The organism is Micrococcus sp. KRD077 (assembly GCF_017168505.1).
Taxonomy (GTDB): domain Bacteria; phylum Actinomycetota; class Actinomycetes; order Actinomycetales; family Micrococcaceae; genus Micrococcus; species Micrococcus luteus.
In genome coordinates this window covers 51,258-102,416 of the sequence record NZ_JABFAZ010000032.1, presented here as the reverse complement: position 1 = coordinate 102,416, position 51,159 = coordinate 51,258, and the positions used below count along the sequence as shown (strand labels likewise).

Below are 51,159 nucleotides of genomic sequence, written 5' to 3'. Positions count from 1 at the left end.
CCTGGACGCCATCACCGCGAACCGCGCCGCCCTCCCGCGCGAGCAGCACCCCGGCCTGCACGCCTGACCCGCACCACCGCGACGCGGCCCGCCCACCACACCGGAGGGCGGGCCGCCCCGCACCCGCAGACCCACGCCCACACAACGCACCCGCACCCGTGCCTGCAAACGCGTCCCCTCACGCACGCTCACACACCCGACCACCAACGCCCCACCCCACCGCCGAACGCCCGCCACAGCCCGCAGGGAGAAGCTCCCCGCACACCCCCAAAGCAGGGGGGGCACCCCACCTCCCCCCGGGGGGCGGAATCCCCGCCCCGCCACAGTCTGTGGCTGTCTGTCTGCAGAGTTGAGGGAAAACGCATTTACTACGATTGGAGGGCCGGAATATGCCGGTTTCGCGCTGTCCGATGTGTCGGAATCCGGTCATTCAGGCCGGGACTGGGCGGCCCGCCCGGTGGTGCTCGGATGCCTGCCGCTACCGGGGGCACACCCGGCTGCGGACGCTGCGTAAGCGTCTGCGAGCTGCCGAAGAAGAAGGACTCGCCCGCCGCGCTGAGTACCTGCGCGAGTGGATCAACCGATTGGAGAAATGATGGCGAACCTGCCGAAGCCGGCGAACAAGCGTTCCCGGCGCACGACGTCCAGTGGGCCAGAGTTCCGGGCCCTCGAAGTGGTGGCGGTGCCTCAGCCGCCGCTGCCGGAGCGGGATAGGCCGTGGAGCGCGGAGACGCTGAGGTTCTGGGACGAGCTGGGAACGTCCTCGATCGCGCCGGAGCTCTCCGCGGTGGAGTGGCGGATTCTCATGCTCGCCGCCGTCGCCTATGAGGCGATCTGGTCTGACGGGGCCCTCACCCGCGTTGACACGCTACTCAACTTGATGGGCCGGTTCCCGTTCACCCCGCGGGATCGTCAGACGTTGCGGATCACGGCGCTGACGGGTGAGCAGATGGAGGCCAAGGCGCGGGCGCAGGGTCAGCGGGAGCACGTGGCGGGCCGGAACTATGCGGGCCTGCGTGCTGTGGACACGACGGCCGGCGGCCAGGCATGAAGCGGCCCGCGCTTTTGCGCACCTTAGTCGCCCCCGTCCTCCTGGCTTCCATTCTCCTTCTCCTGGACGGTCCGGGGTGGCGAGGCCGAGGCGGCGGGGATGCCCCGGCGTGCTGCCTACCTGCGCGAGTGGCTCGAGCGGTTGACCGCCGGCCCCGGGCACGGGCACGGCACCACGTGAGCGCCCGCGGGATTCGCAGTGCCGGGCGTGTGAGACGCGTACAGCGTCCGCGGGCGCCCTTACGCTGTAGTTCAAGGACCACGGCTGCACGTCACTGCGTGCCGCCGTACATAGAGGCACAGGGGAGGTGATTAGCATGACCGCAGCACCGATGGACAGGACTCGTCTCGAGCGGCGCGTCACGACGCCGATCCTCACCCGTGCGCAGGTGGTGGCCTTGACCCATGCGCCGGAGGCGGACGTTCGCCGGTGGACGACGGGACCGAATCCTGCCGTGCAGCGCGCCCCGCGGTCGGGGTGGACCCCGTTCACGGTGAACTTCGCCGGTCTGCTCGAGGCGGACCTCCTGCACATGCTGACCGACATGCCTCACCTGGGACCCCGCAAGGCGTCGGGCGTCATGCGCGCGATTCGCCAGGACCATGGCCCGCTCGCCCTCATCGAGCACCCCGGCCTGTTTACGGACGGCAAGGACGTCTTCCTCCTCGATGCGGGCGTCTTCACGCGAGTGCGGGACAGTCAAGGGGCGTTCGCCGAGGTGTTGGAGCGGTACACCCGCCGACTCGTCGTGCGTGATGGCCGTGTGCAGGAGTACCGCCCTGACCGCCTGCCGATCGCGTCCGTGAACCCGGCGTTCAACGGGGGCGGCCTGTCGCTGATGTCGAACCGCACCCCCGTGTCGGCCGTGGCCGGCATGCTGCTCGCTGGCGAGACGCCGCAGAGCGTCGCCCTTGACTACGACCTCGACGTGAGCGAGGTGCAAGCTGTTGAACGCGACCTCGAGTGGGCGTGGCAGGCGTCGGCGGCCTAAGCCCGTCACTGTCTTCTTCGATCGGAACCTAGGCAAGAGCCTCCCGCGCGCCCTTGACATCTTGCCGCAGCTGAAGGTCAAGCACATGCGCGACGTCTATCCGAACGACGGGCAGGAGATTGAGGACACGGAGTGGCTCGCGCGCGCCGGCGCTGAGGGGTGGGCGGTGTTCACTCAGGATGCCCGCGTGTGGCAGAACCTCGACGAGCACGAGGCGCTGATCAACAACGGCGTCCGCGTCTTCTGCCTCGGCACGCCGCAGGCCACGGCAACGCAGAAGGCGGTCTGCTACGGCAGGCACATTCTGCCGATCCTCCGCCGCGCGCGCCGGCCGGGCCCATGCTTCTGGCGCATCTATCCCGAGCGCGTGGACAAGTTGTTGCGCTGACTGCCGGGAGCGGGGTGGCCCCGGCGGGAAACGGGTCCGCCGGGGCCGGAGCGGGCGGGCCGCACGTGTGCGGGGGGTCCCGTGGTCCCTCTCCACGCGACGGAGCCGAGGGGGGATGGCTCAACGCCGCGCACGCTCAGCCTACGGGCGGGAGGTGCGCCTCGATAGACCCAGAGGGCGACGGCGTCGGCCTAGCGTGTCCGGCCCTCGTGGTCCCCTGCCCGGCATGCCATTCCACACCTATGACGGTCCGCCGTTCGAGCGCCCCGAGGACGTTCACGCCGCACCCTACCGCCACCCGTTCTACGCGCGCGCCGTGTTGCCGGACGTGGGTGCCGTAGACGGTGCCGTGACCCGGTGGACCACGTCACACCTACTCCTGACGTGGGTGGGGACTGCGGGCGGGGAGCGGGAGCACGCGTGGGTGCCGATCGCGTGGACGAGGCGCATCGCACGGGAGGAGTCAGGGTGGCGGGACCCCGACGATCTGCACTGATGGACGCCGCCCGAGGCCGATAGGCTCGCCCGCATGGCACCTCGAACCGATATTCAGAACGCGCACTGTGAGAAGTGCGGAAAGACGACTCGGCACCTCGTGGACATTCACGAGAGCTCTCCCACGGACGCACACAAGATCACACCCTTCGTGAACCCGGTGGCTTGCTTGGTCTGCCACCCCGAGCGAGATCCCCGCAAGTCCAAGTGACGATGACGGCCCCGGCCCTCCCACCATGGGAGAGTCGGGGCCGTTTCTGCGTTCAGGCGGCGGCCGCGTAGTCCGCAGCGGTGCGCTCAGCGCGTCGGACATGCTCGGCAAGGTCGGGCCGGCCTGCGCGCCGCAGACGGGCGCGAAGCGTTCCCACGTTGACCCCGAGGCGGCGGGCGATCTCGAGCGGGTGCACGCTCCACGAGAGCAGCCATTCCACGTCCTCGACCAAGGCGGCGTTGCGTTCAAGCGTGGCCGGGCGAGTCACTGCCGGCCCTGCGTCAGCAACGCGTCGTAGGCGGCCCCCACCGCGGGAACGGAAACGCCCGCATCGGCGGCGGCCGTCACCATGTCCTCGAGCGTGGCCGACGTGCCGCGCGCGTGTAGGCCCACGGCGATCGCCTCGACGGCGGAGGCGTCCAGGGCCTCCAGCAGCTCGAGGACAGTGGAGAGGTCCCGGGCGAGCGCGCGGGCACGGGTGCGGGTGAGGTCCAGGCCTGCGCGGGGGTCCCGGTCGTGCCCTCGGCCGTGAGGGTCACAGCGCCGTCATGGAGGAACGTGGACACGCCGCCGGCGGATGGGCCGCTGATCGTGATGAGCTCCTCGCCGTACTTGTGCGGGGTCTCGACCTTGAAGCCGGGGCGGATCGTGGGGACGTTGGTGGTGCTCATGGTGCCTCTCCTCGTGGGGGTGGCCGGTGTCTGCCGGTCCTCGGGTGGTGGTGGTCTGTGGGGAGGGGCGGACGGGGGTGCTCATCTCCAAGACGGAAGCGGAGCCCTGCGGGCCCAGGTCTCCCGGTCCCTCATCCCAAAAAACCCGCCGCCCTCCGCCCCCGCTCTGCGACATTCGCCCACGCCGAGTAGACCCCCGCTGTTCGGCGGGTGTCTCTCGTGTGGCCCTAGGACTGGCCGAGCTCTGGCAGTCCCCGCGCCGGCGGTTCGGCGTGTTCGGGAGGGGTGTCACCGCGCCCTCATGATTGGCAGCACAGAGGGCTGTAGACGCTGGAGGATCACGCTGTGACCTCGTGCCGCCCACCGTCACGGGCGACGGCGGGCAGGACGCGGCCCCGCGTGTGGGGGCCGGTAGATCACATGGGGCCGGTCCAGATGGAGGGCAGGAACAGCACGGCAAAGCCCGCCGCCGTGACCGTCAGAGAGACGGCGCCACGGGCAACGGGCTGGAGAAGCTGGGGGAGGGTGCGGGTAGGCTGAGACACGTCATCACGTCCTAGATCGTGGTGGCCGATGCCCCCGGACGGTTGCCGCCGTCGCGGGGGTTTCTTATGTGGGGAGCGTAGGCATAGCGACCTGTACAAGTGGGCGTACAAGCTGGTGCCGGTGGTCGATTCGGACCTGCTCGCGGACTGCTTCGACCTCGCGTGGGACATCCGCAGGCTGGACATGGAGGCCTCGCCGTACGACCTGACCGGGGTGGACGACCTCTCCGACGGGCGCGACGGCTACGCGGCCGTGCGGATCGAGGAGCCGGCCGGGCGTGCCGAGTACGCGCGGCGCCAGCGCGAGTTCGCCGAACGGGGCCAGGCGCTGCGGGCGCGGTTGCTGGCGGTGCTGGACGCGGCCGCGGGGGCGGCCCCCGGGACCGGGCCGGACACCGAGTGGACTTCCAGCGCACGTCCATGATTAGGATGGCCGCTCTACAGGCTGTGAGGCGCATCACTCGCGTCATCCGGTGACCGCCCCGGCCCTCTCCGCACCGAACGACTCGAGGACCTGACGTGACCAGAACCGTTCCAGCTCGCCGCCGCACCACGCTCGCCGCCGCCGTCGCGGCCGTCTCGCTCTCCGTCACGGCCGCCGCCCCCGCGCTCTCCGCGCCCGGCAACGGCAACGGCAACGGCAACGGGTCCGCATCGCAGGGTCAGGCCCGCTCCAACGACCTCTCCGCCACGCGCGGCAACAAGGTCAACGACGCCGCCGCGCTCGCGCCGCACCTCGTGGGCCAGACGCTGGACTGGGAGGCCTGCGACTTCGGCAGCGAGCGCCTCAACGCCCGGTTCAACGCGATCCCCGGCACCGCGTGCGCCGACGTCACGGTGCCGCGGGACTGGAAGAACCCCGAGGACGGCCACACCATCACCCTGCGCGTGGCCAAGACCGAGACCTCGAAGGGCAACCCGGAGCGCCAGGGCATCGCACTGGTGAACCCCGGCGGCCCGGGCGGCTCCGGCCTGCCCTGGGGCCCCGCCATGGCCGAGCGCGCCCCGGAGCTCGCCGAGCAGTACGACTTCATCGGCTTCGACCCCCGCGGCGTGGGCCAGTCCACCGCCCTGGAGTGCACCTACACGCCGAACCCCGAGCACGACGTGTGGCAGGACACGAAGGCCCAGGTCGACGCGTGCCTCGAGAACGAGCTCACCCCGTACATCACCACCGAGCAGACCGTGTACGACATGGACTTCATCCGCGCCGTCCTGGGCGAGGAGAAGACCTCCTACATCGGCTACTCGTACGGCACCTGGCTGGGCAGCTGGTACCAGCGCGTCTTCCCCCAGCACACGCACCGGTTCCTGCTGGACTCCGCCGTGGACATCTCCCGCGACGGGCTCCAGACCACCTGGGACCTGCAGCCGCGCTCCCGCGACCGCCAGTTCCAGGACGCGATGCTCCCCTACGTGGCCCGGCACGACGAGATCTTCGACCTCGGGGACGACCCGATGCAGATCCGGGAGCGCTGGGAGGACGTGGGCGGCACCCGCACCCAGCTCGGCATGATCGTCGCCGGCTCGTTCCTGCTGCCGGCCATGTACGACACGTCCCAGTACCTCGACGCCGGGTCCGTCATCGCCGCCTACATCCGCATCATGGAGTCCGAGGCCGCGGCCACGGACCCCGCGGGGCAGCGCACCCAGATCGAGCGCATCCTGGCCGAGGCCCGTGCGTCGCTGCCGGCCGAGGAGCGTGACTCCTTCGACCGCTTCGCCGCCCGCGGCCTGGAGACCGTGGGCGAGCGCGAGCAGCTCGTCGCCGCCACCCAGGCCGGAGACGCCGTCACCTTCGAGGGCGCGTTCTCGGCGATCCGGTGCCAGGACGGCCAGTGGAACACCTCGCAGGGCTACTGGACCTCGTGGGTGGACGACCTCGGCCGCAAGGCCCCGTGGATCGGTGTGCTGATGGGCCCGTCGGAGTGCATGTACTGGCCCGCCCAGACCTCCATGCCCTCCCAGCCCGGCGGCAAGGGCGCCCCGAACACCGTGATCGTGCAGTCCGAGCTGGACGCGGCGACCCCGTACGAGGGCGGCCACCGTGCCGCCGGCGTGCTGCGCAACACGTCCCTCATCTCCGTGGACAACGAGGGCACCCACGGCCTGTTCCCGTACGGCACCGAGTGCGTGGACACGCCCATCCGTGACTACTTCCTGACCGGCGCCCAGCCGGCCGAGAAGTCACTGTGCGACGCCGTCCCGCTGCCGCTCGAGACCCAGCCGGTCCAGGTGGCCGGGGCCCCGACGCACAAGGGCGACATCAAGATCTCGATGCGCATCGATGCCGTGCGCGAGGCCAACCGCATCACCCACGACGCGATCGAGCGTCAGCTGATCGACTCCCGCGCGGTGACCCCGGACATCGAGGCCTTCCTGGAGGACTGACGGCCCGGGCACCCGGAACCCGGTCCGCCCCCGACGGCCCGGCGACTCCCCCGCGGAGACGCCGGGCCGTCGTCGCGCCCGGGGCGGCCCTGCACCGCGGGTTGGGTTATCGCGGGTGCCGCCGCCAAACACCCCCGACAACTCGACCCGCGATGGGCAGCCGGAGGGGTGGCGTCGACGCCGAGGCCGATAGCCTCGCGCCATGATCCTGCACATCACCCTCCCGGAGGACTGGGCCGCCGCGCGTCGCACCGGCCGCTACACGGCATCGACGCGCGGCGCCTCGATCGACGACGTCGGCTTCCTCCACGCCTCCGACGACGCCGCCCAGGTAGGAGTCGTCGGCGCGGCGATCTACCCGGACCGGCCGGACGCGTTCGTCTGCGGCCTGGACGAGGACGAACTGGCGGGGGCCGGCCTGCGGGTGCGGCGCGAGCCGGGAGACCCCTCCGATCCCCACTCGGCCGAGTTCCCGCACGTCTATCCGGACGAGGCCGTCTCCGGGCACATCCCGTGCTCGATGCTCACCCCCGTGACCGACCCACGGGCGGACGCCCGCGTGCACCGCGAAGACTCGGCCGAGGCCGCCGCGCTGCTCGACGCCGGGTGGAGCGTGCGCTCCCGCTCCTGGGGCGCGCGCCTCCACCTCGACGACGACGCCGACCTGGCGCCCTACCGTGGCCACGTCGCGGCGGCCGAAGCGCGGGGAATCGAGGTGCGGAGACTGACCGCCGTCGACCTGCCTGCCCTGCGCGCCCTCGACGAGGAAGCGGCTCCCCGGTTCCCACACACCGACGGCTCCCGTCACGAGCCGCTGCCGGACGACCTTGAGGCTCGACTGTCCACCCCAGCGGGGCTTGCCGTGGGGGCCTTCGAGGGAGGAGTGCTCATCGGATTCACCCTGACGTTCCGCTCCCCTGACCGGTGGGAGGTCGACCGCACCGCGGTCGCGTCCAAGCACGAGAACCGTGGCGTGGCGAAGGCCGTCAAGGCGGCGACCCTCCTGGCGACCCATGCCCGCGGTGGGCGCCAGTGGGGCACCGGCGGCGCCGAGGCCAACGCGGCGTCCCTGTGGATGAACACGGCCCTCGGGTTCCGTCTCGAACCTGCCTGGCTCGGGCTGACCCCGCCCATGACGTGGGAAGAGTTCGCACGGGCTCCGGCGTCAAGCTCCCTTGACGACAAGGTCACTTGACTGTCAAGCTTGCTTCACAATGTCCGGTCGGACGCCCCCCACAGGGCCTCCGAGGCGGGCCGGGCCACCGGCCCAGGCATCGACCACAGGAGGGCCCATGACCACGAACCACTCCCACCACACCGCTGCCGCAGCGGACAGCCAGGGCACCGCGGCGGAGCACGCCGGCACAGGCACCGCCACCACCGATCCGCGCCGAGACACCCGCTCCCGCTGGGGCTGCTCCTCCCGTCTCGGCGGCGGCACCGGACGACTGATGGGCGTGAGCCTGGCCGTCGGCGTCGTGGGCGCCCTGGGACTCGGCTCGGCGGCCTGGGCCACCACCGTCGCGGCCGGCCACGCAGACTCCCTTGCCTGGATCGCCGCCGGTGCGATGGCGCTCAACGGCCTGCTCTTCGGCCTCCTCCTGACCTGGCTCGCGCTCGTGGACCGTCACTCGATCCGCGGCGCCGACACGAACCCGGAGGAGTCGATCGAGGGACGCTGGTACGAGAAGGCCACCTCGGGCGCCTTCCATGACACCCTCGTCGTCGTCGGCCTCGGCGCCGCGATCCTCTCGTTCGGCGGGTACGTGATCTCGCCCGCGGCCGTGGGTGCCGCCCTGTTCGTCCTCATGGGCTGCGCCGCCGCGATCCGGTACCAGATCCAGAAGCGCCGGGGCTGAGCCGTGGAGAACACCATCCCCGACGAGCGTGCCCGCCTCGGCTGGTCGCAGCAGCGGCTCGCCGACGAGCTCGGCGTCTCCCGGCAGACCGTCATCTCCCTCGAGAAGGGCCGCTACGACCCCTCGCTCCCCCTCGCCTTCCGCCTCGCGGCCGTGTTCGGGCGGCGGATCGAGGACCTGTTCACCCCGGACGGCAACGCGGGTTGAGTTGTCGCGGGTCCGGGCGCCCAGCACCCGTGACAAGTCAACCCGCGTTGAGCCCGGGGCGGCGTGGGGCGTGAGAGGCTGGGGCCATGGATCGAGAGCTGCGCACCCCTCCGGAGCTGGAGGGCGTGGACTGGCACGACGACGCCCCGCGTCGCCCCCGCCCGATCGTCACCCTGGTGGCGTGGATCGCCATCCTGGGTCTGGTCCTCAGCGTGGGCGCCGGGATCTTCTCCGCCTTCTGACGCGGCACCGCCGGCCGCCGTCCGACGCGCCGCCCCGGCCTCAGCGCACGTCGCCGTCCACGTAGCGCCAGACCCCGTCCTCACGGCGGAACCGGCTGACCTCATGGAGTCGGAACCGCCCCTCGGCCCCCGTGCCGACGGCCACGAACTCCACGGTCCCGGCGTCCTGGAACGGCCCGCCGTCCCGCACGTCCAGCACCGCCAGGCGGGTGAACCGCGGCGCCTGTTCCCCCGCGGCCGGCAGCAGCTCGGCCGCGGGGGGCCGGTGCTCGGGAGCCCAGGTCGCGGCGAGGTAGTCGGCCATCGCCTGCGCCTCTGCCGGCCCGGCCTCGCCCAGCCGCGCGAACGCCGTGTACCGGGAGCGCATGAGTGCCTCGGCGGTGGGCGCGGTCAGGGCGCCGTCCTGGGCGAAACGCGCGTGCAGGCGACCGCAGCACGCCGCGAGCCCGGCTCCGGACCCGCAGGGGCAGGACTCGGGACGGCTCACCGGCGCGGGCGCCCGGTCGCGCGACGCCGGGCGGACCGGGCCGTGATGCGGCGCACTCCCGTCAGCACGACGCCGGCCGCCGCGGCGAGCAGCGCGGGGCCGAGCGGGCTGATCGGCCGACGTCGACCGAGCGGGGACACACGGGTCTGCTGAGGTCTCATGCCGCCAGGCTACGCCGGGCCGGCTGCCGCGTGCCGCCCCCATCACACCCACGATCCCGCGTCCGGGCGGCCGAGTAGACTGGGCGGGCAAGCACGCGGAGCGCCCAGGGCCGGGCGTGAGACGGCATCTACACCGTCATGCTCCGCGGCATCGTCCCGCACCCAGGAGCGTGTTCATGCCCATCATCGTCGTCGACGTCATGCCCAAGCCCGAGATCCTCGATCCGCAGGGCAAGGCGATCAACGGGGCCCTGCCCCGCCTCGGCTTCACCGAGTTCAGCCAGGTCCGCCAGGGCAAGCGCTTCGAGCTCACCGTGGAGGGCGAGGTCACCGACGAGATCCTCGCCCAGGCGCGCACGGCCGCCGAGGAAATGCTGTCCAACCCCGTCATCGAGGACGTCGTGAACGTGGCCGTCCTGGACGAGGCCGAGGGCGCCCGATGACCGAGCTCCCCCTCATCGGCGACTACTCGACGCCGGCGACGCCGCTCAGCGGCGCGCGCATCGGCGTCATCACCTTCCCCGGCACCCTGGACGACGTGGACGCGCTGCGCGCCGTCCGCCTCGCCGGCGCCGAGCCCGTCTCCCTGTGGCACGCCGACGCGGACCCGCAGCGGACGCTCGCCGGCGTGGACGCCGTCGTGATCCCGGGCGGCTTCTCCTACGGCGACTACCTGCGCGCCGGCGCGATCGCGCGCTTCGCCCCCATGATGGACGCGGTGGCGACGGCGGCCGGCGGCCCCGAGGGCGACGCGGACGGCCTGCCGGTGCTCGGCATCTGCAACGGCTTCCAGATCCTCACCGAGTCACACCTGCTGCCGGGCTCGATGATCAAGAACGACCACCTGCACTTCATCTGCCGCGACCAGGAGCTGGTCGTGGAGAGCACGGACACCGTGTGGACCCGCGACTTCGAGCAGGGCCAGACCATCACCGTGCCCCTGAAGAACCAGGACGGCCAGTACGTGGCGGACGAGAAGACCCTCGACGCCCTCGAGGCCGAGGGCCGCGTGGTGTTCCGCTATCAGGGCTGGAACCCGAACGGCTCGCGTCGGGACATCGCGGGCATCGCGAACCCGGCCGGCAACGTCGTCGGCCTGATGCCGCACCCGGAGCACGCCGTGGAGACGGGCTTCGGCCCGGACACCGCCGCCGGCCCCCGCTCCGGCGTGGACGGCCTCGGCTTCTTCACCTCCGTCCTGACCACCCTCGCCAGCCGTGGAGGCCATGCATGAGCCAGCAGTTCAACATCGAGACGGTCGCGGACGCCCAGGCGACGCCGGACGTCGAGCAGCCCTGGGCCGAGCTGGGCCTGAAGGAGAACGAGTACGCCGAGATCAAGAAGATCCTCGGCCGCCGCCCCACCGCGGCCGAGCTGGCCATGTACTCGGTCATGTGGTCCGAGCACTGCTCGTACAAGTCCTCGAAGGTGCACCTGCGCCAGTTCGGCGAGAAGCTCACCGACGAGATGAAGCAGCACATGATGGTGGGCATCGGCGAGAACGCCGGCGTGACCGACCTCGGTGACGGCTGGGCCGTGACGTTCAAGGTCGAGTCCCACAACTCGCCCTCCTACGTGGAGCCCTACCAGGGCGCGGCCACGGGCATCGGCGGCATCGTGCGCGACATCATCTCCATGGGTGCCCGCCCGGTGGCCGTGATGGACCCGCTGCGCTTCGGCGCGATCGACCACCCGGACACCGCCCGCGTGTTCCACGGCGTGGTGGCCGGCATCGGCGGCTACGGCAACTCCCTGGGCCTGCCGAACATCGGCGGCGAGACCCGCTTCGACCCGGTCTACCAGGGCAACCCGCTCGTCAACGCCCTCGCCGTGGGCGTGCTCAAGCACGAGGACCTGCGTCTGGCCAACGCCTCCGGTGTGGGCAACAAGGTGGTCCTGTTCGGCGCCCGCACCGGCGGTGACGGCATCGGCGGCGCCTCCGTGCTGGCCTCCGAGTCCTTCGACGGCGACGGCAAGCCCGCCAAGCGCCCCTCGGTGCAGGTCGGCGACCCCTTCTCCGAGAAGGTGCTCATCGAGTGCTGCCTCGAGCTGTTCCGCGACTCCCTCGTCGAGGGCATCCAGGACCTCGGCGCCGCCGGCATCTCCTGCGCCACCTCCGAGCTCGCCTCCAACGGCGAGGGCGGCATGCGCGTGGAGCTGACGGACGTGCTGCTGCGCGACTCCACGCTGACCCCGGGCGAGATCCTCATGTCCGAGTCGCAGGAGCGCATGATGGCCGTGGTGACGCCGGAGAACGTCGCCGCGTTCGAGGCCGTCATGGCCACGTGGGACGTCGAGTACTCGTGGCTGGGCGAGGTCACCGGTGACGGCCGCCTGATCATCACCTGGGACGGCGAGGTCATCGTCGACGTGGACCCGCGCACCGTGGCCCACGACGGCCCGGTCTACGAGCGCCCGTACGCGCGTCCGGCCTGGCAGGACGAGCTCCAGGCGGACACGTTCCGCTCCTCCGAGGCCGGTCAGCACCTGCCCGCCACGGGCGAGGAGCTGCGCGCCGCCGTCGTGGAGCTGATGAGCTCCCCGAACCTGGCGGACACCTCCTGGATCACCCGCCAGTACGACCGCTACGTCCGCGGCAACACCGCCCTGGCGGCCCCGGACGACGCGGGCGTGGTGCGCGTGGACGAGGAGACCGGCATGGGCGTGGCCCTGGCCACGGACTGCAACGACCGGTTCACCTACCTGGACCCGTACACGGGCGCGCAGGCCTCCCTGGCCGAGGCGTACCGCAACGTCACCACCGCCGGGGCCGTGCCCCTGGCCGTCTCCGACTGCCTGAACTTCGGCTCCCCCGAGGACCCGGACGTGATGTGGCAGTTCGCGGAGGCCGTGCGCGGCCTGGCGGACGGCTGCCAGACCCTCGGCATCCCGGTGACCGGCGGCAACGTGTCCCTGTACAACCAGACGGGCAGCACCCCGATCCACCCCACCCCCACGGTGGCGGTGCTCGGCCAGCTCGACGACGTCCTGCGCCGCACCCCGTCCGGCTTCGCCCCGGACGCGGACGGTCAGGCGATCTACCTGCTGGGCGAGACCGCGGACGAGCTGGACGGCTCCGAGTTCGCGCGCCTGCGCGGCCACCTCGGCGGCCTGCCCCCGAAGGTCGACCTGAAGAAGGAGCGCCTGCTCGGCGAGCTGCTGGTCAACATGTCCCGGGACGGCATGATCGACGCCGCCCACGACGTCTCCGGCGGCGGCCTCGCGGCCACCCTGTCCGAGATGGTGCTGCGCTTCGGCGTGGGCGCCCGCGTGGTGCTGGACGAGGTGCTGCGCCGCGACGGCGTGGACCTGTTCACCGCGCTGTTCTCGGAGACGCAGGCGCGCGCCGTCGTGGCCGTGCCCCGCACCGAGGAGGTCCGGTTCACGGACATGACCACGGCCCGCGGCTACGCGGCCGTGCGCATCGGCGTGGTGGACGCCGACTCCGCGGCCCTCGAGGTCCAGGACGCCTTCACCCTGCCGATCGCGGAGCTGCGCGAGGCCTGGGAGGCCACCCTGCCGAAGCACTTCGGCTGAGCCTGGGACAGAAGCGACGAGCCCTGCGCAGTGGTGCCTATCCAGTACCGATAGGCCCCACTGCGCAGGGCTCGTCGTATCTCAGGGCTCGTCAGGTGGTCCGGTGCATCTCACCGACCCACAGGGAGAGCGTCGAGTGGGACGGGTCGCCGTCGAAGTGCTCATGCGAGACGTCCAGCACGGGGTAGGACGCCAGGTCGACGCCCTCCGGGACGGTCAGCGTCGTGTCCTGGCGGGTCACCGTGCCCAGCGAGATCATGCGGCTGGCGGCCTCGTCGCGGATCCAGACCTCCAGGTAGCCGTCCTCGGGGGCGGGCACCTGGGGCACATGCACGGCCAGGTGCATCTCCCCGTCGGCGGCACGCGTCATCTCCGCGCGGGCCGGCGATCCGTCGGTGGTCACGGACGCCATGACGGCGGTGCCGATGAGGTCGTCGCCGCCGCCCAGGGCGGCACCCACGGCCCCGCCGCCGATGACGAGCCCGGCGGCCGCCGCCGCGGCGACCGGCCACCAGCGGCCGCGGGCAGCGGACGGACCCGAGCCGATCGGACGGACGGGCGCGACGCCGTCGGGCGCGACATCCTCGCCCGTGGCCTCCCCCTGCAGTGGCCCGTCGTGAGCCACGGCCTCCGTCTCGGGTCCCAGCTCAGCGGCGATCCGCCCCCACAGGTGCGGCGGCGGGTCGGCCAGGTCCGGGGCGGGGCCGTCGAGGGCGGCCAGCACACGCAGGATGGCCTCCAGCTCGGCCGCGTCCTCCGGATGGAGCGACGCCGCGACGTCGGCGGGCGCGGCGAGCGGGCCGCCGTCGCCGCGCACGCGCTCGTGCAGCCGGACGGCGAGGTCGGAGATCTCCTCCGCGGGCTGTCGGCCGCGGGGATGCTCACGCTCGGGCATCGGCGGCCTCCAGACGGCTTCTCAGTGCGGCCAGGCCGCGGTGGATGTGGGAACGGACAGTGCCGAGCGGCATGTCGAGGCGCTCGGCGATCTGCTGGTGCGCCAGGTCCTCCAGGAAGGCGAGGCGCAGCACCTCGTCCTGGGGCGGACCCAACAGAGCGAGGGCGTCATGCACGACGACGGCGGCCACCACGGTGTCGCTGACCGCGTCCTCCGCGCCCTCGGCGCGGGGGAGGTGGACGACCTCCGCCTCCATCTTCCGCGCCTCACGAGCACGGCCGGCGAACATGTCGGCGATGACGCGACGGGTGATGTCCGTCAGCCACCCGCCGAGCGGCCGGGCGGGATCGTAGGTGTCCCGCGAGCGCCACGCCCGCGTGAACACCTGCTGGGCGGCGTCCTCGGCGTCCTCCCGGCTGCGCAGCGCGGCGAGACACAGGGAGAAGACCAGGCGACCGTGGCGCTCGTACGCCTCGCGCACGGCGACGGCCTCCCCCGCGGCGAAGCGGCGGTCGAGCCCGTCGTCCTCAAACATGGGACTCCTCTCCCGCGGTGTGCTGCGTCGGCGCGGCGCGGCCCGATTCAGGCCAGACCTTCCGACAGGCTACCGGTCAGCCCTCGACGGGAGTGGCGATGGTCACGATGTTCTCCGTGTAGTCCCGCTCGTCCGGCAGCCATTCGCCGCCGCAGGTGATGAGGACGAGCTCGGCGGCGCCGTCCCGGCGGAAGTACGGGGACAGGTCCAGCTCGCCCTTCCCCAGACTCTGGGTGGAGGCCACCCGATAGCGCCGGGCGGTCCCCGCCGCATCCGTGACGGTGACCTCGTCGCCGACCGCGGCCTGCCGCAGCCCGTAGAGGGCCCCCACGGGATTGCGCGGTGAACCCGAATGGGAGGCGATCACCGCCGTCCCCTCAGGATCCCCGGGGGCCGAGCCGTGGCGGTACCAGCCGCCGACGGAGCTGTCGTCGGGCAGCTCCATCGCCCCGTCTTCCGTGACCCCGACCGAGACCACGCTCAGCGTGGCCCCGATGGCCGGATAGTCCACGCGCACGGGGATCCTGGCGTCGTCCGATGGGCTCTGGGTGGCGCGCCGGACGGCGATCCCCGACGGCGGCGTCCGCCCGGGGGCGGCCGGAGCCGCGGAGGGGGTTGCGGCCGGTGGGGTTCCCGTCCCCGCCGCGGGGCCCGGCGTCATCGCGACGACGGAGCCCCGCCCCTGCTCGGACGGGAGGGAGGAGACCGCCGCCGACGGCGCGCAGCCGGTGAGGACGACGGCGGCGAGGGCGAGGACCGCCGGCACACGGCCGACAGTCCCCATCTCCGGGCGGGAGGGACCCCGCCCGCAGGACTCATCACGCACGGGCCGCCCGGCGGCGGGCCATGAGGACGGCGCCGGCGACCAGGGCGGCCGCACCGGCGCCGACGGCGGCCAGCATCCCGGTGGAGTCCTGGGCGGGGGCGACGTCGATGCCCGCGGGGACGGAGCCCGGCGCGCTGTGGTCGGCGGCGACCTCCTGGGTGGCCAGCGCGAGGGTGCCGTCGGCGGCGGAGCCCCAGGCGTAGGCGATCGTGGTGACGCCGTCCTTGACCTCGACGTCGGCGGGGCCGATCACGGGGTCGGTGGTGCCGGCCACGGACACGGCGGCGGAGACGGTGCCGGCGGGCACCTCGAGGGCGGCCTCGTCCGGGTTCTCCAGGCCGGGCACGACGACGTCCTCGCCGGCCCAGACGTCCACGGCCGGGGCGGCGGCGATGTGACGCACGGTGAGGCGGCCCTCGCCGGCGGCGACGGCGCTCGTGTCGTTCTCGAACGCGGTCACCGTGGGCGTGCCGGCGGCGTCGAGGTGGGCGGCGGCGGTGTAGTCGCCGCCGTCGGCGAGGGTGAGGGTGACGGGACCGAGGATCGGGGCGGAGTCATCCATGGCGTCCGCGGCGGTGATGGCGACCTCGTAGTCGCCGGCGGCGAGCTCCAGGGGACCGGCGAGGTCGCCGGGCTCGAAGTCGTCCAGGGTGAGGGCACCGTTGACGTAGACGTCCACGGGGGTCGCGGGCACGGCGTGCAGCACGGAGAGCTCGGCGCCGGACGGGGCGTCCATGGCGGCGGCGGACAGGGGGGCGAGGACGGCGATGCCGAGGGCGGTGGTGACGGCGGCCGGGAGGGACGTGCGCATGGTGTCGTTCCTGTTCGTCGAGGGTCCTGCGGGGCGAGGCGCCGAATGCGCTCACACCAGGACTACCGACGCCGCGACCGATCCGTTGCAGAGGATTTTCCTCCCCCTCCGATCACGCGCCCTGCGCAGTGGGGCCCGTCGTGTTTCGGGGGCTCGTCAGAATTGAAGAAGGTCCGCCCCGTGGATTCATCGTGTACACACCCCTCCCGCGAGCCTCCCCGCCCCGCGGCCTGGGCGCCGTCGAGGGGCTCGACCGGGAAGAGGCCCTCCTCACCGGCGAGAACGACCCCGTCCCGACGCACGCGGGAGACGCCGTGCTCTCGGGCTCGGCCGTCGTCGCGGGCACGGGAGTGGTGCTCGCCATCGTCGTGGCCGTGCGCCTCAGTCGTTGACGCGGCGGGCTCCGATGACCAGAGTGATCCCAGGACAGCGCGCCAGCGCGCCGCCCGGCCCGTCCAAGAGGGTCGGCGCGGTCCCGACACATGAAGGAGACCACCCATGCGCCTCATCACCCTGGGCCTCGGCGCCGCACTCGGCTACCTGCTCGGCTCCGCCGAGGGCCGCAAGAACCTCGAGAAGATGACCCAGAACGCCCAGAAGCTCTGGAACGACCCCAAGACCCAGGAGAAGGTCGGCCAGGTCCAGGAGACCGCCCAGCAGAAGTTCGCTGAGGTGAAGAAGTCCGATCCGGTGCAGAAGGCCACGACGAAGGTGGAGGATGCCATGCAGGGCAACGACAAGAAGAACGACGTCCGCGAAGATCGCGTGACCGAGTCCAACAACGACAACATCACCTCGGCGGCCCGCCACGGTGCCGAGCCGGACACCATCTCGGACCCGTCCACCCCGCTGGGTGACGAGGGTCCGCTGACGCGCTGACCCGCGCAGACACGGCGGCCCGCCTCCCCGAGGGGAGGCGGGCCGCCGCCGCCGTGGGCCGGGTCAGCCGTCCTGCTTCAGGACCTCGTCGGCCGGCGGGGCCTGCACCGGATCCACCCCGCCCATCTCGGAGAGGGTCACCACGGCCTTCGTGCCGGCGGACTCGGTCTCCACGGTGAGCAGGCGGCCGTCCTCCTTGGACACCGTGAACGCGGTCAGCTCCACGCCCTCCTGCGGGCCCGAGACGGGCTCGTCCAGCACGTAGCGGATCGCATCCTGACCGCTGCGGCGGATGCCGTCCGCGTCCGCCTCGACGTCGTCCAGGCCGCCCGACTCCGGCAGGGAGCCCAGCAGGGAGCTCACCATCGCGCCCATGCCGGTGGCGCTGGGATCGCCCTCGTACGGGGTGGCGGTCCAGCGCTCCGCATAGGCGGGATGGTCCTCACCGCTCGCGCCGACGCGCTCCACCGTGAACCGGGAGTACGCGGTGCCGTCCACGATCCGGGACTCGTCCCGGGTGATCAGACCGTCGTCCTTGTACACGGACACGTACCGCATGGACGAGCCGTCCACGGGACCGGAGATGTCCACCGCGTCCGGGACCGCGCGGCCGTTGCTCGGGGCCTCGGACCGCAGCTCGGTGACCATGCGGACGGAGTCGGCCTCCTCGAGCTGGGTGCGGGCGCGGTCCCAGGCGCCGGGGGCGTCGTCGCCCGAGGCGCAGCCGGTCAGCAGCAGGGCGGCCGCCCCGAGGGCGGCGAGGGACAGGCCGCGGCGGGTGCGGCGGGTCTGGGTCTGGCGCTGCCTCACTCGGCCACCTCCTCCGGCGCCTCGGCCGGCTCGATCTGGTTCCAGTCGCTCAGGGCGTACTGCTGGGTGGCCCGGCCGTCGTCGACGGTGAGCGCGACCAGCTCGCCGTCGTCGTCCACCGTGAAGGAGTGCACCCGGGTGGCGTCGCCCTCGGCCATCGCCGCGTCGGCGACCTCCTCGGGCACGGCATAGCGGTAGGCCGTGCCGCCGTCCCAGTCGACCTCCTCGGCGCGCACCTCGGCGCCGTCGAGGGCGTCCGCCGCGGGGAGGCCCACCTGGTCGAGGAGGGACTTCAGGGGCGGTTCCTGCCCCTCGCCGGCCGGGACACGGCGCCACTGCGGGTCGGAGTACATCATCTGGACGTCGTCCGGGACGTCGGACCCGTCCACGTCGACCCGCACGAACACGTCCTCGCCGACCTGGCGGGACTCCATGGTGATGTGCGAGTCGCGGCCGACCTGCATGACGCCCTTCGACTCGGCGTCGCCGCCGTCGAGCCGGCCGGCGATGTCCCAGCGGACCGACTGCGGGCCCTGACGGCCGGTGGTGTAGGCGGTCTCGAGTCGGACGGTCTCGGCCTCGTCCAACTGGGTGCGGGCCTGATGCCAGGCCTCCCCCGCCGACTGCGGCTCGGATGCGCACCCGGCCAAGGCCAGGGCGCCCACGACGCCGAGCCCGGCCGCGCGGACGGCACGTCTGCGCTGCATGTTCTCCTCCTGGGGCTGTTGCCGGCCGAGGCAGGGCGCCGCGGCCATTGGCGTCACCCTACCGGCGGCGCAGGGCGAAGGATGCGCCGTGGTGGTTCTGCGGCAGGTGGTCGCCGCGGCCGAAGAGCTTGTGGCGCAGCGTGCCGTCCGTGTACGCGGTCTTGTAGCGGCCGAGCTTCTGCAGCGCCGGCACCACGAACTCCACGACGTCCTCGAAGGCGCCCGGGGTGATGTGGTAGGCGAGGTTGAAGCCGTCCACGTCGGTCTCGTCGGCCCACTCGACGAGCTGGCGGGCCGCGGACTCGCCGCCGCCCACGATCACGGGGCCGAAGCCGCCGATGCCCACCCACTCGGCGAGCTTGCGCACGGTCCACTCCTCGTCCGTGCCGGAGGCCTTCTGGAAGGTCTCCACGGTGGACTGGATGGCGTTCGACTTCACGTCCCCGATCGGCTCGTCCAGGTCGTACTGGGACAGGTCGATGCCCATCCAGCCGGACATGAGCACGAGGCCGCCCAGCGGGTCCACGTACTGCGCCAGGTCGTCGTACTTGGCCCGCGCGTCCTCGTCGGTGGCCCCGGTGACGATCGTCTGCATCGCGAAGATCTTCACGTCGTACGGGTCACGGCCGGCGTCCACCAGGGCCTGGCGGATCTTCTTCACGGTGGCGGCCGCCAGCTCCTTCGTGGGGGAGTTGATGAACACGGCCTCGGCGTGCTTGCCGGCGAAGGCGCGGCCGCGCGTCGAGGCGCCGGCCTGGTAGATCACGGGGGTGCGCTGCACGGACGGCTCGGTGACGGCGTGGCCGGGCACGGTGAAGTACCGGCCCTCGTGGGCGATGTCGTGGACCTTGGCCGGGTCCGCGAACACGCCGGACTCCTTGTCGTAGACGACGGCGTCGTCCTCCCACGAGCCCTCGAGGAGCTTGTAGACGACGTCGAGGTACTCGTCGGCGTGCTCGTAGCGCTCGTCGTGCTCCATCTGGTCGTCCTGGCCCATGTTCTGGGCGGCGGAGGGCAGGTAACCGGTGACCACGTTCCAGCCCACGCGGCCGCCCGTGAGGTGGTCGAGCGTGGCGAGGCGGCGGGCGAACGGGTAGGGGTGCTCGTAGGCGGTGCCGGCGGTGACGCCGAAGCCGAGGTGCTCGGTGACCGCGGCCATCGCGGAGACGAGCAGGAACGGGTCGTTCACGGGGGTCTGCGCGCCGGTCCTGATGGCGGCCTCGGAGGTGCCGCCGTACACGGAGTACGGGCCGAGGACGTCGGCGATGAACAGGCCGTCGAACAGGCCCTTCTCCAGCGTCTGCGCCAGGTGCGTCCAGTAGCCCAGGGTGTTGTAGTCCCGGGCGTGGTCGTCGGGGTGACGCCAGAGACCCGGGGACTGGTGGGCGACGCAGTTCATGTCGAATGCGTTGAAGAGGATCGCGCGGTGCTCGTCCGGGCGGGTGGGTGCTCCGGCCCCGGCGTTCTCGGCGGTGCTCATGGGTCTCCTTTCCAGGGCCGCCCGGTCGCAGGGGCGCGGCCGGGCGAGCGACGGTTCCGCACCATGCAACGCTGACGCGGCCGGCGGTGGAAGCCGGTCCGGCCCAGGGGTTCATGACGGCCCCGCCGGGCCCGGCCACGCGTGCGGCGCCCGGTTCGTGACATGCCCCGACCGTGACGGAGGGCACGTCCGCGGGCGGCGGCCCTGCGGCGACTCAGCGGCGCCCCAGCGCTGAGTCAGAGGAATCTGCTGCCTCCACCCTGCAGAGACGACCGAAACGTCTGGCTCGGCGCTGGCCCAGCCCGGGCCCGGCGGCGCCCCCGGTGTGACGCCGCCCTGGCGAGCATCCTGGACACCCGTTTCGCCGAGGAGGCCATCCGATGAGCACCGCCCTGACCACCCCCGCCGCGACGACGGGCCCCGAGGCGCGCGAGCGGTCGGGTCACGACGACGGCGACACAGGGGCGCGCCGACGGCAGCGGCCCCGGGTGCTGGACCGGCCCGGCGCCCGGGCGGTGGTGGGGCTGGCCGCGCCCGCTGTCCTCCTGGTGCTGTGGTGGGCGGTGACGGCCGCCGGGCTGCTCTCCGCGGTGCAGCTGCCCTCCCCCGGCGCGGTGCTGAGCGCCGGCGTCAACCTGCTGGAGCGGGGCGACCTGTGGCTGCACGTGGGGATCTCCACCCAGCGCGTGCTGCTGGGCTTCCTGCTCGGCGCCGCACTCGGGCTGGCCGTGGGGTCCGCGCTCGGGCTGTCCCGGTGGGCGGACGCGCTGTTCGCCCCGCTGATCGGGGCGCTGCGCGCGGTGCCCTCGCTGGCCTGGGTGCCGCTGCTGATCCTGTGGATGCAGATCGGCGAGGAGTCCAAGGTCACCCTCATCGCGATCGGCGCGTTCTTCCCGGTGTTCACCACCGTCTACGCCGCCCTGCGCCATGTGGACCCGCACCTGGTGGAGGCCGGTCGGGCCTTCGGCTACCACGGGCTGTCCCTGCTGCGGACGGTGCAGCTGCCCGCCGTGGTGCCGGCCGTGTTCTCCGGCCTGCGGCTGGCCCTGGCCCAGGCCTGGCTGTTCCTGGTGGCCGCGGAGCTGATCGCCTCCTCGATGGGCCTGGGCTTCCTGCTCACCGACTCGCAGAACAACGGACGCACGGACCGCCTGATCCTGGCGATCATCCTGCTCGCCGTGCTCGGCAAGCTCACCGACTGGCTGCTCGGCCTGCTGGAGCGCCGGGCCCTGCGCCGCTGGGCCTGAGCCCGGCACGTCCGGCCGCCCGGTCGTCGGGTCAGTCCCCCTCGGGGACCTCGCCGGCCGACGTGTAGGCGGTCGGCGGGGTGCCGTTCACGAGCCAGTCGCCGGCCATGCGCACCTTGAACGCCGCCGGGTCGTGGGTGGCGAGGGTGCGGGCGTTGCGCCAGTGCCGGTCGAGCCGCAGCGTGGCCGACGTCGCCGACGCGCCGAGCGTGTCGAAGATGCGGGTGCACACCTCGAGGACGGCCTCCGGCACCACGGCCTGGGCCCGGTACGCGGCCGCCATCGCCTCGGCGGACGCCGCCACGACGTCGGCCTCCGCCGGGCCGGCCCCGTCGGCGCCGTCCTGCCCCTCGTCGAGCAGCCGCCCGATCTCGCGCACCATCAGCTCGGCCGCGGCCTGCCGCCCGGCCAGCTGCCCCATGATCTCGAGGAGCTGGGGGTCGTCCTTGGGCAGCGCGGCCGTGCCGGTGTTGAAGGTGCGGCGCCGCTGCCGCAGCAGCTGCGTGCCCTCCGTGAGCGCCGCCCGGCCGATCCCGGCCTGCAGCGCCAGCAGGGTCGCCTCCATGAGCACGGGCACGGGCCCGTCCTGCCGCGGCACCTCGAGCAGCTCCTCGGCCGCGGCGTCGTCGAGCACCACGGACCCGGTGGCGGTCAGGCGCTGGCCGAAGCCGTCCCAGTCGTCCTTGATGCCCACGCGCGGCTGACGCACGCGCACGACGGCGACGGCCCGGTCCGGCTCGCGGACCGCGCCCCCGGCCCGCTTGGAGTTCCGGCGGGAGACGAGGTCCGCCCCCTCGATGCCCACGGTCGCGGCGGTCCACGTGGCGAAGGCCGAGCCGGTCGCGTAGTACTTCTGCCCCCGCACGACCCAGGTGCCGCCCTCGTCCCGGCTGGCCAGGGTGGCGGCACGGCCCGGCGCGGCCCCGCCGGCGCGTTCGGCCAGGGCGGAGCCGGCCCAGTCCCCGTCGACGATGTGCCGCAGCCACCGCTCCCGACGGGCGGGCGCCTGGTCCATGGCCGTGGCGATGAACACGAGGTGGGAGCGCCAGACGTGCGCGGTGTTCACGTCCCGGGCGGCCAGGTCCATGAGCAGGCGCAGCACGGTCTCGCTGCCGCCGCCCTCGCCGCCCGCGTCCTCGGGGACACCGACCTTGCCGAACCCGGCGGCCTGCAGCTCCCCGAGGGCGGCGAACGGCAGGTGCCGGCCCGCCTCGCGGGCCCGCTCGCCGTGGGCGACGGAGTCGAAGGCGTCGGCGTACCGGGCGGCGAGGGTGGCGTAGGTGGTCATGGCCCTACTCTGACACGCGCGGGCGGGCCGGCGGCCGGGGCGACCCGGCCGTGGGACGGGATCCACACCGGCCGCCGTCGCCCTGGCCCGCGCCGGGCGCCCGCGGGGGTCCGGCGGGCCGAGCATGACCGCCGGTGACGACGGCGGGCGGGGCGCCGTCGTCGTCGTCCCTAGCCTGGTCGGACCCGCCGACCAGGAGGACCGCCGCCCATGACGCCCACCGAGGACCCCGCCCCGAGGCGGCGGTGAAGCTGCTCTGGCTGGCGATCTGCAACATCGAAGACAAACGCGCCGCCGAACGCGCTCGGGACCGGGGCAAACCCGCCGGCCAGCGCAAAGCCCAGGGCCGGCTCGTCGAAGGTCAGGCCGTCACGAACTGGAAGCAGGCCCTCGCCCAGCTCGCCGCGGCCTACCCCGACCGGATCAACCCCTACCTGTGACCACCCCGCTTACACAGACAAGTTGACACGCCCGCGAACGGCGAGCTCAGGCTTGGTGTCCCGCGCTCGGTTCGCGACCATGATCCTCCGCGCTGCACAGCTGGAGGCCCAAGATCTTCCGTTGTTGCCTTTGTCTTCAGATCCCACTGAACTGCGTGTCGTAGCGCGTGGCCATGCGCATGATCATCGAGTCGTAGTGAAAAGCGTCCCCCGGCTGCGGTGCGGGTCGGGAATGAACGACTTTCACAGGACTGTCATCGTTCCGAAGGTCGAGGACAGTTACGCCAATTGCATCAAAACCGATACCGATGGAACTGGAACGAGTCCGAAGAGTATTAAGGGTGTCCAACACCCGTTGACAATCACCGGGCTGCTTGTGAGAAGTGACAACGGGTTCCTGCCCGAGATGAATGCGCTCAACGTTTGCAGGGTTAGAACTTACAAACACGTCTGCGACATTAACCTGTGCGTATCCAATCGCCAAGGCTGTCTGGCTCTCACCGTGTACAGAGATGTGGGAACTGGTCAATTCATCATGAAGACGCGGAAGTGACTTGACGTGAGCAGTCATCGTGGCCTTAGCTTCTAGAGCCACCAGAACCGACCCGACAGGCGCCACAGGAATATCTGGTAGCGACGTCAGCTCGCCCATCTCTTCTCCGGAGAGGTTCATGTTGTAGCGCTGCGCGAGAGAGACCAGGGACTCGCCGCGGGCCGATGTCGCCGCTCCTCCTGGTCGGGCGATGACCAAGTCAAGCACCTTGCTCTTCTTCGTTTCGAAATCACTCAACTTCAGATTGACACCAAGGACAATCTTGCCGTCGCGGGCATGTTGCCGCATCACACTCGACGAGCGAAGCAAGTCGAAGGCGACGCCCCAACTGGCCACTTTTCCATGACGATCTGATCGAGAATGATATTGCCAGCGAATTCCATATTTGGTGGGGTCTGCCGGTTCGCTCATGGTTCGAGCCAGAATATCGGGGCCAAACACGTTCATGCCTCCAACTTGGTAATCAGCTGATCTTCAGTCAATGCCCTGTCCGCCTCAGCCACAGCCTCGCGGAATCCCGGATATCGGCCCAAGTTCCCCTGGAGAAGGCGCGAACGGAAACCCGACACCGCACGCCGGCTCAACGCCGGGGCTGACGACACGTCAACATGCTCCAGCAAGTGCTCATACGGTTCCAGAGTGGGAAATTCGCTGGCCTCCACTCGCCATCGCTTCCCGCCCATACCAGCAGCAGCGTTCGGCCACTGCCTGGATGAGCCCCAATCGACGGAGGGGCACACCACTTCGCCTGGCGCGAAGACTCGCCGAGCCACCCACTCTGCAACACGCACCGAGACTGCATTGCCAAGGAGTTTGCTCCGGGTTCCGCGCGTCCGCGCAGCGCTCAAGCCGAAGTCGAGATCAGTCCACCCGCGGGGGAACCCCTGCAATGATTCCATTTCTGCTTCCCTCGGCACCACCAAGGCGCGAGTGGCGTCCTCCGCGCCACGGACCCAAATGGCAGGAGGTGAAGCGATGCCGATCGTGGAGCCACCCTTGAGCGTCGGAATCGCGTCGGGTGCCCACCCCAATCCACCCTTACCCTCCGTCCAGTAGAATCCAAAGGCGTCGGAGGAATAATGATCATCAGGGCGTGACGCCGCCTCGTCCGCAAAAAGGACCTCCGACGGGTTGAGGTTCACCGAGGCAACAACGATTACACGACGGCGCCTCTGCGGCAGTCCCGTAAAACGAGTGTCGACGACCCGGTAAGCCCAAGAGTATCCAAGGGTCTCCATCTCCTGGACCAGGAACTCCATCGCAGCACCCTTGTCGAGGGCCAGCATGTTGGGGACGTTCTCAATGAGCAGTGTGGGAAGTCGTCGTCCAGCAGAGATGCGACGCCGAAGCAGCTCGAACAAATGCGTCACCAACCCGGACTGCTCCCCGCGAATGCCCGCAGTTCGACCTGCCTGTGAGAGATCCTGACAGGGGAACCCAGCGGAAAGTATGTCAGTTGCCTCCGGCAGGGATGCCAGCTCTCGAACGTCTGGGTGCAGCTCAGCACCGGGAAACCGATTCTTCAGAACGATTTGAGCAGGGGCCCAAGACTCACACAGAAGATCTGTCTCGACCTTTGATCCCAACGCATTGTGGAAGCCCTGCTCAATGCCACCGATACCTGCGAATAGACCCGTCAAGTGGACCATACGACGCCTACCTCTCTGCATGGCCTGGTGGGCCATGACCTACGACTCTACCCGTGTCCAGCTCGGCCCCACATGGAGCCGCGGGACGGTGAGATGCTGTCTGAGGCCATCGTCTCGCGCACCCCGGACACGTTAGGCGAAACTGCCCACGAGCGGTCCACCGCACTCAAGGTTCTCCTCATTCGGTGCGGACCGCACGCCTAATGACAAGCTCAGGGTTCTTGTCCACCGTCGTGAAGATCGGGGCGGGGCTCCACTCGCCCTTGGGATACGTCCAACCAGTCAGATCAGGCCCCTCACCGCAGCAGGTCCTTCACGATCTTCCCCGTCCCGTTCTTCGGCAACGAGTCCATGAGCGTCACCGGCTGCGGCCCCTTGTACGAGAGTAGGCGCTCGCGCACGAACGCGGAGAACTCGGCCTCGGCGACGTCGGGGTGCACATAGAGCGCATCCTCGACCTCGCGCGGGTACACGTTGTAGCCGTTGCGGATGTTGATGTCCTTCAGCCGGCCCACGATCCGGTAGTAGCCCTCCTCGTCCCGCCGGGCGAGGTCGCCGGTGCGGAGCCAGCCGTCGTCGTCGAACGCGGCGGCCCCGGCCTCCGGCAGGCCCAGGTACCCGGACATGACCACGGGCCGGTGGATGCGCAGCTCGCCGGGGGTCTCGGTGTCCCTCTCCGGCACCTCCACGCCCTCCGGGGTGACGATGCGGAACTCCACACCCTCCAGCGGCCGCCCCACGGTGCCGGGGCGGCTGGGGCCGTCCATGGGGTTGAAGCACACGGGCCCGCAGGACTCGGACAGGCCGTAGGCCTCGCGCACCGGCACGCCGAAGGCCGCCTCGGCCTCGGCCTCCCGCAGCGTCTCCACGGCCAGTGGCGCGCCGCCAGAAAGCACGTAGCGCAGCGCGCCGATCAACTCACCCGAACTCCGCCCACACCCGCCTCTCCACCCCATCCACGGTCATCACGCCGCCGTGCGGCAGCACCCACTGCGGCCGGGTGTGGCCGAACGGGACGCCCACGCACACCACCGCGTCCGGGTTGTAGCGCCCGACCTCCTCCACCACCACATCGGCCTGCTCCGCGCTCCGCCGCGCCCGCTCCTCCGCACCGCGCGGCGCCTCGAAGGAGCTCGTCGGCGGGCGGGCCGCCAGCACGGCGTCCACGGCGCCGAGCACGCCGCGCTCCCCCAGGATCCGCAGCAGCCGCCGCACCTCGCCGGCGCTCGGCAGCTCCTCGCTGGTCTCGATGAGCAGCACACCGCCCTCGAGCACCGCCATGTCCGCAGGCCCGCGGCCGGCCGCCATCACCCACGGCAGCACCTCGAGGCAGCCGCCCCACGTCCGGCCGGTCACCGCGCGCCGCGGCCCGGCCCAGCGCCACGGTGAGGCGCCCTCGCCGACGCCGCGCGCGCCGTCGTCGTGCGGGCACGGCACCGGATCCCGCTCGCCGAACTCGGTGAGCGCCCGCGGGTCCAGCCAGTCGACGCCGTGGTCCTCCGACTCCCCCGGCTCCGTGATCTCCAGCCGCCCTCCCGTCAGCATGGCGGCCCGCATGGACGCGGCGTGCACCTCATCCACAGCCGGCCCCGGCCCCAGGTGCACCTGGGTGGAGCCTCCGTAGAAGCTCGCCACGCCGTTCGCCCACAGCCACTGGTGCAGGTTGGTGTTGTCGCTGTAGCCGAGGAACGGCTTGGGGTCCGCGCGCACTGCGTCCGCGTCCAGGTGGCCGATCACGGTGATCTGGTCCTCCCCGCCTACCGTGGCGATCACCGCCCGGATCTGGGGGTCCGCGAACGCCGCGTTCAGGTCCCGCGCCCGGTCCTCGGCGCTCGCCCCGAGCTGCCGGGTGGTGGGGTACTCGACCGGCACCAGTCCGGTCACCTCGGCCAGGCGGCGCATCGCCTGCTCGTGCACCGCGGGCGCGAAGCCGGGAGCCGCGAACGACGGCGAGACGACGGCGATCCTGTCGCCCGGCTGGGCCTTGGGCGGGTGGACGAGCGGCTGAGTCATACCGGGAGCGTAGCGAGAGGCCATCTGTCCGTCGTTCCTCTCACTCAGACCAGACCACCCGTGTCCAGACCGCCACACGCCCCTCACCCCTGACGCAGCTCGCGGCGCAGGATCTTGCCCGTGGCGTTCTTCGGCAGCCCGTCCAGGACGGTCACCTCCCGCGGCTGCTTGTAGCGGGCCAGCCGTTCGGCCGCGAACGCCTGGAGCTGCTCCCCCGTGACGGCGCTGCCCGGGGCCAGCGAGACGAAGGCGGCGATCTCCTCGCCCAGCCGCTCGTCCGGCACACCCACCACGGCGGCCTCGACCACGTCCGGGTGCTCGTAGAGGACCTCCTCCACCTCGCGGGGGTACACGTTCATGCCGCCGCGGATGATCACGTCCTTGAGCCGGTCCACGATCATCACGTACCCGGCCTCGTCCCGGCGGGCGATGTCCCCGGTGCGGAACCAGCCGTCCTGGTCGAACGCCGCCGCCGTGTCCTCCGGGCGGCCCCAGTAGCCGGCCATGATGCCCTCGCCCCGGATGCGCAGCTCACCGGAGGTCTCGAGGTCCTCCTCGGGCACCTCGGTGCCGTCCATCGCGACGATCCGGAACTCGAAGCCGTCCACCGGCCGGCCCACGGTGCCCGGGCGGGTCGGCGCGTCCACGGGGTTGAAGAAGCACGCACCCGCGTTCTCGGACAGGCCGTAGCCCTCCAACACGGGCACGCCGAACAGCTTCTCCGCCGCGCGCAGCGTCTCCACCGGCAGGCTCGCACCGCCGGAGAGGGGCATGCGCAGCCGCGAGAAGTCCTCCGGCTCGGCCCCGGCCTCACGGCGGGCCCGGGCCACGGAGAGGAACGCCCCGTGCATGGTGGGCACGCCGGGCAGGAACGTGACGCCGTGGTCCTGCAGCTGGTCGTAGGCGGCCTCCGGCACGAACCGCGGCATCAGGGACAGGGTGGACCCGGCGAACACCGCCCCGTTGAGCACCACCGAGAGCCCGAACACGTGGAACATCGGCAGCGCCGCGAACACGACGTCGTCCGGGCCGAGCCGGCCCAGGCCGGTCGCCGTCGCCATGGCGTTGGAACGCAGGTTCGTGTGCGTCAGCCGGGCACCCTTGGGCCGCCCCGTAGTGCCCGAGGTGTAGAGCAGGACGGCGTCGTCGTCGGGGTCCCGCAGGGTGATCTCCGTGACCGGGGCGATGCCCTCGGCGGCGCACTCCCGCCCGACCGCTTCGAGGTCCAGGGTGACCACCTCGACGTCGACGTTCCCGGCCACCTCGTCCACGGCCGGCAGCCCGGGCATGGCCCAGAGCACGCGCGCCCCGGAGTCCTCGAGGAAGTACTCCAGCTCACGGGCCGTGAACAGCGGGTTGAGCGGCACCATCACCGCACCCAGGCGCATGAGCGCCTCGTAGACCGCCACGAAGGCCGGGACGTTGGGCAGCAGCACGGCCACCCGGTCCCCCGGGCCCACCCCGCGGTGGCGCAGCCAGCCGGCCGTCGCGGCCGTGACCTGGTCCAGTTCGCGGTAGGTCATGCGGGCCTCGCCGATCCGCAGGGCCACGGCATCCGGCTGCCGGGCCACGGTGGCCGAGAGCAGCTCGGCCACATGACCCCGGCGCTCGGTGGGCCGGCCGTGGGTGGTCGCGGAGGTGTCGGGGGTCTCGGAGGTGGTCACGGTGGCTCCTGATCTGGTGGGGCGGTCGTCGGAGGGGGTTCAGAGGAAGGCGGAGTGACCGGTGAGGCCGCGGCCCACGATCAGCGAGTTCACCTCGTAGGTGCCCTCGTACGTGAAGATCGCCTCGACGTCGCAGAAGAACCGGCCGAGCCCGACGTCGGCGAGGATGCCGTTGCCGCCCATCATCTGGCGGCCCAGCGCGGCCGACTCGCGGCACATCTGGGAGGTCTTCAGCTTCACCAGGGAGGCCTGCGTCATGGACACCTCGCCGGTGGCCTCCAGCTGCACCGCCCGGTGCGCCATGCCCAGGGTGGCCGCCAGGTTGGCCGCGATCTGCACGAGCAGGGACTGCACCAGCTGATGCCCGGCGATCGGCCGGCCGAACTGAGTGCGCTCCAGCGCGTAGCGGCGGGCGGCGTCGAGGATGCCCTGCTGCGCGCCCACGGCCTGCCAGCCCAGGCCGTTGCGGGAGCCCAGCAGGATCACGTTGGTGTCCGCGAAGGTGTTCGCCTTCTCCAGCTTGTTCTCCGCCGGGATGCGCACGTCCGTGAAGGTGATGTCCGCGTTCTGGACGATCTTCACCGCGGTCTTGTGCTCGATCTTGGTGGCCTCGTAGCCGAGGGTGTCGGTCTCCACGATGAAGCCCTTGACCTGGTCGTCCTCCTCGTCCCGGGCCCACACGATCGCGATGCGGGACATGGTGCCGTTGCCGATCCACCGCTTGGCCCCGTTGATCACCCACTCGTCCCCCTCTCGGCGGGCCGTGGTGGCCATGCCGCCGGCGACGTCGGAGCCGTGCTCCGGCTCGGTCAGCGCGAAGCAGCCGGTGTACTCCATCGCGTACAGGCCCGGCAGCCACGTCTGCTTCTGCTCCTCCGAGCCCAGGGCCTCCAGGGTGGCCCCGACGAGGTCGTTGTGCAGGGCGAAGTACACGCTGAGGGAGATGTCCGCGCGGGCCAGCTCGGCCATCAGGTGCCCGCGGAACAACGGGTCCTCGGTCATGCCGCTGATGTGGTTGTAGCCCAGCTCCCCGACGCGGCGGGCGATCTCGTGCGGGAACTCGTCCCGGCTCCAGGCCTCCGCCACGTGCGGGGTGACGATCTCGGCCAGGGCGGCGCGGATCTCCGTGAGCTCCTCCTGCTGCTCGGGCGTCAGGAGGCGGTGGTACTCGAGGACGTCGACGTCGATCAGCGAGCGGGTGCGGGAATCCGTGGTGGTCATGAGGGGCTCCTGGAGGTCGTTCGAGGGGGGTGCTGAGTCGTGGGGGTCAGGCGGTGGGGCTGGCCAGGGCGGTGAGCGGGATGCCCCGCTCCTCCCCCCATGCCTGCCAGTGGGCGGCGTCGTGCCGGGAGAGGGCCTCGGTGAGCTGCGCGCGGACGTCCCCGTCCGCGTCCAGCCCGAGGCCCTCGACAAGCGCGGCCGCGAAGTGCGGCTCGAGCGCGCCGACGGCCACATGGCCCTCGGCCGCCGGATACACCCCGTAGTGGGGCAGGGCCCCGCCCAGGGGGCTGCGCGGGCCCGTCATGCGGTGCCGGTTGGGCAGGGCCAGGGCGTGCGCCGCATCGGCGAGCGCCACCGTGGCATGCCCGCCGTCCCCGTCCGCGCCGCGGGCCCACAGCAGGGCCAGCGCGGCGGAGACGGCCCGCTCGGCACCGTGCAGATCCGCCGCGAGGATCCGCGGTGGAGCCCCCGGCGCCAGCAGGCCCGCCGCGGCCTGGTAGTTGATGTCATGGCCTGGCACGTCCGTGCGGTCCCCGTCGTATCCGGTGATGTCCACCTGGCAGATCCGCCGGTGGCGGGCGCGGACGGCGTCGGCGTCCAGGCCCAGCCGGCGCAGCGCCCCGGAGCGGTGGGAGGTGAGGAACACGTCCGCCTCGGCCAGGATCTGCTCCATCTCGGCAGCCCCGGCCTGGGACTTCATGTCCACGGTGCGCACCGACTGCCCGCGGTGCAGCTCCTCGTAGAGGGCCGGCACCAGGGTGGCCACGGGGTCCCCGCTGGGCGGGAGCACCGTGACGATGTCGGCGCCCAGCTCCTGCAGGCGGGCCGCGGCGACGGGCCCGGGCAGGTTCAGCGCGATGGTCACCACGCGCACCCCGGCCAGCGGTGCGGCGCTCATCGGCCCGGCCCCTCGCCTCGCTCGGCCAGCTGTCGGAGGGTGCCGCCGGGACGGAACCGCTCGCCGTAGCGGTCGGCCAGCTCGTCGGCGCGGGCCACGAACGCGGCCGGTCCGCCCTCGCGGTGCGTCATGAACGTCACTGGCCCACCGGTGTGCGGCGGGAAGCCGATGCCGAACACGCCGCCGAGGTTCGCCGAGGGGGCGTCGGTGAGGACGCCGTCGTCGAAGCAGCGGGCCGTCTCGATGGCCATGCGGTACAGCAGGCGGTCCTGCAGGTCCTGCTCGGGCACGTCCGCCCCGGTGGCGAAGTGCTCGGCCAGGCCTGGCCACAGGTGCTTGGGGCCCTGTTCCGGGTACTCGTAGAAGCCGGCGCCCTGAGCGCGGCCCGGGCGGCCGAACTCGTCCACCATGCGCTCCACCACGCGCTCGCCCGGACGCACCGGACGCTCACCGCCGGCCTCGGCGACGGCCTTCTCCTCCTCGCGGCGGATGTGCTGGATCAGGGTCAGGGAGACCTCGTCCATCATGGCCAGCGGGGAGGCCGGGAAGCCGGCGTGGCGGGCCGCCCGCTCGATCCGCTGCGCGTCCACGCCCTCCTCCACGAGGGCCGCGGCCTCGAGCACGAGCGTGCCGTAGACGCGGGAGGTGTAGAAGCCGCGCCCGTCGTTGACCAGGATGGGCAGCTTGCGGATCTGCTGCACCAGGTCGTAGGCGCGCTCCACCGTGCGCGGGGAGGTCTGCTCACCACGGATGATCTCCACGAGCTTCATCCGGTCCACCGGGGAGAAGAAGTGCAGGCCGATGAAGTCCTGGGAGCGCTCCCGCGGGCCCTGCAGCAGGGTGATCGGCAGCGTGGAGGTGTTGCTGCACAGCAGGGTGTCCGGGCCGACCACCTTCTCCACCTCGGCGAACACCGAGTCCTTGAGCTCGACGTCCTCGAACACGGCCTCGATCACCGCGTCCACGTGCGCGAGGTCCTGATAGTCCTCGGTGGGCTGCACGCGGGCCAGGACGGCGTCGGCGTCCTCGCGGCTCATGCGCCCCTTCGCCACGCGCCCCTCGAGGAGGGCGCCCACCCGCTCACGGCCGCGCTCGGCGGCCTCCAGGCTGACGTCCTTGAGCATCACGTCCACGCCGTTGAGCGCGAGCGCGTGGGCGATGCCCACGCCCATCATCCCGGCGCCCAGCACCGCCGCCGTGGTGATCGTGCTGCGCTCGCGGGAGGGACCGCCCAGGGCCGCGCCGGAGCGCAGCGCCTGCATGTCCGAGTGGAACGCCTGGATCATGGCGGAGGAGGTGTGGCCCGTCACGAGGGACACGAAGTACCGGGTCTCGATGCGCGAGGCGGTGTCGAAGTCCACCTGCGAGCCCTCCACCGCGGCGCTGAGGATCGCCTTCGGGGCGGGCAGGTCCGCGCCGTGGAGCTGCCGGCGCAGGGTGGCGGCGAACGCGGGCAGGCGGGAGGCGAAGGAGGCCTGGGCGGGGGTGCCGCCGGGGATCCTGAAGCCCTTGACGTCCCAGGGCTTCGCGGCGGCGTCGGCGTCGTCGCGGTGCTCCAGGATCCAGCGCTTGGCGGCGGGCACCAGGTCCGCGGGGTCGGTCACGACCTCGTCGAGGATCCCCTTCTCCATCGCGGCCCGGGCGTCGCGGGCGGTGCCCTGCAGCAGCCAGTCCATCAGGGCGCGCTCCACGCCCACCATGCGCACCAGGCGGGTGATGCCGCCGCCTCCGGGCAGCAGGCCCAGGGTGACCTCCGGGAGGCCGACCTTCAGCCCCGGGTCGTCCACGGCGATGCGCCGGTGGCAGGCCAGCGCGATCTCCAGGCCGCCGCCGAGCGCGGTGCCGTTGATCGCGGCGACCACGGGGCGGCCGAGGGTCTCGAGGCGGCGCAGCTGGCCCTTGACCCGCTGCGTCAGCGCGAACACGGACTCCACGTCCTCGGGGCCGGCCTGGGCCAGGGAGTCCAGGTCGCCGCCGGCGAAGAAGGTCTTCTTCGCGCTGGTCAGGACGACGCCGGTCACCGTGTCCCGTTCCGCCTCCAGGCGGTCCACGACGGCGTCCATCGCGTCCTGGTACCGCTCGTTCATCGTGTTGACCCGCGCCTGCGGGTCGTCCATGGTCAGCGTGACGACGCCGTCGGTGTCCTGGTCCCAGGTGATCATGTGCTCACTCATGCCGGTGCTCTTCCTGCCGTGCTGGTCGGTCGGGTGGGTGGGGCGCTCAGACGCGCTCGACGATGGTGGCGACGCCCATGCCGGCGCCGATGCAGAGCGTGGCGATGCCGGTCCGCAGGTCGCGCCGCTCGAGTTCGTCCACGAGGGTGCCGAGGATCATGGCGCCGGTGGCGCCCAGGGGGTGGCCCATGGCGATCGCGCCGCCGTTGACGTTGGTCTGCTCCTCGGTCCAGCCCATCTCCTTCATCAGCAGCAGCGGCACGGCCGCGAACGCCTCGTTGATCTCCACGAGGTCGATGTCCGCGGCGGTCATGCCGGCCACCTCGAGGGCCTTGCGGCACGCCGGGGTGGGGCCGGTGAGCATGATGGTGGGCTCGGAGCCGACGACGGCGGCGGAGACGATCCGGGCCCGCGGGCTCATCCCGGCCCGCCGGCCGGCCTCCTCGGAGCCGATCAGCGTCAGCGCGGCGCCGTCGACGATGCCCGAGGAGTTGCCGGGGTGGTGCGGGTGCTCGATCTCCGCCAGCGAGCTGTACTTCTCCAGCGCCACGGCGTCGAAGCCCGCCTCCCGACCCAGCGCCTCGAAGGAGGGCTTGAGCGTGGCCAGGGTCTCCACGGTCGAGTCGGGGCGGATGGTCTCGTCCCGGTCCAGCACGGTCATCCCGTTCATGTCCGTCACCGGGACCACGGAGCGGGCGAACCGGCCCTCCTGCCACGCCGCCGCAGCACGGCGGTGGCTCTGCGCGGCGAAGCGGTCCAGCTCTGCGCGGCTGAATCCCTCACGGGTGGCGATCAGGTCCGCGGAGACGCCCTGCGGGACGAAGTCGGTGGCCAGGGAGGTGGCCGGGTCCATGGCCCACGCGCCGCCGTCGGAGCCCATGGGCACGCGGGACATGGACTCCACGCCGCCGGCCACGAGCAGAGACTCCCAGCCGGAGCGGATGCGGGCGGCGGCCTGGTTCACGGCCTCGAGCCCGGAGGCGCAGAACCGGTTCAGCTGCACGCCGGCCACGGTCTGCGGCAGGCCCGCCTTGAGGGCGGCCACCCGGGGCAGGACCGCGCCCTGGTCGCCCACCGGGCTGACGCAGCCGAGGATCATGTCCTCGATGTCGGCGGGGTCGAGCCCCTCATGGCGGTCGCGCAGCGCGTGGGTCAGGCCGACGACGAGGTCGATCGGCTTGACCTCGTGGAGGGAGCCGGAGGGCTTGCCGGCACCGCGCGGCGTGCGGAGGGCGTCGTAGAGGAAGGCGTCCTGGGTCACGGGGTCTCCTGGGGTCGGGGTGGGTCTGGGGAGGTGGCGGGCCGGTCAGCGGCCGGAGGTGAGGGCGTCGGCGTAGTCGGCGCGCAGCTTGCGCTTGTTGACCTTCCCGACGCCGGTCCGGTCGATCTCCGTCACGAAGCGGACCTCGTCCGGCAGCTGCCAGGTGGCGAAGCGCTCGGCGAGTGCGGCGAGGACGGCGTCCTGGTCGACGTCGGAGTCCTCGTCCCGCACCACGAGGGCCAGAGGACGCTCCTCCCACTGGGGGTGGGGGACGCCGATCACGGCGGCGTCGCGGACCCCGGGGACGGTCATGATGTGGTTCTCCAGGTCGATCGAGGAGATCCACTCGCCACCGGACTTGACCACGTCCTTCAGGCGGTCGGTGACCTTGAGGTAGCCCTCCGGGGAGAGGTAGCCCAGGTCCCCGGAGCGCCAGTAGCCCTCGTCGTCGAAGCCGGCCTCGGTGGCCTCGGCGTTGTCCGCGTAGGAGGTGGTCACCCAGGGCCCGCGCAGGCGGATCTCGCCCACGTTCTCCTCGCCGGGCGGCAGCAGCTCGCCCAGGGGGTCGGTGATCTTCACGTCCACCCCGACGACGACGAGGCCCTGGAACCGCTTGAGGTTCCACCGCTCATCCTCGGAGAGGGTGTCCATGAGGCTCGGCTTCATGCGGTTGAGGGAGACGATGGGCGAGGTCTCCGTGGCGCCGTAGGCGTGGATGACCTCCGCGCCGGTGAGCTCGTCGAAGCCGCGCATCATGGCCACGGGGGGCTCCGTCGCGCCGCACAGCAGGCGCACGCCGTCCATCCGTGGGGGCGTCTCGAGGGTGCGGAGGTGGTGGAGCATCGGCATGAGGATCGCGGGGGCTGCCGGGGCCACGGTGACGCCGTGGTCCACGAGGGTGGAGGTCAGCCACGGGGTGTCCGTGAGGTTGAACCGGCCCGGCAGCACCAGGCGCGCGCCCACGGCGACGGCGGCGAACGGCAGGCCCCAGCACTGCGCGTGGAACATGGGGGTCAGCAGCAGGGCGGTGTCCGCCATGGTCATGCCCAGGGTGGACACCACGGCGTGCGCGTGCAGCCAGGTGGCACGGTGCGAGTAGAAGACGCCCTTGGGGCGGCCGGTGGTGCCCGTGGTGTAGCAGGCGCCGGAGGCGGAGCGCTCGCTCACGTTCGGCAGGCCCCCTGTCTCGAGCGGCTCGTGCCCGTCGAGGAGGGCCTCGTAGGAGAGGACGTCGTCGCGACCGGCCCAGTCGGCGGGGAGCTCACCGTCGCCGGCCACGATCCAGCGGACGCCGTCGGGCAGGTGCGGTTCGAGCGCGGCGGCGAGCTCCAGGAGGGTCTCGTCCACGACGATCGTCCCCACCTGCGCGTGGGTGATCACGTAGGCCAGGTCCGTGGGCGCCAGGCGCAGGTTGAGCTGCACCATGGTCGCGCCCAGCAGCGGGACGGAGAAGTAGGACTCGAGGTGGCGGACGTCGTTCCACAGCAGCAGGCCGACCCGGTCCCCCGGCCCGACGCCCTCGGCGCGCAGGGCCGCGGCGATGCGGCGCACCCGCTCCCACACGGCCGCGTAGGTGGTGGTCTGCCACGGGGAGCCGCCGCCGCGGGTGTGGATGATGTGCTGATCCCCGAAGGTCCGGGCGGCGTCCCGCAGGAGGCGAGTGGTGGTGAGCTGCTCGTCGTCGCCCATGGTGGACGGGGTGCCGAGGACGGTGTCGGTGGTCTGCATGGGTCCCCCTGGGAGGTGTGGTGGTCGCGGAGGCGGGCGGCAGTCATCTGTGACGTGCCTCACTGGGCTGGTGTTGCACACTCAAGCACGATGTTGCACTAGCGTGCAAGAAGGGTGCGGGGGGCGTTTCGATCCCTGCCGTAGGGTTCAGCGAGCCCCCGCATCCTCATCTCCCGACCACGGGCCATCCCATCCGCCGACCCAGCCCCGAGGACCCGATGAACACCCCCCTGCCCTTCGATCAGGACGATCTCTCCTCCCCCGCGCGCCTGCGCCTGGCGGCCCTCGAGCTGTATGCCGAGCGGGGGGTCGAGATGGCCAGCGTCCGCGAGATAGCGCAACGGGCCGGCGTCGCCCCCGGGCTGGTGCGGCACCACTTCGGCAGCAAGGCGGGGCTGACCCGCGCCGTCGACGACGACGTGCTGCGCCTGATCGCCGCGACCCTCGACGAGGTCCCGCTCGTGGGCACCCCACAGGAGGTGTCCGCGGCCCGCGACGCGGCGTTCGCGGACCTGCTGGCCGACCACCCGGTGGTGGGGGCCTACGTGCGCCGCTCGCTGCTGGAGGCCGGCGGGGAGACCGAGTCCCTGCTGGAGCGCCTCGTGGACCTGACCACGGAACAGACCGAGCGCCTGCGCCGGTCCGGCTTCGCCCCGCGGCGCAGCATGCCGACGTCCGTGTTCGGCACCGTCATCCGGCAGATGGGGCACCTGATGGTCGACCCGTCGGCGGACCGCATCTGGCGCCGGATCGCCGAGACCCAGGAGGGCGCCGCCGAACAGGCGAGCCCGCGGGTGCGGCTCGTGGTGGATCCGCCGCGGTGAGCAGGATCGCCGCCCACCGCGGCGGCGTCCGCGTACGCCTGCGCCGCCCAGTCCTCGCTGACCCCGACGAGCTCCTCCGGGTCCTCCTGGGTGGCCACGACGCCGGCCCGCCCGTTCCGGGAACGCCTGCGGTCGGTATGAGCGCACTTTTCAGGCTCGGAGCGACCGCACGCGTTCCAGGTCCGCCAGCTCACCCGCCCCCGCACGCGCCGTTTCCCGAACGAAAACGCGAGGTGGGGCGTAGCCTGGCCGCCATGACCACCGTGTTCTACGACGACCAGGGCCGCCCCGAGCCGCCCTTCGCCGCGGGCGAGGCCGCCACCCTGCTGGGCTTCCTCGACTTCCTGCGCGCCACGATCGAGTGGAAGACGGCGGACCTGGACACGGCGGCGCTGCACCGCCGGCTGCCGGGGCACCCGTCCGCGATGACGCTCGGCGGCCTGCTCAAGCACCTCGCGTTCGTCGAGTTCTGGTGGTTCGAGGCCGTCGCCCTCGGCGAGCCCACCTCGGCGCCCTGGGTGGGAGCGGACTTCGACGCCGACCCCGACTGGGACTGGCACAGCGCGGCGCAGGACTCCGCGGCGGACCTGCGCGCCCTCTGGCAGGGCCAGGTGGAGCGCTCCCGGCAGATCGTGGTGGACCTGCTCGCGGCGGACGGCGACGACGGCGACGCGGCCCTGGCCCGCGCCCACCGGATCCGGGAGGGGCGGGACCCGGTCTCGCTGCGGTGGATCCTCACCCACATGATCGAGGAGTACGGCCGCCACGCCGGCCACGCCGACCTGCTGCGCGAGGGGATCGACGGCCAGGCCGGCGAGTGAGCCCGCCCCACCCGCAGTCCCGCCTGCGGTCGCACCCGGGTTCATCCCCTCGTCGGATGCCCGGCCCCACGCCGGCTGGGTAGATTCTGTGCCATGGCCTCCCCCTCCCCTGCGTCCGCGCACCCGTCCGCCCCCGAGAGCGGGACGGGCCTGGGGTTCACCGGCGCGGCGGGGATCACCGGGCTCACCGCCGCCGAGGTCGCCGAGCGGGAGGCCGCGGGCCTGGTCAACGTCCAGTCGCGGGACACGTCCCGCTCGCTGGGGCAGATCCTGCGCGTGCACGTGTTCACGCTGTTCAACCTGGCGATCGCGCTGTGCGCCGTCGTCGTGATCCTGATGGGCCGCTGGCTGGACCTGCTGTTCTCGCTGGCGGCCGTGGCCAACGTGGTGATCGGCGTGGTCCAGGAGTACTCGGCCAAGCGGAAGCTGGACCGGATCGCGCTGCTGCACCAGGACGACGTCGTCGTCATCCGGGACGGGGCGCGCGTGCCCCTGCCGATGGCGCGGATCGTGCGGGACGACGTCGTGGTGCTGCGCCGCGGCGACCAGGTGCCCGTGGACGGCGAGGTCCTCGTCTCGGACGGCCTGGACATGGACGAGGCGCTGCTCACCGGGGAGAACGACCCCGTGCCCAAGACCCCCGGGGACGCCGTGCTCTCGGGCTCGGCCGTCGTGGCCGGCGCGGGCCTGGTGCGCGCGACGGCGGTGGGCTCGGCCTCGCACGCGGCCCGGCTCAGCGCCGAGGCCCGCCGCTACTCCGCCATCCACTCGGAGCTGCGCGGCGCCCTGGAGAAGGTGGCCCGCTGGCTGACGATCGCCCTGGTGCCGATCATCGCGGTGATCGTGCACGGCCAGATGACGGCGGTCGGCGGCTGGTCCCTCGCCCTCTCCCAGCCGCGCGAGGCCGCCCTGGAGCCCGCGCTGATCGCGTCCGTGGCGGCGGTGACCAGCATGATCCCGCAGGGCCTGGCGCTCATGACGACCATCGCGTTCGCCGTGTCCGCGCTCAAGCTGGCCCAGCAGGAGGTCCTCATCCAGGAGCAGCCCGCCGTGGAGGTCCTGGCCCGCGTGGACACCGTCTGCCTGGACAAGACCGGCACCCTCACCGAGGGCGGCGTCCGGTTCGACCGGCTCACCGCGCCCGCCTCGGCGGACGCGTCCCCGGACGCCCACGACGACGGCGCCCCGGCCGAGGTCGGCGACGGGGCTCGGGCCGTGCTCGCCTGGTTCGGCGCGGACCCGGACGTGAACCCCACCGCGGCGGCCCTGCGCGAGCCCTTCACGGCCGTCCCGGCCGTGGACCCCGCGGCCCAGGTGGCGTTCTCCTCCGCGCGCCGGTGGTCGGCGGTCGCGTTCGGCCCGGAGGCCGGGGCCGCGGCCGGCACGTGGCTGCTCGGCGCGCCCGAGGCCCTCGTGGACGAGCGGCTCCTGGGCCCCGACGCCGCCGAGGCCGTCCGCGCCCAGGTCCACGCCGACGCGGACGCCGGCCGCCGCGTGCTGCTGCTGGCCCGCACGGACGCGCCCCTGATCGGGGATGCGCTGCCCGCCGGAGGCGTCCCGGTCGCCGTCGTGACGTTCCGCGAGAACGTGCGCCCGGACGCCGCCGAGACCCTCGACTACTTCCACGCGCAGGGCGTGCGGACCGTGGTGATCTCCGGGGACAGCCCACGCACCGTGGCCGCCGTGGCCCGCGAGGTGGGCCTCGAGGTGGCGGGCCAGGCCTATGACGGGCGCACCCTGCCGGACGAGCCCGGGGAGCTCGCCGCCGTGATGGCCGAGCACGACGTGTTCGGCCGCGTCAGCCCGGACCAGAAGAAGGCGATGGTGCAGGCGCTGCAGTCGCGCGGGCACGTGGTGGCCATGACCGGCGACGGCGTGAACGACGCCCTGGCCCTGAAGACCGCGGACCTGGGCATCGCCATGGGCAACGCGGCCCCGGCCACCAAGGCGGTGTCCCGGATGGTGCTGCTGGACGGGCGCTTCGACCGCCTGCCGCGCGTGCTCGGCGAGGGCCGCCAGGTGATCGCGAACATGGAGCGGCTCGCCCACATCTACCTGACGAAGACGACGTACGCGCTGCTGTTCGGCGTGGTGTTCTCCCTGTTCGCGTGGCAGTTCCCGCTGCTGCCGCGGCAGGCCTCCACCGTGGACTTCATCATGATCGGCGCGCCCACGTTCTTCCTCGCGCTGCTGCCGAACCCGCGCCGCTACGTGCCCGGATTCCTGGGGCGGGCGCTGCGGTTCGCGATCCCCTCCGGCGCGGTGATCCTGCTGTCCATGGTGGCCCTGCATTCGTACGTGCGCCTCACCGCCGGCGACATCGACCTGGCCCGCCAGCAGGCCGCGTTCATGATCACCCTGACCCTGCTGGGCCTGTGGGTGCTCAGCGTGATGTCCCGGCCGCTGAGCGCGCGCGTGGTGGTCCTCATCCTGGCGATGTACGCGGTGCTGGCCGCCGTCGTGCTGGTGCCGGCCTCCCGCTGGTACCACCGGATGGAGGTCCCGCCCACGGACGTGCTCGTGGCCGCGCTGGTGGTCGCCGCGCTCGGGTGCGGACTGATCGAGGTCATCCACCAGGTGCACCGCCGCCACGTGGCGAGGGTGCTGGCCGCCGCGGGGGCCTGAGACCCCTCAGCGGCGGGCGCGACGCACGGCGGCCCGGTAGTCGAGCCACGTCCACACCAGCACGACGACGGCGACCAGCAGGTACGCGACGTCCCACGCGCTGAGCCGCTCCCCGGCCACCACGCCCGGGAGACGGGTGGCCAGGATGAGCACCACGAACGCGGTGACCGCCCAGGCCCGCCGGCGGGGCGGCGGGCCCAGGCGTCGTCGTCGAGGGCGGCGGGGGGCTCCCCCACGGGCCGGCGGGCCGGCGGGAGCAGCCGGTGCGCGAGCCAGGCGAGGCCCGCGCAGACCGGGGCGACGGCGAGCAGCCAGAACGTGCTCCCGGTGAACAGGTGCGTCTGCGCGTTCACCTCGACGAGCCACCATGCGAGCACCAGCCCGAGGGCCAGGAGGGCGGCGACGGCCACCAGCGTGGCGGCCAGCCGCGGGACGCGGGCGAGGAGCCGCTCCCAGAGGACCATCACCGCCGCCCCGGGCACACTCATGAGCACCGGGGACAGCAGCAGCCCCCACGTGTAGTCGGTGGTGAGTCCGTCCCGGAGCAGCCAGACCAGGCAGAACAGGACGGCGATGCCGGCCGCGACCGTGAAGCCGAGCACCGGCACATCGCGCCAGGTGGCGTCGGGTGTGACGGGGTCGGAGTGGGGGCGGATGGTCATCGGCCGGGTCCTTCCTGTGTGCTCCGTTGCGGATCCCTTCCGGCGACCCTACGGCCTGCTCGAGCACGTCTCCGCATCGGGCGCCCTCCCTCGTGCCGGCGTCGGCGTCGCTCTACCGTGGGGCCATGGACTCCACGCTCTTCACCCGTTCGGCCGACCGCGCCGCCCACGACGACGTCAACTTCCGCACCCGCAAGTGGGTCAAGCCGGAGGACCTCAACGCGAACAACACCCTCTTCGGCGGCTCGCTGCTGCGCTGGGTCGACGAGGAGGCGGCCATCTACGCGACCCTGCAGCTGGGCAACCCGCGGTGCGTGACGAAGCTGATCTCGGAGATCAACTTCCTGGCCTCGGCGAAGCAGGGCGACATGATCGAGATGGGCCTGCGCGCCACCGAGTTCGGGCGCACGTCCCTGACCATGCGGGCGAAGGTGCGGAACATCGTGACCGGCGAGATGATCCTGACCATCGACAAGATCGTGTTCGTGTCCCTGGGCGAGGACGGCAAGCCCGTGCCCCACGGCTTCACCGAGATCACCTACGACCGCGACCGTCTGCCCCTGGACAACCCCCTCTGAGCCGGCCCGCCGCCCCACGCGGTCCGGGGGCGGGCGGCTCTAGTCGATGCCGCGGGCGGCCAGGGCGTCCCCGACGTCGTCCGCGTGCTTGAAGCTGAGCACCAGCAGCGGCAGCGCCCAGGCCCACGGCGCCATCCGCACCCCGCGGGCGGCCTGCGCATGCCGGATCTGCTCGGCCAGGGCGCGCAGGTGCCCGATCGAGGAGAGCACCAGGCCCATCGCCAGGCCCACGCGGTCGGCGCGGAACCCCGCCCGCGCCAGGCGCGGCCCCGCCCACGGGATCCGCTCGACCGGCCGCAGCACCGCCTCGGCCACCCCGGTCATGTCCGCGATCCGGGTGGTGCGCGTCAACACCTGCGCGGTGAGCACGAGCCCGAGCACGCGCGCCACCATGAGTCCGGCGGCGAACGCGTCGGTGAAGATCCACTGCGCCGCGAACAGGACCACGTAGAACAGCCACAGAGCGCGCAGGTCGGAGGCGATCATCGCCGCCCCGCGCCGCAGCCCGAAGCCCACGAGATACGCGGTTACGGCGCCCACGACGGCGGCGCCCGCGGTCCACAGGGACAGTGGCAGCAGGGTCAGGGCCAACACCCACACCGCGAACAGGCCCGTCTTGAGGCCGGCGCGGGCGTGGTGCAGGGGCGAGTCGCCGTGGATGTACAGGGAGAGCATCAGCGCAGCTCCGCCGCCACGGCGTGATCCAGGAAGTGCTCGTACGCCTCGACCACGTCCTCGGCCGGGCCGGTCCGCTCCACACGGCCGCCGTGGACCCACACGGCCTCGTCGCATGCACGGGCCAGCTCGAGGTCGTGGGTCACCAGCAGCAGCTGGAACCCGTCCGGGGCGGAGGGGTCGGCGGCCAGCAGCCGGTCGGCCACGATCCGCCGGTGCCGGCCGTCCAGCAGGGAGGTCGGCTCGTCGGCGATCACCAGGGACGGCCCGGTGGTCATCACCGAGCACATCGCCAGCCGCTGCGCCTGCCCCGAAGACAGGGACAGGCACGCCCGGTCCGCGAGCGCGGTGAGCCGGTGCTCCTGGAGCGCCGCGGCCACGCGCGCGGCGACGTCGTCCTTGGTCAGGCGGCGGCCGGCGTCGTCCCTGAGCGACTTCACGGTCAGCTCCACGTCCTCCCGGACGGTGGGCATGACCATCTGCGCGGCCGGGTTCGCGAACACGAAGCCGACGGTGCGGCGCAGCGCCTTCACGTCCCGGACGGCGTCCACCCCGTGCACGGTCACCTCCCCGGCGACGACGTCGGCCAGCCCGGCGATCGCGCGGGCCAGCGTGGACTTGCCGGAGCCGTTCTCCCCGATCACCGCCACACGCGGGGCGGTGAGGGTGAGGTCCACGCCGTCGAGGAGCACGACGACGCCCTCGGGGCCATCGGCCTCGACGCGGACGCCCGTGAGGGTGACGGAACGGTCCGGGCTCATCGGAAGGCGCGGGGGTAGGCCTTCCACAGGCCGACGACGAGGATGACGGACACGACGAGCTTGAGCAGGTCACCGGGCACGAACGGGGCCATGGAGAGGACGGCGGCGCCGAACTCCATCCCGGCGATCCCGACGAAGCCGAGCACGCCGAAGAAGTAGACCATCACGACGCCACCGATCAGCCCGGCGACGGCCGCCCCGAGCGCGACCCGTCCGGCGCCGAGGCCGGGCCGGGCCCGGGAGGTGAGGGCCCAGAAGATCAGGCCGACGATCAGCGCGGACGGGATCCAGCCGAGGATGAAGCCGGCCGTCGGGCCGGCGAACACGCCCAGGCCGCCGCGGCCGCCGCTGAGCAGCGGCAGGCCGAGCGCCACGAGGCCGGCGAACAGCGCCATCGAGGCGGCCCCGCGCCACGGGCCGAGGATCACACCGGCCAGGATCACGGCGATGTTCTGCAGCACGATCGGGGCGGGCACACCGGCGACGGCGATCGGCGGCACCAGACCGAGGACGGCCATCAACGCGGTCATGACGGCGATGCGCGCGAGGCTGCCGCCGGCGGAACCGCGACGGGGGCGGCCGGCGTCGGTGGGGCGGTCCGCCGTCGTGGTGGCCGCGGGGCGGACGTGGCCGTCGTGGGACGAGGGCACGGAAGTGCTCATGGAGGGACTCCTGGTGCGGAAGCGAGTGCGAGGGGGCGCTCAGCCGAGGCGCGGGGCGCATGGCGAGTGCCCGACGAGTTGAACAGTGTTCAGGAGTCTACTGCAGGGGCGGAGGTGTGGGCGGCCGGGGTGCGTTCCCGGGGCGACACCGAGGCAGCGGTTGTCGAGATGCAACGAAGATTTCAGAAACGCGCGAATTTGATTCATACGCCGGTCAGGCCCTGAAGGGTTGACATCGGCTCCTCCTGCCCCTCGCCTGACCAGCGCACGGGATCACGGGCGCTACGCTCGATCCATGTGTCGAGATGCAGCGAAGATTTCACAAACGCGCAAGTATGTTTCATACGACCACGAGTCACTTAGGTCTTGACCTTTGAACATCGATCGACTAAGGGTCATAGGGGACTGGTGCACGTGTAGGTGACAGCCGTCTTCACGCCGCGTCTGCGGGCGTGTGGTCCATGATCAACTCGTACTCGACCGGCGTCAATCGGCCCAGGCGCACCTGCCGGCGGCGGCGGTGGTAGGTCCGCTCGATCCAGGTGATGATCCCGGCCCGCAGCTCGTCCCGGGTGTCCCAGTCGCGTCGGTCCAGCACGTTCTTCTGCAGCAACGCGAAGAAGGACTCCATAGCCGCGTTGTCCCCGGCAGCACCGACCTGACCCATGGACCCGATCAGCCCGTGGGTGGTGAGGGCGTCCTGGAATAGGGCCGAGCGGAACTGCGAGCCGCGGTCCGAGTGCACGATGCACCCGGCCACCGCATCGGTGCCGCCGCGGCGTGCCACGGCCTGCTCGAGGGCGTTCACGGCCAACGAGGCCTGCATACGCCCGGCCATGGAGTACCCCACGATCCTGCCGGCGTAGAGATCCTTGATCGCGCAGAGGTAGAGCTTGCCCTCACTGGTGGGGTGCTCGGTGATGTCGGTCAGCCACAGCCGGTTCGGAGCTTCGGCAGAGAAGTCCCGGCGGACGTGGTCGTCGTGCACGGGTGGGCCTGGGCGGGTCCCGTACTTGCCACGCTTGGCCCCGAACCCGCAGTGCCACCCGTTCTGGCGGCAGAGCCGCCAGGCAGTACGGGCGGCCATTCGCTCCCCGGCCGCCTCGGCCTCGTCCCGCAGCAGCCGGTACCCGAACTCCGGATCGTTCAGGTGAGCGGCGTGCAGGGCGTTGGCCCGGTAGGCCTGCTCCACCTCAGAAACGGCGACGGGCTGGTCCCGCCAGCGGTAGTAGGGCTGGCGGGCGAGCTTGAGGACCCGCAAGGACACCGCGACCGGGATCTGGTCGGCGGCGAGCTCGGACACGAGCGGGTACATCATTTTTTCGGCAGGTTCGCCTGGGAGAGGTAGGCCGCGGCGCGGCGTAGGACTTCGTTCTCCTGCTCGAGGAGCCGGATCCTGCGGCGGGCTGCGCGGAGTTCTTCGGCCTCGGCCTTGGTGGTGCCTGGGATGTTGCCTGCTTCGATATCGGCCTGGCGAATCCAGTTCGTCAGGCAGGACTCGGAGATGCCGAAGTCCTTCGCGATGTCTTTCAGATGGGTGCCGGGCTCACGGTTCTGCGCGACCCGGACGACATCATCGCGGAACTCTTTGGGGTAGGGGGCGGGCATGGTGCACATCCTTCCCTGTGGTGTGGGAACACCACAGATCGTATGTCACCTGTACGTGCGTCAGTCCCTCCCTCGGCCGTCGGCCTGTGCACGATCGGCCCCTTGACCACAGGGGTCAGGAGCACCGGGGTCGGGACGCGGATATGGTCTGTCGTTCCCAGGGCCGGGGCTTCTGCTCCATCGCCGACCGGCGTCGAGGCGTGCCACCCACCTGTCGCACCGCCCCACCCCGCCAAGATCACCGTGTGGTCTCGTACGGCGCCGGCAGGTTGACTCCCTAGGGGGGACCGACTGCAGCGGGCCGCGGAGGGGAGTCCTAGTAGTGGTTATCGCGCGACGTCGACGGTGCCCCGGTCGGGCACCGTGGCGGTCAGGAGGACCGCGGCCAGCGCCCCGCCGACAATGAAGATGTCCGCGATGTTGCCGATGAACCAGTTCCCGTAGGCGAGGAAGTCCACCACGTGGCCTTGCCCGAATGACGGTGGGCGCAGGAGCCGGTCACCCAGGTGGGAAGTCACCGCGCCGCCGAGACACCCGATCACGATCGCCCAGGACACGGTACGGACCCGGAGGGTGAACCAGATCGCCGCGGCGACCGCCACCGCCGAGATGATGGTGAAGATCCAGGTCGAGTTGGCCCCGAACGAGAAGGCCGCCCCGGGGTTGTAGGCCAGCTGGAGCCCGAGCAGCTCACCCAGGAGCGGGACTCGCTCGCCCGTGGACAGGCTGTTCTCCGCCCACCACTTGGTCACCTGGTCCAGGACCACTACGCCGGCCCCGATCGCAATGGTCAAGAGCACCAGGGGGTACCTGCGCCGGTGGTTCATTCGTGTCCTTTCGCGATGCGCCCGTTTCCCGGCGCCTCAGTGGATCTGCTGACCCCGGCGCGACCTGTGAAATCGCTGGCAGGTACCGGATGGACCGGACAGGTCGGGTCTCACCGGGCCTGGGCGTCTCTGTCCCGCAGGCACGGTAGGAGCTCATCCCGTGGTGGCGGGTTGGGCTTGCCGGTCGGTGAGGGGTTCCAGGGCGGTGCGTCGGGTGGTGGCGGCGCGCAGGCCGTTGCCGATGACGATGACCTCGGCGACCTCGTGGACCAGGACCACGGCGGCCAGGCCGAGGACGCCGGTGATGGCCAGCGGCAGCAGCACGGCGATGATCAGCAGCGAGAGAATGATGTTCTGATTGATGATGGCCCGGCCGCGGCGGGCGTGGGCCAGAGCTTGGGGGATCAGGCGCAGGTCGTGGCCGGTGAAGGCGACATCGGCGGATTCGATGGCTGCGTCCGAGCCGGTGGCGCCCATGGCGATGCCGACCTCGGCGGCGGCCAGGGCGGGAGAGTCGTTGATGCCGTCACCGATCATCGCGGTGGGCCGGGTGCCGGTCAACTGGTGGACGGCGGTGGCCTTGTCCTCGGGGCGCAACTCGGCGCGCACGTCGTCGATGCCGGCCTGGTCGGCGATCGCCCGGGCGGTGCGGGCGTTGTCCCCGGTGAGCATGGTCAGGTCGATGCCCTGGCCGGTCAGGGTGGTCACGACGGTGGGGACCTCAGGGCGCAGTTCGTCACGGACCCCGATGGCCCCGGCGACCGCCCCGTCGCGGTGGATGATGACCACGGTCATGCCCTGGTCCTCCAGCCCCTGGACCTGGGCCGCCAGGGGGCCGGGGGCCAGCCAGCGGGGGCTGCCGACGGTGACGGTAGCCCCGTCCAGGCGGCCGGTGATCCCGTGCCCGGCGGTCTCGGTGACGCCCTCGGCCGCGGGCGTGTCCGGGGTGGCGGCGGTGATGGCCGCGGCCAACGGGTGGGTGCTGTGCTGTTCCAGTGCCGCGGCCCAGCCCAGCACTTGGTCCTCGGTGATGCCGGGGGCGGCGAGCACGGCGGTGACGGTGGGCTGGTTGCGGGTCAGGGTCCCGGTCTTGTCCACCGCCAGGTGGCGGATCCCGCCGAGGCGCTCGAAGGCGGCCCCGGATTTGATGACCACCCCGAACCGGCTGGCCGCGCCGATCGCCGAGACCACGGTGACCGGCACCGCGATGGCCAGCGCGCAGGGCGAGGCGGCCACCAACACCACCAGGGCGCGGGTGATCCACAGTTCCGGGTCCCCGAGCAGGGACCCGAGGGCCGCGACGAGCACGGCCAGGATGAGCACCCCGGGCACCAGGGGCTTCGCGATCCGGTCGGCCAGCCGGGCCCGGTCCCCCTTCTCGGCCTGGGCCTGTTCGACCAGGTGCACGATGGTGGTCAGGGAGTTGTCGGTGCCGGCGGCGGTGGCGTCAATCTCCAGGGCCCCGGCGGTATTGATCGACCCGGCCGAGACGGTGTCTCCCGGGCCGACCTCGACCGGGATGGACTCGCCGGTGATCGCCGAGGTGTCCAGGGAACTGCGCCCGGTACGCACGATCCCGTCGGTGGCGACCCGTTCCCCGGGCCGGACCACGAGCACCTGCCCGGGTCGCAGGTCCTTGGCCTCGACCTCCACCGTGGCCCCGCCGGCCCGGATGGTCGCGGTCTCGGGCACCAGTTTCAGCAGGGCGCGCAGGCCCGCCCGGGCCCGGTCCATGGCCTTGTCTTCCAGGGCCTCGGCGATGGAGTACAGGAACGCCAGGGCGGCGGCCTCCTCGATGTAGCCCAGGATCACCGCGCCGATGGCGCTGATCGTCATCAGCAGTCCGATCCCGAGCCGGCCCCGGGTGAACAATCCGCGCAGCGCCCCGGGCACGAAGGTCCAGGCGCCCAGCACCAGCCCGACCCAGAACACCACCGTGGCCACGAGACCGGCCCCGGACCATTCCAGGACCAGCCCGGTGAGGAACGCCAGCCCGGAGAGCGCCGGGAGCAGGATGGCTGCATCGCGCCACCACGGCCGGTGCTCCTCGTGCTCCTCGGGTGCACCGGGAGTGGGGGTCGGGGCCTCGCAGCCGCAGGCGGCGCTCACGAGGCCACCTCCGCCGTGTCGCAGCACCGGGGTACCGGGCAGCCCGGGTCCAGGCAGGGCGCGGAGGCATCCACCGCGAGGGTCACCTCGAGCAGACTGCTCAGCGCCCGGGCCAGGTGCGCATCGACGATCGCGTACCGGGTGCGGCGGCCCTGGTGCTCGACGGCCACGATCCCGCAGTCCCGCAGGCAGGCCAGGTGGTTCGACACGTTCGACCGGCTCAGCCCCAGGGCCTGGGCCAGCTCGGCCGGATACCCGGGGCCCTCCAGCAGGGACAGCAGGATCCGGGATCGGGTGGGGTCGGCCATCGCCCGGCCCAGCCGGTTCATCACGTCCAACCGTGTCGCAATCGTCAGCATGTGGTGAACTATACAGCCTGCACTGTAGTCTCTTGCGGGGTTTCGCCCGGGCCGGGCGACCCCGATCGATTGAATCAGTGAGGACCCTCCGTGACTGCCCGTTGCTGCCCCACCTTCCCGCATCGCCGCTGCCGGGGCCGAGGAGGACGGCCATGAGCCTGGGTGGGTTCTTCGCCGAGATGGTCCAGTCCGGGGCACTGCTGGTGGCGATGCCGCTGGCCGTGGTCGCCGGGCTGGTGTCCTTCCTCTCCCCGTGCATCTTGCCGCTGGTGCCCGGATACCTGGGGTATGTCTCCGGGCTGGCCGACCCGCGCCGGGCGGACAACCGGCGCCGGGTGATGACCGGGGTGGGACTGTTCATTATGGGCTTCGCCGCGGTGTTCACCCTCTACGGGGCCGCCTTCGGGGTGATCGGCGGGTGGCTGTTGCAGTGGCAGGACGCGCTGATCCGGGCCTTGGGGGTGTTCGTGATCCTGATGGGCCTGGTGCTCATCGGCTGGCTGCCGTTCCTGCAGAACACCCGGCGGATGTCCTTCCAGCCCAGGACCGGGATCGCCGGGGCCCCGCTGCTCGGGGTGGTCTTCGGCCTGGGCTGGACCCCGTGTATGGGCCCGACCCTCAGCGCCGTGCTGGCGTTGAGCACCACCACCGGGGACCCCTGGCGCGGGGCCCTGCTGGGCTTCCTCTACTGTCTGGGCCTGGGCATCCCCTTCGTGCTGGTGGCGATGGGCCTGGACTGGGTCACCCGAACGCTGGGCTTCGTCCGCCGCCACATCCGCGCCTTCAACATCATCGGCGGGGTACTGCTGGTGCTCGTCGGGGTGCTGATGGTCACCGGGATCTGGACCCTGTGGATCTACCAGCTGCAGAACCTGGCCGGCACCTTCACCACCCCCGTCTAACCCCGCCCGGGTCAAGCCCCTCGTGATGGTGTAGCGGTCTGATCCTTCATGGGGGTCAGGCGCTGAGGCCGAGGGTGAGTTCGGTGTCGGGGTCCACCTCGTCTCCGGTGTTGGTCACGGTGGTGAGCCTGCAGCGGGCCAGGACTTCGAGACCGAGGTAGCGTCGACCCTCGGCCCATTCATCGGTCTGCTCGGCCAGCACCGCACCCACTAGCCTGACGATGGCCGCCCGGTTGGGGAAGATGCCCACCGCGTCGGTGCGACGGCGGATCTCCCGGTTGAGCCGCTCGGCCGGGTTGTTCGACCAGACCTGCGTCCAGACGTCCTTCGGGAACGTGGTGAAGGCCAGGATGTCCGCCCGGGCGGCGTCGAGGTGCTCAGCCACGGTGGGCAGCTTCTCGCTCACGTAGTCCAGGAGCCGGTCGAACTGCGCGTGCACGCTGGCCGCATCGGGCTGGTCATAGACCGAGTGCAGCATGGCTTTCACGGCCGGCCACATGTTCTTCGGGGTAATGCCCATCAGGTTCGCCGCGTAATGGGTGCGGCAGCGCTGCCACGTCGCTCCGGGCAGGTTCGCCGCGATGGCGTCCTTGAGTCCGGTGTGGGCGTCAGAAGTGACCAACCGGACCCCGGCCAGGCCGCGGGCGACCAGGTCGGCGAAGAACTCGTTCCACGCCGCCCCGGTCTCCGAGGTGGCGACCCGCAGGCCCAGGACCTCGCGGTGGCCGTCAGCGTTGACCCCGGTGGCCAGCAGCACCACGGCGTTGACCACGCGCCCGCCCTCGCGGACCTTCATGCTCAGCGCATCGGCGGCCACGAACGTGAACGGGCCGGCCACCCCGAGCGGGCGGTGGCGGAAGGCCTCGACCTGCTCGTCGAGCTCGGTGGCCATCCGGGAGACTTGGGACTTGGACAGGGCGTTGACGCCCAGAGTCTTGACCAGCTTGTCCATCCGTCGGGTCGAGACCCCGGCGAGGTAGCAGTCAGCGACCACGGTGATCAGCGCCGACTCCGCTCTCTTCCTGCGTTCAAGTAGCCAGTCCGGGAAGTACGTGCCCGATCTGAGCTTGGGGATGGCCACGTCCAGGGTGCCGACCCGGGTGTCCAGGTCCCGGTGGCGGTACCCGTTCCGCTGAGCAGTGCGCGAGGAGCTGGGCTTGCCCCATTCGGCACCGACCACCGCGTCGGCATCCGCGGACAGCAAGGTGTTGATCATGGTCTGCAGCAGATGGCGCATCATGTCCGGGGACGCTTCAGACAGGGCTTCTCCGAGCAGGCCGGCAGGGTCGAGAATATGAGGAGCGGTCATCGTGATGACTCCATTCGAGGATTCTGTGGAAGGTTGACTCGACGGATCACACGGTGGCCGCGTCCACGTCTGAGACGACACGCCCGACCACCGGGCGCTACACCACTATGCGGGACTCAACT

49 protein-coding genes and 2 pseudogenes are annotated in these 51,159 nt (G+C 71.9%); 21 read left to right on the top strand and 30 right to left on the bottom strand.

Going from position 1 to position 51,159, the window contains the following annotated elements; translation table 11 throughout:
• Positions 1-595 precede the first annotated feature (595 nt).
• The 3 genes from J1M39_RS08275 (at position 596) to J1M39_RS08265 (ending at position 2,430) form a co-directional block, all read left to right on the top strand.
• Positions 596-1,051 (top strand): phage terminase small subunit, encoded by a 456-nt coding sequence (locus J1M39_RS08275; protein WP_101963312.1) that lies wholly within the window; start codon positions 596-598, stop codon positions 1,049-1,051.
• Positions 1,052-1,367: 316 nt separating this feature from the next.
• Complete coding sequence (locus tag J1M39_RS08270; protein WP_206496665.1) at positions 1,368-2,042, top strand: hypothetical protein; 675 nt, start codon at positions 1,368-1,370, stop codon at positions 2,040-2,042.
• A complete protein-coding gene (locus J1M39_RS08265) occupies positions 1,999-2,430 on the top strand; it encodes a PIN-like domain-containing protein (RefSeq protein ID WP_206496664.1) in 432 nt (143 codons plus the stop codon). Before J1M39_RS08270 ends, J1M39_RS08265 begins: the two co-directional genes overlap by 44 nt.
• A 758-nt stretch (positions 2,431-3,188) precedes the next feature.
• Here J1M39_RS08265 and J1M39_RS08260 read toward each other — a convergent pair.
• Complete coding sequence (locus tag J1M39_RS08260; RefSeq protein ID WP_206496663.1) at positions 3,189-3,404, bottom strand: hypothetical protein; 216 nt, start codon at positions 3,402-3,404, stop codon at positions 3,189-3,191.
• 1,036 nt (positions 3,405-4,440) lie between these two features.
• Here J1M39_RS08260 and J1M39_RS08255 point away from each other — a divergent pair.
• From J1M39_RS08255 to J1M39_RS08230, 6 genes and pseudogenes are all read left to right on the top strand, one after another.
• Positions 4,441-4,776 (top strand): annotated as a pseudogene (locus J1M39_RS08255) (3-methyladenine DNA glycosylase); the annotation flags it as partial.
• A 95-nt stretch (positions 4,777-4,871) separates the two neighbouring features.
• The gene (locus J1M39_RS08250; protein WP_206496662.1) at positions 4,872-6,743 is read left to right on the top strand and encodes an alpha/beta fold hydrolase; all 1,872 of its coding nucleotides are present in this window, start codon (positions 4,872-4,874) and stop codon (positions 6,741-6,743) included.
• Positions 6,744-6,945: 202 nt separating this feature from the next.
• Positions 6,946-7,938 (top strand): GNAT family N-acetyltransferase, encoded by a 993-nt coding sequence (locus J1M39_RS08245; RefSeq protein WP_206496661.1) that lies wholly within the window; start codon positions 6,946-6,948, stop codon positions 7,936-7,938.
• 97 nt (positions 7,939-8,035) lie between these two features.
• Positions 8,036-8,602, top strand: coding sequence for a hypothetical protein (locus tag J1M39_RS08240; protein WP_158184812.1), 567 nt, complete (start codon positions 8,036-8,038; stop codon positions 8,600-8,602).
• 3 nt (positions 8,603-8,605) lie between these two features.
• Positions 8,606-8,809, top strand: coding sequence for a helix-turn-helix transcriptional regulator (locus J1M39_RS08235; RefSeq protein ID WP_002856639.1), 204 nt, complete (start codon positions 8,606-8,608; stop codon positions 8,807-8,809).
• 86 nt (positions 8,810-8,895) lie between these two features.
• Entirely contained in the window at positions 8,896-9,051 is a 156-nt protein-coding gene (locus J1M39_RS08230; RefSeq protein WP_010079551.1) for a hypothetical protein, read from the top strand.
• 40 nt (positions 9,052-9,091) lie between these two features.
• Here the strand turns inward: J1M39_RS08230 and J1M39_RS08225 are convergent, their stop codons facing one another.
• Both J1M39_RS08225 and J1M39_RS08220 read right to left on the bottom strand, forming a co-directional pair.
• Positions 9,092-9,538 carry a YchJ family metal-binding protein gene (locus tag J1M39_RS08225; protein ID WP_206496660.1) on the bottom strand — a complete coding sequence of 149 codons (447 nt, stop codon included), beginning with the start codon at positions 9,536-9,538 and terminating at the stop codon, positions 9,092-9,094.
• Positions 9,535-9,699: a hypothetical protein gene (locus J1M39_RS08220; RefSeq protein WP_155643109.1), complete on the bottom strand. Its 165-nt coding sequence runs from the start codon at positions 9,697-9,699 to the stop codon at positions 9,535-9,537. Before J1M39_RS08220 ends, J1M39_RS08225 begins: the two co-directional genes overlap by 4 nt.
• A 176-nt stretch (positions 9,700-9,875) precedes the next feature.
• Here J1M39_RS08220 and purS point away from each other — a divergent pair, with 176 nt between their 5' ends.
• From purS to purL, 3 genes are read left to right on the top strand one after another with little or no spacing between them, the layout of a single operon-like run.
• On the top strand, positions 9,876-10,142 hold the full coding sequence (purS, locus tag J1M39_RS08215) for a phosphoribosylformylglycinamidine synthase subunit PurS (RefSeq protein WP_002856633.1): 267 nt from the start codon (positions 9,876-9,878) through the stop codon (positions 10,140-10,142).
• On the top strand, positions 10,139-10,933 hold the full coding sequence (gene purQ / locus J1M39_RS08210) for a phosphoribosylformylglycinamidine synthase subunit PurQ (protein WP_060973473.1): 795 nt from the start codon (positions 10,139-10,141) through the stop codon (positions 10,931-10,933). The genes purS and purQ overlap by 4 nt, the downstream gene beginning before the upstream one ends.
• Positions 10,930-13,236 carry a phosphoribosylformylglycinamidine synthase subunit PurL gene (gene purL / locus J1M39_RS08205; RefSeq protein WP_060973474.1) on the top strand — a complete coding sequence of 769 codons (2,307 nt, stop codon included), beginning with the start codon at positions 10,930-10,932 and terminating at the stop codon, positions 13,234-13,236. The genes purQ and purL overlap by 4 nt, the downstream gene beginning before the upstream one ends.
• Positions 13,237-13,327: 91 nt before the next feature.
• Here the strand turns inward: purL and J1M39_RS08200 are convergent, their stop codons facing one another.
• The 4 genes from J1M39_RS08200 to J1M39_RS08185 form a co-directional block, all read right to left on the bottom strand.
• A complete protein-coding gene (locus J1M39_RS08200) occupies positions 13,328-14,131 on the bottom strand; it encodes an anti-sigma factor (protein ID WP_060973475.1) in 804 nt (267 codons plus the stop codon).
• Complete coding sequence (locus J1M39_RS08195; protein ID WP_206496659.1) at positions 14,118-14,666, bottom strand: RNA polymerase sigma factor; 549 nt, start codon at positions 14,664-14,666, stop codon at positions 14,118-14,120. The genes J1M39_RS08200 and J1M39_RS08195 overlap by 14 nt, the downstream gene beginning before the upstream one ends.
• A gap of 76 nt (positions 14,667-14,742) precedes the next feature.
• The gene (locus J1M39_RS12475) at positions 14,743-15,177 is read right to left on the bottom strand and encodes a class F sortase (protein WP_158604212.1); all 435 of its coding nucleotides are present in this window, start codon (positions 15,175-15,177) and stop codon (positions 14,743-14,745) included.
• Positions 15,178-15,484: 307 nt separating this feature from the next.
• On the bottom strand, positions 15,485-16,303 hold the full coding sequence (locus J1M39_RS08185; protein WP_206496658.1) for a DUF4397 domain-containing protein: 819 nt from the start codon (positions 16,301-16,303) through the stop codon (positions 15,485-15,487).
• A gap of 191 nt (positions 16,304-16,494) precedes the next feature.
• On the opposite strand from J1M39_RS08185, the gene J1M39_RS12310 reads away from it, so the two are divergent.
• Both J1M39_RS12310 and J1M39_RS08175 read left to right on the top strand, forming a co-directional pair.
• Positions 16,495-16,695, top strand: coding sequence for a P-type ATPase (locus J1M39_RS12310; RefSeq protein WP_036384100.1), 201 nt, complete (start codon positions 16,495-16,497; stop codon positions 16,693-16,695).
• Between the two features lie 106 nt (positions 16,696-16,801).
• Complete coding sequence (locus tag J1M39_RS08175) at positions 16,802-17,182, top strand: YtxH domain-containing protein (protein ID WP_044658681.1); 381 nt, start codon at positions 16,802-16,804, stop codon at positions 17,180-17,182.
• A gap of 63 nt (positions 17,183-17,245) precedes the next feature.
• Here J1M39_RS08175 and J1M39_RS08170 read toward each other — a convergent pair whose 3' ends face one another.
• The 3 genes from J1M39_RS08170 to J1M39_RS08160 are packed head-to-tail and all read right to left on the bottom strand — an operon-like array spanning position 17,246 to position 20,179.
• The gene (locus tag J1M39_RS08170; protein WP_060973610.1) at positions 17,246-17,992 is read right to left on the bottom strand and encodes a hypothetical protein; all 747 of its coding nucleotides are present in this window, start codon (positions 17,990-17,992) and stop codon (positions 17,246-17,248) included.
• A complete protein-coding gene (locus J1M39_RS08165; RefSeq protein ID WP_241253936.1) occupies positions 17,989-18,699 on the bottom strand; it encodes a Tat (twin-arginine translocation) pathway signal sequence in 711 nt (236 codons plus the stop codon). The genes J1M39_RS08170 and J1M39_RS08165 overlap by 4 nt, the downstream gene beginning before the upstream one ends.
• A 58-nt stretch (positions 18,700-18,757) precedes the next feature.
• Positions 18,758-20,179 carry an LLM class flavin-dependent oxidoreductase gene (locus tag J1M39_RS08160; protein ID WP_206496656.1) on the bottom strand — a complete coding sequence of 474 codons (1,422 nt, stop codon included), beginning with the start codon at positions 20,177-20,179 and terminating at the stop codon, positions 18,758-18,760.
• A gap of 380 nt (positions 20,180-20,559) precedes the next feature.
• Here J1M39_RS08160 and J1M39_RS08155 point away from each other — a divergent pair, with 380 nt between their 5' ends.
• On the top strand, positions 20,560-21,426 hold the full coding sequence (locus J1M39_RS08155) for an ABC transporter permease (protein WP_020621433.1): 867 nt from the start codon (positions 20,560-20,562) through the stop codon (positions 21,424-21,426).
• Between the two features lie 31 nt (positions 21,427-21,457).
• Here J1M39_RS08155 and J1M39_RS08150 read toward each other — a convergent pair whose 3' ends face one another.
• Positions 21,458-22,714, bottom strand: a complete 1,257-nt coding sequence (locus tag J1M39_RS08150; protein WP_010079560.1) for an acyl-CoA dehydrogenase family protein — start codon at positions 22,712-22,714, stop codon at positions 21,458-21,460.
• 227 nt (positions 22,715-22,941) lie between these two features.
• On the opposite strand from J1M39_RS08150, the pseudogene J1M39_RS08145 reads away from it, so the two are divergent.
• Positions 22,942-23,154: pseudogene (locus tag J1M39_RS08145) on the top strand (IS256 family transposase); the annotation flags it as partial.
• A gap of 136 nt (positions 23,155-23,290) precedes the next feature.
• On the opposite strand, the gene J1M39_RS08140 reads toward J1M39_RS08145, so the two are convergent.
• From J1M39_RS08140 to J1M39_RS08095, 10 genes are all read right to left on the bottom strand, one after another.
• Positions 23,291-24,118 (bottom strand): hypothetical protein, encoded by an 828-nt coding sequence (locus J1M39_RS08140; RefSeq protein ID WP_197458584.1) that lies wholly within the window; start codon positions 24,116-24,118, stop codon positions 23,291-23,293.
• 32 nt (positions 24,119-24,150) lie between these two features.
• The gene (locus J1M39_RS08135) at positions 24,151-25,392 is read right to left on the bottom strand and encodes a DNA cytosine methyltransferase (protein ID WP_223247475.1); all 1,242 of its coding nucleotides are present in this window, start codon (positions 25,390-25,392) and stop codon (positions 24,151-24,153) included.
• A gap of 260 nt (positions 25,393-25,652) precedes the next feature.
• On the bottom strand, positions 25,653-26,273 hold the full coding sequence (locus J1M39_RS08130; protein WP_051995213.1) for an AMP-binding protein: 621 nt from the start codon (positions 26,271-26,273) through the stop codon (positions 25,653-25,655).
• Position 26,274: 1 nt separating this feature from the next.
• A complete protein-coding gene (locus J1M39_RS08125; RefSeq protein WP_069941811.1) occupies positions 26,275-27,369 on the bottom strand; it encodes a S66 family peptidase in 1,095 nt (364 codons plus the stop codon).
• Between the two features lie 83 nt (positions 27,370-27,452).
• Positions 27,453-29,033 carry a long-chain-fatty-acid--CoA ligase gene (locus J1M39_RS08120; RefSeq protein ID WP_223247476.1) on the bottom strand — a complete coding sequence of 527 codons (1,581 nt, stop codon included), beginning with the start codon at positions 29,031-29,033 and terminating at the stop codon, positions 27,453-27,455.
• A 39-nt stretch (positions 29,034-29,072) separates the two neighbouring features.
• Positions 29,073-30,254, bottom strand: coding sequence for an acyl-CoA dehydrogenase family protein (locus J1M39_RS08115; RefSeq protein WP_069941810.1), 1,182 nt, complete (start codon positions 30,252-30,254; stop codon positions 29,073-29,075).
• A 46-nt stretch (positions 30,255-30,300) separates the two neighbouring features.
• Positions 30,301-31,152 carry a CoA transferase gene (locus J1M39_RS08110; RefSeq protein ID WP_044658735.1) on the bottom strand — a complete coding sequence of 284 codons (852 nt, stop codon included), beginning with the start codon at positions 31,150-31,152 and terminating at the stop codon, positions 30,301-30,303.
• Entirely contained in the window at positions 31,149-33,326 is a 2,178-nt protein-coding gene (locus J1M39_RS08105; RefSeq protein ID WP_070709039.1) for a 3-hydroxyacyl-CoA dehydrogenase NAD-binding domain-containing protein, read from the bottom strand. Before J1M39_RS08105 ends, J1M39_RS08110 begins: the two co-directional genes overlap by 4 nt.
• Before the next feature lie 46 nt (positions 33,327-33,372).
• Entirely contained in the window at positions 33,373-34,587 is a 1,215-nt protein-coding gene (locus tag J1M39_RS08100) for an acetyl-CoA C-acetyltransferase (RefSeq protein ID WP_206496655.1), read from the bottom strand.
• 45 nt (positions 34,588-34,632) lie between these two features.
• Complete coding sequence (locus J1M39_RS08095) at positions 34,633-36,315, bottom strand: long-chain-fatty-acid--CoA ligase (RefSeq protein ID WP_041104681.1); 1,683 nt, start codon at positions 36,313-36,315, stop codon at positions 34,633-34,635.
• 218 nt (positions 36,316-36,533) lie between these two features.
• Between J1M39_RS08095 and J1M39_RS08090 the strand changes: the two genes are divergently transcribed.
• The 3 genes from J1M39_RS08090 to J1M39_RS08080 all read left to right on the top strand — a co-directional run bounded on the left by J1M39_RS08090 (position 36,534) and on the right by J1M39_RS08080 (position 40,585).
• On the top strand, positions 36,534-37,139 hold the full coding sequence (locus J1M39_RS08090; protein WP_044658732.1) for a TetR/AcrR family transcriptional regulator: 606 nt from the start codon (positions 36,534-36,536) through the stop codon (positions 37,137-37,139).
• 254 nt (positions 37,140-37,393) lie between these two features.
• On the top strand, positions 37,394-37,960 hold the full coding sequence (locus tag J1M39_RS08085; protein ID WP_100059152.1) for a DinB family protein: 567 nt from the start codon (positions 37,394-37,396) through the stop codon (positions 37,958-37,960).
• Positions 37,961-38,053: 93 nt separating this feature from the next.
• Positions 38,054-40,585, top strand: a complete 2,532-nt coding sequence (locus tag J1M39_RS08080; RefSeq protein WP_095353720.1) for an HAD-IC family P-type ATPase — start codon at positions 38,054-38,056, stop codon at positions 40,583-40,585.
• A gap of 6 nt (positions 40,586-40,591) precedes the next feature.
• On the opposite strand, the gene J1M39_RS08075 is transcribed toward J1M39_RS08080, so the two are convergent.
• Positions 40,592-40,741 (bottom strand): hypothetical protein, encoded by a 150-nt coding sequence (locus tag J1M39_RS08075; protein WP_206496654.1) that lies wholly within the window; start codon positions 40,739-40,741, stop codon positions 40,592-40,594.
• Between the two features lie 631 nt (positions 40,742-41,372).
• Between J1M39_RS08075 and J1M39_RS08070 the strand changes: the two genes are divergently transcribed.
• Positions 41,373-41,825, top strand: coding sequence for an acyl-CoA thioesterase (locus J1M39_RS08070; protein WP_049147545.1), 453 nt, complete (start codon positions 41,373-41,375; stop codon positions 41,823-41,825).
• Between the two features lie 39 nt (positions 41,826-41,864).
• Here J1M39_RS08070 and J1M39_RS08065 read toward each other — a convergent pair whose 3' ends face one another.
• The 7 genes from J1M39_RS08065 to cmtR form a co-directional block, all read right to left on the bottom strand.
• Complete coding sequence (locus tag J1M39_RS08065; protein WP_036336646.1) at positions 41,865-42,500, bottom strand: energy-coupling factor transporter transmembrane component T family protein; 636 nt, start codon at positions 42,498-42,500, stop codon at positions 41,865-41,867.
• A complete protein-coding gene (locus J1M39_RS08060) occupies positions 42,500-43,261 on the bottom strand; it encodes an energy-coupling factor ABC transporter ATP-binding protein (RefSeq protein WP_036313854.1) in 762 nt (253 codons plus the stop codon). The genes J1M39_RS08065 and J1M39_RS08060 overlap by 1 nt, the downstream gene beginning before the upstream one ends.
• Positions 43,258-43,923: a biotin transporter BioY gene (locus J1M39_RS08055; RefSeq protein WP_036313851.1), complete on the bottom strand. Its 666-nt coding sequence runs from the start codon at positions 43,921-43,923 to the stop codon at positions 43,258-43,260. The genes J1M39_RS08060 and J1M39_RS08055 overlap by 4 nt, the downstream gene beginning before the upstream one ends.
• 433 nt (positions 43,924-44,356) lie before the next feature.
• Positions 44,357-45,531, bottom strand: a protein-coding gene (locus tag J1M39_RS08050; protein ID WP_102708792.1) for an IS3 family transposase whose coding sequence is annotated in 2 segments (ribosomal slippage) — positions 44,357-45,244 and positions 45,247-45,531 — 1,173 coding nt in all. Because the reading frame shifts where the segments join, the coding sequence is not laid out codon by codon here.
• A 326-nt stretch (positions 45,532-45,857) separates the two neighbouring features.
• A complete protein-coding gene (locus tag J1M39_RS08045) occupies positions 45,858-46,331 on the bottom strand; it encodes a signal peptidase II (RefSeq protein WP_230297579.1) in 474 nt (157 codons plus the stop codon).
• A gap of 180 nt (positions 46,332-46,511) precedes the next feature.
• A complete protein-coding gene (locus J1M39_RS08040) occupies positions 46,512-48,467 on the bottom strand; it encodes a heavy metal translocating P-type ATPase (RefSeq protein ID WP_170721174.1) in 1,956 nt (651 codons plus the stop codon).
• On the bottom strand, positions 48,464-48,826 hold the full coding sequence (gene cmtR, locus J1M39_RS08035) for a Cd(II)/Pb(II)-sensing metalloregulatory transcriptional regulator CmtR (RefSeq protein WP_036313923.1): 363 nt from the start codon (positions 48,824-48,826) through the stop codon (positions 48,464-48,466). Before cmtR ends, J1M39_RS08040 begins: the two co-directional genes overlap by 4 nt.
• Before the next feature lie 152 nt (positions 48,827-48,978).
• Here cmtR and J1M39_RS08030 point away from each other — a divergent pair, with 152 nt between their 5' ends.
• Positions 48,979-49,728 carry a cytochrome c biogenesis CcdA family protein gene (locus tag J1M39_RS08030; RefSeq protein ID WP_036313837.1) on the top strand — a complete coding sequence of 250 codons (750 nt, stop codon included), beginning with the start codon at positions 48,979-48,981 and terminating at the stop codon, positions 49,726-49,728.
• A 55-nt stretch (positions 49,729-49,783) separates the two neighbouring features.
• On the opposite strand, the gene J1M39_RS08025 is transcribed toward J1M39_RS08030, so the two are convergent.
• Complete coding sequence (locus J1M39_RS08025; protein ID WP_095694973.1) at positions 49,784-51,037, bottom strand: IS256 family transposase; 1,254 nt, start codon at positions 51,035-51,037, stop codon at positions 49,784-49,786.
• Positions 51,038-51,159 lie beyond the last annotated feature (122 nt).

Excerpts from the sequence above, each read along its gene's own strand:
- J1M39_RS08105 (WP_070709039.1), bottom strand. The coding sequence starts at position 33,326 with ATGAGTGAGCACATGATCACCTGGGACCAGGACACCGACGGCGTCGTC.
- J1M39_RS08055 (WP_036313851.1), bottom strand. The coding sequence starts at position 43,923 with ATGAGCACTTCCGTGCCCTCGTCCCACGACGGCCACGTCCGCCCCGCG.
- J1M39_RS08140 (WP_197458584.1), bottom strand. The coding sequence starts at position 24,118 with ATGAGCGAACCGGCAGACCCCACCAAATATGGAATTCGCTGGCAATAT.
- J1M39_RS08270 (WP_206496665.1), top strand. The coding sequence starts at position 1,368 with ATGACCGCAGCACCGATGGACAGGACTCGTCTCGAGCGGCGCGTCACG.
- J1M39_RS08125 (WP_069941811.1), bottom strand. The coding sequence starts at position 27,369 with ATGACTCAGCCGCTCGTCCACCCGCCCAAGGCCCAGCCGGGCGACAGG.
- J1M39_RS08185 (WP_206496658.1), bottom strand. The coding sequence starts at position 16,303 with ATGCGCACGTCCCTCCCGGCCGCCGTCACCACCGCCCTCGGCATCGCC.
- J1M39_RS08155 (WP_020621433.1), top strand. The coding sequence starts at position 20,560 with ATGAGCACCGCCCTGACCACCCCCGCCGCGACGACGGGCCCCGAGGCG.
- J1M39_RS08080 (WP_095353720.1), top strand. The coding sequence starts at position 38,054 with ATGGCCTCCCCCTCCCCTGCGTCCGCGCACCCGTCCGCCCCCGAGAGC.
- J1M39_RS08160 (WP_206496656.1), bottom strand. The coding sequence starts at position 20,179 with ATGAGCACCGCCGAGAACGCCGGGGCCGGAGCACCCACCCGCCCGGAC.
- purL (WP_060973474.1), top strand. The coding sequence starts at position 10,930 with ATGAGCCAGCAGTTCAACATCGAGACGGTCGCGGACGCCCAGGCGACG.
- J1M39_RS08060 (WP_036313854.1), bottom strand. The coding sequence starts at position 43,261 with ATGAGCCCGGACCGTTCCGTCACCCTCACGGGCGTCCGCGTCGAGGCC.
- J1M39_RS08195 (WP_206496659.1), bottom strand. The coding sequence starts at position 14,666 with ATGTTTGAGGACGACGGGCTCGACCGCCGCTTCGCCGCGGGGGAGGCC.
- J1M39_RS08175 (WP_044658681.1), top strand. The coding sequence starts at position 16,802 with ATGCGCCTCATCACCCTGGGCCTCGGCGCCGCACTCGGCTACCTGCTC.
- J1M39_RS08240 (WP_158184812.1), top strand. The coding sequence starts at position 8,036 with ATGACCACGAACCACTCCCACCACACCGCTGCCGCAGCGGACAGCCAG.
- cmtR (WP_036313923.1), bottom strand. The coding sequence starts at position 48,826 with ATGCTGACGATTGCGACACGGTTGGACGTGATGAACCGGCTGGGCCGG.
- J1M39_RS08150 (WP_010079560.1), bottom strand. The coding sequence starts at position 22,714 with ATGACCACCTACGCCACCCTCGCCGCCCGGTACGCCGACGCCTTCGAC.
- J1M39_RS08110 (WP_044658735.1), bottom strand. The coding sequence starts at position 31,152 with ATGAGCGCCGCACCGCTGGCCGGGGTGCGCGTGGTGACCATCGCGCTG.
- J1M39_RS08085 (WP_100059152.1), top strand. The coding sequence starts at position 37,394 with ATGACCACCGTGTTCTACGACGACCAGGGCCGCCCCGAGCCGCCCTTC.
- J1M39_RS08070 (WP_049147545.1), top strand. The coding sequence starts at position 41,373 with ATGGACTCCACGCTCTTCACCCGTTCGGCCGACCGCGCCGCCCACGAC.
- J1M39_RS08275 (WP_101963312.1), top strand. The coding sequence starts at position 596 with ATGGCGAACCTGCCGAAGCCGGCGAACAAGCGTTCCCGGCGCACGACG.
- J1M39_RS08065 (WP_036336646.1), bottom strand. The coding sequence starts at position 42,500 with ATGCTCTCCCTGTACATCCACGGCGACTCGCCCCTGCACCACGCCCGC.
- J1M39_RS08200 (WP_060973475.1), bottom strand. The coding sequence starts at position 14,131 with ATGCCCGAGCGTGAGCATCCCCGCGGCCGACAGCCCGCGGAGGAGATC.
- J1M39_RS08230 (WP_010079551.1), top strand. The coding sequence starts at position 8,896 with ATGGATCGAGAGCTGCGCACCCCTCCGGAGCTGGAGGGCGTGGACTGG.
- purQ (WP_060973473.1), top strand. The coding sequence starts at position 10,139 with ATGACCGAGCTCCCCCTCATCGGCGACTACTCGACGCCGGCGACGCCG.
- J1M39_RS08220 (WP_155643109.1), bottom strand. The coding sequence starts at position 9,699 with ATGAGACCTCAGCAGACCCGTGTGTCCCCGCTCGGTCGACGTCGGCCG.
- J1M39_RS08115 (WP_069941810.1), bottom strand. The coding sequence starts at position 30,254 with ATGACCACCACGGATTCCCGCACCCGCTCGCTGATCGACGTCGACGTC.
- purS (WP_002856633.1), top strand. The coding sequence starts at position 9,876 with ATGCCCATCATCGTCGTCGACGTCATGCCCAAGCCCGAGATCCTCGAT.
- J1M39_RS08025 (WP_095694973.1), bottom strand. The coding sequence starts at position 51,037 with ATGACCGCTCCTCATATTCTCGACCCTGCCGGCCTGCTCGGAGAAGCC.
- J1M39_RS08245 (WP_206496661.1), top strand. The coding sequence starts at position 6,946 with ATGATCCTGCACATCACCCTCCCGGAGGACTGGGCCGCCGCGCGTCGC.
- J1M39_RS08095 (WP_041104681.1), bottom strand. The coding sequence starts at position 36,315 with ATGCAGACCACCGACACCGTCCTCGGCACCCCGTCCACCATGGGCGAC.
- J1M39_RS08165 (WP_241253936.1), bottom strand. The coding sequence starts at position 18,699 with ATGCAGCGCAGACGTGCCGTCCGCGCGGCCGGGCTCGGCGTCGTGGGC.
- J1M39_RS08090 (WP_044658732.1), top strand. The coding sequence starts at position 36,534 with ATGAACACCCCCCTGCCCTTCGATCAGGACGATCTCTCCTCCCCCGCG.
- J1M39_RS08030 (WP_036313837.1), top strand. The coding sequence starts at position 48,979 with ATGAGCCTGGGTGGGTTCTTCGCCGAGATGGTCCAGTCCGGGGCACTG.
- J1M39_RS08135 (WP_223247475.1), bottom strand. The coding sequence starts at position 25,392 with ATGGCCCACCAGGCCATGCAGAGAGGTAGGCGTCGTATGGTCCACTTG.